Genomic DNA, 45,733 nt, shown 5'->3' on the forward strand with positions numbered 1-45,733 from the left:
GAGTGGCGAGAAGGACAGTTTTTCAGGTACCATTTTGGAAGCGGTTGTTGGTGTTGGTTTTTGGTGTAAGGCCCTGAAACGTTAACACTTTCAGCCGCTTCCTTTTATGCCCCGTGAGAAATTCGGGCTAGTACCTCTACGCCACGATGCTCACCGGCGTCGCTTAGGTATTCTTGATGAGTACGCCAGTAAGCCACGGAAGCGTTTTCCGATGAAAAGTCTTCAAAGGTGGGGAATTCCGGCAGTTTGGTTAGCTCAAAGCGCCCTGGCATCAAACCATGGAAGAGCCAGGTGACATCAGCGACGCCATCCGCCACCAACTCCATCTGTGCGTTAGGTGGCCCTAAGTCATGGGTAACATTGACGCTGACGCGTCCGTCGGTCGCCTCTTCAACCCATTTCCCCCATGTGGGCCAGACGATCGTATTAACGCCATGATTAGGGCCCGCCCAGGTACTCACCTGAAGCACGGTATCAGCCGCTGCCGCGCCTTGCAGAGAGCCCAAAAGCATCAGGGCCGAGAAGGTGGTCAGTGTCGCCATTTTGTTCATTGTGATTATCCTTCTTGATGGTTCATGTATCAGGCAGTGCCAGTGTAAAGCAGAGGTTCTTTTAAGGTTGTTACTGCTTAGAGCGCCAGAATCAGGCGCTTGCCCGCTGCCCGCGAGCAGCAGGCCATCATACGGTCATTGGCGTCGCGCTCGGCATGACTGAGCACCAAATCGCGGTGATCGATAGACCCCTCGGTCACCGCTACTTCGCAGGTTCCACACAGGCCTTCGCAGCAGTCACTAGGCACATCCACCCCTGCCGCTGTTAACGCCTCAAGCAGGGTCTGGTCGTTACCGACCTGAAGCGTCAGGTCGGAGTCCGCAAGCACTACTTCGAAGGCATGTTCGTTCTCTGGATCGAGGATGTTGGAGCGAGCTGTGAAATGCTCAACGTGCAAGGTACCCTCGGGCAAGCTCACCGCCTGGGACTCTAGCGCCTCCAGCAAACGCTCTGGGCCGCAGGCGTAGACTTGCTCACCCTCGACTAGGCCGCTAAGCGTGCTCAGTAGATCGAGGCGACAGCCCTCGTCGCCAGCATGAACGGCTAGCGCTGCGCTATGGTCACGTTCGACTCGGTTCAAAAAGGCCATGGTTCGACGTCCGGCGCCGCAGTAATGGAGCACATAGGGCTTACCAAGTGCCTTGAGTCGATCTGCCATGGCAAGAATCGGCGTAATGCCAATACCACCGGCTATCAGGGTATAGCGCTTTGCCGTCTCGTCCAGATGGAAATGATTTTTGGGGCCAGCGATATGCAGTACATCCCCGGGCTTGACCGTGTCGTGGAAGTGCAGCGATCCGCCACGCCCCTCAGGCTCTCGCAGGATGGCGATGGAGAGACGTTTACGATCATCGCGCGTCCCGCACAGTGAGTAGTAGCGGCGCCACTCTGCCGAAACCAGCTCGATATGCGAACCTGGGGTCCAGTCGGGCAGCTCACGCTCATGGGGATCCACCAGATCAATACGCATCACCGCCTCGGCTTCATGCTCCACCTCGGCGACCACCACCCGACGCAAGATATCTTCCTTGATAGGCGCGCCAATATGGAAAAGCGTAGGGCTCTCCAGTACTGCGTGGTTGCATCGTTCAGGATTCTGCGCGGGCTCCCACTCCACCCATAGCGATGTAGGCCCGCGGAAAGAGGTGTTGGGCAGATATTCGAGCGATTGATCTTCGACCAGATGGATATGGGGTAGCCGACGGACAAACTCATCAAGGATAATACGCATCTCCATGCGAGCGATGTTCTTACCCATGCACTGGTGCGCACCGTAGCCGAAAGTGAAGTGCTCCGCTGCGTTATGGCGGTAAATATCGAGCTCGTCGGGATTCTCAAAATGTCTCGGATCGCGGTTGGCCGACGCCTGCACGATCAACACCTTTCCGCCCTTCGGAATCCTCTTTCCCCCTACCACGGTGTCGTCGGTAGCGATACGGCGCCAGGCCACGACCGAGCCGGCGACGCGCAGACACTCCTCGATAGCGCTGGGAATCAAAGCGGGGTTCTCACAGATGTCATTCCATGACTCGCGATTCGATAGCAAGGTAAGAAAGGCATTGGTGGTGGCGAATGCGGTGGTCTCATGGGCAGCCACCAAGATGGCCATCATCATCGAACGCAGGTAGCTCTCTGGCACAATGTCAGGGTGCTTGTTGTGCATGCGGATCGAGTCATACATCCACCCTTCGCCGCTGGGCTCAGCACGCATGCGGTCGAGAATAGCCTGGGCGGTTTTCCAAAACTGGCCCACATCCACGGCAATCTGCAACTGCTGCTCCGGGGAGGGGCGGCCCCAGGTATTCAGCGTGTGAGCGACCGAGAATTTGCGAAGCTCCTTGGCATCCTCATTGGGCACACCCAGGAAGCGCAGTGCGACAGTCATGGGGATTTCCCGAAACATCTCGCCCACCAGATCCGCACGCCCCTTATCGATGAAGCAATCCATATAGTCACGCACCAACTCACGCACCCACGCCTCGTGCTTCTCAAGGTTTTCGGGCAGGAAGGCATCCATCAGCAGACGGCGGCGCTCCATGTGATCCGGTTCATCCTCATTGACCATGGTACGGCGCATTGCGAACCCGTAGCTCTCAAGAATTTTCATCGCCTCGGGCGGCGCGGGGGTTAGTTTCTCCAACGCGATAGAGGGCGAGAAGGTGATGTTGTCACGGAAGACCGCTTTAACGTCTTCATAGCGACTCACGACCCAGTAGCCGAGTTTAGGGCTGTAAAACACTGGCTCCTGCTCGCGGAACCAGCGCAGCGCCTCAGCGGGGTCAAGCTGATAAGGCGTATCGAAGGGGTCAAAATCGGCCGCTTCAGGTGAGACTGGACAACCAGTAGGCGATAGTGCCACGGATGCCCGTAATGGTTGAAAAAGGCACTCGCCCGATGTGCTACCGGAACGGTGAGACACTGATGCCATGAAGGGCTCCCGTAAAATTAAGCGGTTCGTTTTTTACTTTTATCGAACACTTAGTTTCTTTTAATGCACAATTGAAGGTAGGCAGTTTCTGTCAGCGAGTCAACTCTTCAACCTAGCTGAGTTAGTATGTATCGATTGGCTAACGACTGAACCCACTTACCGCCCCCAGTACCGAGGTGTCTCGCTTTATGGCTACCAATACGTTGCAAACGCTTGATCGCGGGCTCAAGGCACTGGAAATTGTCTCCGAACACAGTGATGGCATTACCATTGCCGATCTGGCTGAACGCCTCGATATTCATCGCGCCATTGCCTACCGTATCGTAGCCACCCTGGCCAGCCATGGGCTGATTACGCGCACCCCCGAAGGCTCCATTCGCCTGGGTGCCGGCACGGCACTGCTTGCCTCCCGCTTTGAGCCTCATCTACGCGCTATTGCCCAGCCACTCTTACAGGCGCTCGCTAAAGCCACTCGCGCTACCGCTTTCATCTCGGTCGCGCAAGGGGAGGAGTGCGTTGTGTTAATGGTCGCAGAGTCGGGAGAGATGCCTCTGCAAATTGGCTACCGAGTGGGTAGCCGCCATCCGTTGACGTTGGGCGCTGCCGGTATCGCTATACTTGCCGAACGGCCTCCTCACCCAGAGGATAGTGAGGCGATAAAGCAGGCACGGCTCGACGGCTATAGCCTGACCCATGGGCAACTGCAACGCGGTGCAGTTGGCGTGGCAAGCGCTATCTCATCCACGTCGTTTCGCCCCACCATCGAAGCGTGTGTGGGCGTGGTGGCCCTTGAAGACCTAGATGAAGAGACCGCTATTACGGAAGTAAAAACGTATGCCCAGCGCATCGCCGAGCTGATTGCTCGATAACTCGCTCGCTGTGTCAGCGCAGTAATGAATGAACCAGCGAAAAGGCGGACGCCTTGTCGCTGGTTTAAGAGCTGGGTTTAACACGCTATTCCGGGGAGCGTACGGTAATCGCCGGATTGTGATCGAAGAAGTTGAAGGGCGAAAGAATGGTGCCTTTCCACATCGTTGGCATTACCGGCCAATCTTCCATTCTAGGAATATGGTGGAACCCCATTGTATACCACACCACGTCCGCCAGCTTACCCCAGCGTCACTTATCAATAAGGCAAGCGAGTTTAAAGCGATAGATAAAGAGCTTCTACTTTAAAGCTGTGTCTTTAAACCCATATTTTAAAGATAATTTTTTAAAGCTAAGTTAAAAATTTCCCCCCTGGTGTGAATCTGGTTTCCTCCACTTTTTTGTTGGCTACACTAATAACAAGCGGGTCAGGTATATACGTTGGAATCCATGCAGAGGCTATATATCAGCGGGTCTATATATCCCAAGCACCGATAGGCAATTTTTTGTTCCGCATACGGAAAACTAAACAGGGCTGGCCAACCTGAGGGCCAGCATGTTCATCAGCATTGATAGCCATACAACATTACGGGAGGCAGCCTGTTGGAAATTGTAAAGCCATTTGCAGAATGGGGAGTGGCCATTATGGAGATAGTGGGTATCTCCATAATTGTTGGGTTCGCATTTTTTGCACTCCTGGTCGAGCCAATTTTGCGCTGGAAGCAAAATAACAATGAACCCGTATTTCATCAGGTTCGCCAGCGTCTTGGTAAAGGTATTTTGCTCGGTTTGGAGTTCCTTGTGGCCGCCGACATTATTCATACTGTCGCTGTAGAATTAACCTTTAAAACGGTGGGTATATTAGCCATTGTCGTACTAATACGTACCTTCCTTAGCTTTACATTAGAAGTTGAGCTGTCTGGTCGTTGGCCTTGGCAGAACAAATAGAGAAAACAGGCGCCTGCTGTTATAGAAGTACACTTCTTATTCCCAGATACGAAGGTAGTGATCCTGCCCCCTCTTGCGATATTGCACTTATTCGGGAGTATCGCTTTGATAGCGATTGAACTCACGTTGCCACCGCGCCATAAACGCATCGCGTCGTAGCGCATCAACAAAGGCCAGCACCGACGCGTTAAGTGTAATGGGATAGAGGCGATCACCGACTTGATCGCGTAAGCGTTGAGCAGTGTAGGGCCCGACAACATCGGGACGCACGCTGAAAAGCGGGGTTTGGGCTGCCAACACACGCTGACCATCGCGGCTGAGCAGAAAGTTCATAAAGGCTTTCGCAGCCCGCGGGTGCGGCGCATCACGGTGGATAAACCCCGTTCGCATCATCACCAAGGCATAGTCCTGGGGCACCTGAACGATCACTTCGGGATGCTCTTGTGCCCACACCATCGCATAGGAACCCAACAGGTTATAACCCAGCCAATAACGCCCCTCGGTAAGCCCTTCAAGCATCGAGCGAGTATTGGATTCGAGTTGGGCGTCGACATCCCCCAGTACCGTCACCAGATCCCAAAACCTGTCTGTATAGCGAGCATCCTGCTGGAACAGAGTATAGCCAATCCCGCTTTCTGAAGGAGAGTAGGTGGTTACCTTGCCTTGTAACGTCTCACGCTGTTCGCTTAGCAGTGTGTGAAGATCCGCATGTGTTTGCGGTGGCAGGATGTGGCGCGCTAAATCAAGCCGGTAAGCCATGACGATGGGCTCGAAGGTGAAGCCAAACAGTTCATTTCGCCATTTTGCCCAGTCAGGCCACTCACTGGCCTGTGCAGAATCCAGTGGTTGGGCATAGCCTTGATTCACCCAGTTCATCTGCCAAGGCATGGCGGAGCTGATCACCACATCGGGCGGAGGATCCGCCGTCTCGATCAAGGCGTTGACCTCCAGTGTTGTGCTGTCACGGTAGATAAGCTCGATATCGGGATGGGCCTGCTCGAAAGCCGCCAATAGAGGCGCTACCACTTGCCGATCCAAGGCAGCTTCTACCACCAGCGGCATCGCTTGCAAGCGCTGAGAAGATAAAAAACAGACAACGAACAGGGCTGACATCAGCCATAAGCGGTGCATCATGTTTCCTCTCTTATGGTCTGAAAGTGCAACTCAATCCGAAGCCCATGAGGCTGTCTCTCTTTGGCTTGCAACTCGGCCGCATGTCGTCGAGCAATGGAGTCAACAATGGCCAAGCCAAGGCCTGAACCCTGCGTATCCTGACGCCCGCCACGCTCGAAGGGTTGAAACAACCGGCTGCGTATCTCGGGGTCGACCCCAGAACCGTTATCCTCGATATAAAGCATGACATGGCTGTCGATGGATTTTAGCCCCAGGGTAATAACGCTACCGGAGGGGGTGTAACGCAGTGCGTTATCGATCAAATTACCCAGTAGCTCGCGAAGCGCCCATGCTTGTCCCCGTATTATGACAGGCTCGGCAGGCAGCTCGTCCAGCCCCAGGTCATGGTTCATCGCCAGCTCGCGTTGTGCCCACTCAAGCACGGTTTCATGCAGCGTCGTTTTCAGGTCGAGTGGCATGAGTTCGTCAGCCTCTTCGATATGGCGAAGGCGCGCGAGACTCAATAGTTGGCTGGCAAGACGACTGGTGCGCTGCGCACCGTCGTGCACGTCCGACAAGGCTCGATACCACTCGCTAGGGTCGCGGCTTTGCAGGGCCAGCTCGCTGGTACTCTGCAAGCCCGCTAGCGGTGTCTTGAGCTGATGACTGGCGTCTGCCGTGAAGCGCAGCAGGTTGTCGCGACTCTCGCGCTGGCGGGTAAACAGGGTATCAAGCGCTTCGACCATTTCACGTAATTCTTCCGGAACCTTGCCATTAAGTGGCCGAGTGTCATCGGCCGTGCGTTGGCGCAATTGATGGCGCAGCTTACGCATCGGTTTCAATGCCACTCGCATCGCCAGCAGCATCAGCATGCCTGCCAGCAGCACCATGGCAATAAAACGAATGACCGCGCGATCAAATAGCTCTTTGGCCAGTGCCTGGCGGCCACTGACCGTGTGGCCCACCCAGATTTGCACCGGATCTTGAATGTCCCACCCTGCCGAGTCGTATTCTCTACCGTGCAACCGCCAGCGGGTGCCCTCCTGGGTAAGATCAAGCCAGGTTGGCTCGATGGCCGCCTTGCCACGCCCTGCTTTGGGAATGGGGATATCCAGGTTGGCCGAGATGCGTCGTCCATTGGAATCGAGCACAGCGTAGAAGACCCGCTCCTGATGAGAGGTCGCCAGAATTTGTAGGGCGGCGGGAGGAATCCTGACGACAGGGTCGCTGCCTTCCCATTGCACCGACTCGGCGGTCGTCAGTGCAGCGGCTTCAAGCTGACTGTCGTAAGCGCGCTCTGCCGCGCGCTGGGTTGAATAATAAGCCTCCATCAGCAGTAGTGTACCGAGCCCCGAGACCATGACGAGCAGCCAGACAGCCAGGCGCGCTTTTAGCGTGCCTTGAACGTGAATCACCTTGGCGCTTCCTCAAGGCGATAGCCTAAGCCACGAAATGTGCGGATGCGCAGGCAGCTTCCTTGAAGTCGCTTACGTAATCGGCTCACGTACACTTCCAGGGCGTTGGAGCCAACGTCCCCGAAGCTAAACACTCGCCTTTCCAGCATCTCGCGCGGGGCGATATTGCCTGCGTGTAAAAGCAGCCCTTCAAGCAAGCGCAGCTCTCGGCGGGGTAGTTCAAGTATGACGTCATCGAGTGTCGCGGCTCCGGCAGTAGGATCAAGGCATAAAGGGCCAAACTTCAGGCGGTTATCGCTACGCTGCTGACTGCGCCGCAGCAAGGCACGTACCCGAGCCTCTAGTTCCGCAACCGAGAACGGTTTGGCAAGGTAGTCGTCTGCACCTAGATCGAGACCGCGTACCCGGTCTTCAATGCCGTCCCTAGCCGTCAGGATCAACACGGGGGTTCGGTCACCGCGCTCACGCAGCTCACCAAGCAAGTCGAGGCCATTACCGTCAGGCAGCCCCAGGTCAAGCAGTATCAGATCGAAAGTGTCATTGCGTAGCGCCGTTCGCGCCTCGCTGGCGAGGGAGAAAACATCAACGGTATTACTCAGGCGAGCAAGCGCATTGTCCAGCGAGCGGGCGATCATCGGATCGTCTTCAACGATGATTAGGCGCATATGACTAAAGTCTCAGGACGTAATAAGGAAAATGACAGGTTGATGAAAGGTTGCCTGCCTAACATTGCGCTTGTCATCTCAGTATGACCGGGGTCGGGCCATCCCGCTCCCGAATACAACAAGAGAACAGGAGTTCGCCATGAAGATCAACTCAACTCTTCGCCACGCCTCCGGCCTTGCCTTAATTGGCAGCGCGTTGCTTATCGGCCAGGCCCATGCCCAGACGATTCCCGAGTCTACCGAGTGCATCGCACCAGCAAAACCCGGTGGTGGCTATGACTTGACGTGTCGATTGGCAGCCAATGGCCTCCAAGATACCGGCCTGGTCAGCAGGCCAATGATGGTCAGCTACATGCCTGGTGGCATTGGCGCGGTGGCCTATAACCATGTCAACGGTGTGCGCTCCGATGATCCTGGCCTCATTGTGGCGGCCAGCACCGGTGCTGCTGTGAATTTGGCGCTGGGTAAATTCGGTCAGTACGACGCCGATGAAGTCCGCTGGCTCGGCGCACTGGGCGTCGACTATGGCGCTATCGTCGTCAGTGCCGATGCACCGTGGGAAAACCTCGAAGAGCTGATGACCGCCCTGAAAGAGAACCCCAACGAGATCGCCTTTGGCGCTGGCGGGACGGTCGGCAGTCAGGACTGGATGAAGGCTGCGTTGATCGCCAAGTCCGGGGATATGTCACCGAGAGATCTTCGTTACGTTGCCTTCGAAGGTGGCGGCGAGGCCCTCGCCGCGTTACTAGGCAATCACATCCAGGTATTCACTGGCGACCTGGCAGAGCTTAAGTCTCAGCTTGAGAGCGGCAAAATTCGCGTCCTGGCGGCACTTTCCGAAGAGCGGATGAGTGGCCCCTACGCCGACATTCCCACCGCGGCCGAGCAGGGCTACGACGTGGAGTGGCCCATCTGGCGGGGCTATTACATGGGCCCGGAAGTCAGCGATGAAGCCTATCAAGCCTGGGTTGAGCGCATGCAGACGCTGGCAGAAGACCCCGTCTTTGCAGAGCTGCGTGAGGCACGCGGTCTATTCCCAATGTCACGCTTCGGCGACGACTTTGACAGCTACGTCAAGGAACAGGTTGCCGAGTTTAAAGAACTGGCCGAAGAAGTAGGTCTAACACAATGAGAATCGCCGCCGACCAAGTACTGGGCATTGCCCTGATCGGTCTGGCGGCGTTTATCGCTGTCCAGGCCATTCAACTGGAAATACCTTTCAGCTACGAACCCGTGGGCCCTAAGGCCTTCCCGCTGGGGCTATCGATCCTGCTGACGGTGCTATCGCTGGTGCTGATTTTCAGGCCTGGCGCCAACGGTCAATGGCCGCACAAAGCACTGGCGCTGAAGTTGTTATTGGTGCTGGCTTTGCTGTTGGCCTATGCCATTTTGTTCACACAGCTGGGGTTTATCGTCTCATCACTACTGGTGGTAACAGCCCTGGCGCGACTGTTTGATGCGACCTGGGGTAAGGCACTGGTCACCGGCGTCATCATGTCGGTTGTCGGCTATTTCCTGTTCACCGCCGTCCTGGGCATCAGTCTGCCTTCTGGCTACTGGTTCGCTAGCTTCATCTAAAGGATCGCTAAGATGTTCGATTTCCTGATAGACGGCTTCGGGGTTGCTCTAACCCCTCTCAACCTGGGTCTGGCCTTACTAGGCGCCCTGCTGGGCACCCTGTTTGGGGCCTTGCCGGGTATCGGCCCGATCAATGGCATCGCGATTCTGATGCCATTAGCCTACACGCTGGGCTTGCCTGCGGAGTCATCGCTGATCCTACTGGCCGCCGTCTATACCGGCGCTGAGTACGGCGGGCGCATGTCGAGCATCCTGCTCAATGTGCCCGGTGACGCCGGTGCGGTAATGACCACCCTGGATGGCTACCCGCTGGCACAGAAAGGGCTCGCCGGCCCCGCTTTAGGCCTTTCAGCGGTCAGTTCATTCCTTGGCGCTACCATTGCCATTATTGGTTTGACGCTGTTTGCACCACTGCTGGCAGACATCGCGGTAATGTTCGGCCCGGCAGAATTTTTTGCGCTCATGATCTTCGCCTTCTCCTCCATGTCGGTGATGATGGGCAAGGATCCCATCAAGACCGCCATTGGCGCGGTGCTTGGTGTACTGATCGGCACCGTTGGCATTGACTCCGGCACCGGCGTGTTGCGCTATACCTTCGGTATGCCCGAACTCTACGACGGCATTGACTTTGTGGTGATGATCATCGGGCTTTTCGCCATCAGCGAAATTCTACTGATGCTTGAGCATTCTCAAAACACGAACGACAACGGCAAGCTGCCACCGCTTGGCCGTGTATTCGTGAGCCTCAAAGAGGTGTTGGCGTGTAAGGGCGCTATAGGCCGCTCAGGACTGATCGGCTTTATTATTGGCGTTCTACCTGGCACCGGTGCTTCTGTTGCAAGCGCTGTCTCCTACACTACCGAGAAGCGTCTCTCCGACAAGGACAACACCTTTGGCACCGGAGACATGCGCGGGTTGGCAGCACCAGAATCTGCCAATAACGCGGCCGCAGTAGGCTCCTTTGTGCCCATGCTGACGCTTGGCATTCCCGGCTCCGGCACTACAGCCGTATTGCTGGGCGCGCTGATGCTTTACAACATTACCCCTGGGCCGATGATGTTCACCGAACGCCCGGAAGTAGCCGGTGGCCTGATCGCCTCGCTGTACATCGGTAACGTAGTGTTGCTGTTGCTGAACCTGCCGCTGGCTGGCGTATTTGCCCGCGTGCTGACCATCCCGCGCTGGGTACTGGTGCCCGCCATTGCGATCCTGGCGTTCGTCGGTGTCTATCAGTTGCACTCTGATCTATTTGCTATCTACCTAATGCTGGTCATCGGCGTGTTTGGTTATCTGTTACGCAAACTGGGCTTCTCCCTGGCGCCGGTGATTCTCGGCTACGTGCTGGGTGGTTTGATGGAGCAGAACCTTCGCCGTGCGCTCTCCATTAGCGGGGGCGATACCGGCATCCTATGGCAGTCGGGTATCTCACTGGGGCTGTGGATAGCCGCTGCCTTACTGCTTGTGCTGCCTTGGCTGGTGCCGAAACTACTCGTCGCGGCCAGACGCTGATTGACGAAAACAAAAGCCGATTGCTCGATAAGCAAGACGACCGCCTCGGTAGATGATCTCAGCTGCCGGGGCTTTTTAACGTCGTAGGAGGTTGAAAATGATGCTGGCAGCACGGATTGGCTCGCTGGGCCGCTTCCTGCCGACGTTGGCGCTCGGGCTTGTCGGCGGCGGGCTGGCTTACTGGCTACAACTACCGCTCCCCTGGTTGCTTGGAGCCATGTTCGCGACCACAGCGGCCTCACTGGCGGGTGTGCCGATGAAGTCGCCGGGCAAGGGGCGCCAGGGCGTACTGGTAGTCATTGGGGTCATGCTCGGCTCAGCGTTCACACCGGAGATGACCGGCGAAGCCAGCCTGTGGGGTATCAGTCTTGCCGTCATGCTGATCGCCACGGCGGTGATGATGACTTTCTCGGTATGGTTCTCCTGCCGCGTGGCGGGGCACTCCTGGGAGACCGCGCTTTACTCCGGCGTGCCCGGCGGCGTCTCCACGGTGACGGGGATGGCGCTCTCCTCGGGGGCCGACCTGCGGATTATCGGTATTACCCACGCCGTGCGCATTTTGGTGTTGCTGGTGGCCATACCGCCTGCGCTGCAGTTTATTGGCCATGTCGATATTGGCGGCGCCACGCCCGCGTTGTCGCAGTGGTTATGGATGCCCACACCGATAGATATTGGCTGGCTGTTGGCGGCCGGTATCAGCGGTATATGGCTGGGCAAGGCCCTTCGGCTGCCCAGCCCGCTACTGTTTGGCCCAGCGTTGGTCTCAGGGGTACTGCACTTCTCTGGCCTCACCCACGCCGCGGTGCCCCCTGTAATCATTGCGTTCGCACAGGTAATCATCGGTATCTCCGTGGGCGTGCGCTTTGCTGGCGCCAAGCTTGGTGCGGTGGGCGTTGCGCTGCTGATGGCGGTCATTCAGGCCCTGGTACTACTGTTTCTCGCTGTTATCGCCGCCTGGGCAGGCCACCTGCTCACCGGTTATTCCGCCGCCGCGGCGCTGCTCGCCTACATGCCCGGCGGTGCCCCAGAGCTAAGCCTGGTTGCATTGAGCTTAGGTATCGACCCCGCCTTCGTTACCGCTCACCATCTACTCCGTATCACGCTATTAATGCTGCTGCTTCCGCTACTGCTCAGGCGGATGGTACCCAAAATCTAGCCACCGCCGATGGTTGCTGACATCACCTAGGCAAACTCGATCTCTAACCTCCCCGCATTAGCCGCTGGCCGGGCGCTGCATAGCAGGATTTTACCCTCTGGCACTGATATGCCATTCGGATAGGTCACTTCCCCCTGCACTAACAGGCAGGCGCACTCGCCACAGCTGCCGCTTCTGCACCCATAGGCAGGCTGAAGCCCGGCTTTCTCGGCGGTTTCTAACAGGCTTTCGCCCGGCTGCCAGTGGGTGACGACGCTTGAATTGGCAAAGCTAACTTCTACCGCCTGTTCTGCGGCGGGCACTGTAAACGCTTGTGCCAGCGCTGAAGGGCCAAACGCTTCCGTGTGTATCTGCGCGGATGATAACCCGAGCTCTAACGCCTCCTGATGGTAGCGCTGAACAAAGGCGGCGGGGCCACAAAGATAGAGCTGCACCTCGGCAAGCGCCTGCTCGCTGAAGACCTGTTCGCTAAAGAACTGTTCACTAAGAACACGTGCCAGCGACACCCGACCAGCCTTCCACTCTTTTCGAGTAGTGGCCGACCCCGTCACATGGCGCCGCAAACGCAGCCCACGCTGCTCAAGGTCGAGCAGTTCCTCACCGAAAGGCGCCTCAGCCACAGCGCGTACGCTCTGAACCAACGTCACCGGGCCACGGCCTGCAGCGGTTAACTCATGGGCCAGGCTGACTAACGGCGTAATACCAATGCCGCCGCCCAGTAGCACCCAGTGGGCGCGCTCCACCCCGCTGGCCGCCGCTGTAAACGAACCCGTTGGTTGGCTGACGGCTAGCTCCGAGCCCACTTTTAGCGCCTGGTACAAGTAACGCGAGCCTTCGCCGTCTGCCTTGATACTGATGCGGTAGCTCTTTTCGCGGCGACTGCCGGATAGCGTATAGCTGCGCACCAGCGGCGTGCCATCAAGACGCGGCACACGCAGCGTGATGAACTGCCCAGCTTCAAAAGGAGCCAGCGCTATGCCCTGCTGACAACTCTGCAAATAGAAAGAGCGAATCTCGGGCGTCTCCTGCACCACAGCGGCCACCTGAACACGCTGTAGAGTGGAAGGCGCAAGCGCCTGCCAGGGCCCATGAGGTTCAGCCTCAACGGCTACTGCACCTGCATGACTACGCCAGCGCAAGGCCCCCGGTCGCCACACGCTATGCCGCGGCGTTAAACACCAGTAGCGTTCAGCGCCGGGATAACGCGCCCCAGCGCTCTCCTCGTCCACCAGTCGCGCTTCACCGGAGAGGTGCAGCACATCGCCGCTGACAAAATCAGGTATTACCAATGCAGCGCGACCGCTGGCCAGCACGTTACCCAGCGTGTTGAAGAACTGATTGCCTGCAAAGTCAGGCAGGATCAGATCAGCCCCCTGGCGGCGAATAAACCCCGCTTGCCCGCCGCGATGGGAGGCGTCCACCTGCACGCCCTGGTCGGTACGCGCATAACTCCCCACAAACGCCGTTAACGCCCGATCAATATGCGCCAGCAACGGCTCTGGCAACTGATCGAGGGTCGCGTCGCGCAGGGTTAGCACGGGGCCCGGCTGGGGCTGCACCGACCTCATTGCCGACCAGTCATGAATGTACTGGGGGCAATTACCGAAGGCGTGAACGACTTCTAGCTGCCATTGGCCTGCTGAGCCCCGCAACACGCCATTGACCCGATTACGCCGGCGCGTGGGTAGCTCGATACCCAGCATCCCCAGGCTAGCACCGCTGGTAAGCAGCGGTGTCAGGGGGTCATCTGTAGGCGGGGTTACGGCGAGATCGAGCCGTGTTTCGTCAGAAGCCTGAACAAATCCCGGCGCCCCCTCCAGCAGCGTGATCCACGGCCAGCCGTCACTGTCCACCGCGGCTGCAGCCACAAACGGCAGTTGAGGAAAAAAGTGCTGCAGCTGGGGCGTTAGAAAGGGCCGCATCACCTTACTGCCAATCTGCGCCATCTGTTGCTCCACCCCGACCACGCGCTGCAGGGCAAGCTCGCCCGCGTGCCACGGGCTGGTAGTGACGGCGTTTTCCACTCTCGACTCCTGGCGGGCAGATCGCCCGCTCCGTGTTAAGGCGTTGTGTCAGTTAGCTCAGTTCACCAGGCCTACTTGGGTAACCGCCATCGGCACAAAGCCTTCCAGCGCTTCGATACGCTGCAGCCAGGCACGGATATGCGGGTAGGGTTCCAGCGACACATTGCCTTCGGGGGCGTGAGCGATATAGCTGTAGAGCGAAACCTCCGCCAGCGTGGCCTGCTCTCCCGCCAGGAAGGGCTGATCAGCCAAGTGAGCATCGATAATTTCAAACAACGCGTGGGCATCGGCAATCAGCGGTTCAGGTTCGAACGGAGCATTAAAGACCGTCACCAAACGAGCCTTCATAGCGGAGTTCGCCAAAGGCCCTGCCGCCACGGAAAGCCAGCGCTGCACCTGGGCTTGAATCAGCGGATCGTCCGGCAGCCAGCGGCCAGCGCCCTGCCCAGAACCATAGCGGCGCTCCAGATAGACCAGAATGGCATTGGAATCCGCCAGGATTACCCCCTGATCATCGAGCACCGGCACCTGTGCGAAGGCGTTCATATCAAGAAAAGGCGATGCCTTGTGCTCGCCCGCGGCAAGGTCGACATCAATAAAAGTGGCGGGCAAGCCAAGTAGCGAAAGCATCAGCTCGATGCGATGGCAGTGGCCGGAAAGAGCGTGGCGATAAACCTTGATAGCGTTGGACATGGGTTGGCTCCCTGAATTAGCTGTTTAAGCACTGGCGAACGTCAAAGCCGTTAGCGACGTTGCCTATCCTGAGCGAAAACAAGAAGCGCAAGAATAGTGATTTTGAACAACAGAAAATTGCGCTGAATGAAATAATCAGTCGGCTAACTGCTTCCGCAGCCAGGGGGTCGCGAGTTCCAAAAATGCCATAACGCTGGCAGGTGCCCGCATGCCAAGGGCGTAGGTCAACGCCAGGGAGTGCGCCGCGGGCCAGAGTGATTCAGCGACAGGTTCGAGCACCCCCTGCTGGCAAGCCCGGCGCGCCTCTAGCTGATAGCAGCACACGATACCCGCGCCCTCAATGGCGGCACGCAGCGCGGCACTAGATGCGCTAATGGTCAGCCTCGGTTCAAAGCGCAGGGATTGGCCTGCGGCTAACGGCCAAACGGGTGCCAGCCCCTCCTGTGAGCAGTGAATAAGCGCGTGGCGGGCCAGGCTACTCAGGCTATCCGGCCGCCCTGCCTTATTTAGATAGCGGGGGCTGGCAAACAAGCCAATGCGCAAATCACCCAGCTGCCTGGCGTAAACGGCGGCAGGCGGCGGCCCGCGCATCAGGTGAAGGTGCGGCGGTGCTTGCGTTCCAATTCGATGGGAGTGCTCATCAGCCAGCAGGCAGACCTTCAATGCCGGGTGCTGCGCCTGCAACCGCAGCAACATCGGCAGCAAAAGGGGTTCTATCAACGTCTGGGGCGCCTGCAAACGTAGCGTGCCGTTAAGCTCGCGGTGCTCCTGGCGCGCGCTGGTTTCGGCGTCGGTTACCGCGTGGATCAGCGGGTCGGCGTGTTCGCGCAAACGTTCGCCCGCCGCCGTCAACGTACTCCCCCTGGCCGAGGTAGTGATCAAAACGACACCCAGGCGCTGCTCCTGAGCGCGCAGCAGGCGGTGGAGCTTGGGCGCCGACACGCTGCTCGCTTCAGCCGCAGCTTGCACGCTGCCGTGCCTGGCGACGGCAGATAGCGCCATTAAGGCCTCAAAGTGCAGCGGCGATTCAGGGGGGAGCGCCATGGTCAGCCGCGGTAGGCGAGCGCCGGGTCGGCACGCAGCCGCTCGGCAAGAAAATCAACGAAGGTGCGCACGCTGGCAGCGCGCCCACGGCCTGCCGTTACCCAAATATTGATAGGAATGGCCACTGGTTCGAAGCGCGTTAACACTCGCTGTACTCTACCTTCAGCTTCACTGGCAGCCACCTGGTAAGACAACAGCCGCGTAAGCCCGGCACCCGCCTCGACCGCCGTTAACGCCGCGTGAATAGCGCTGATGCGCAGCCGTGGCGAGGGCGTTACCTCAATGCGCTTGCCCTCCTCCTCGAACCACCAGTGGCCACTCAAGTTGCCGCCTTCAGCCACCACCGTGGGCAACGCCTCCAGCTCAAGGGGGTGGGTTGGTTCACCGTGTTGGGCTAACCACTCGGGGCTGGCGCAAACCACTTGGCGCACTTCACCAACCGGCACGGTCAAGTGTTGGCAATCCTCTGGCACATGCCCGATACGCACCGCCACATCGACGCCCTCCTCCTGCAGGTTAACCGGCCGATCGATCAATTCGGCACGCACCTGCACCTCCGGATATTGATCCAGATAAGCGACGATTTGTGGGGTAACGAAGTACTCACCAAACAGCACCGGCGCGGTCACGTTTAAAAGACCGCGTGGGGTGAGATAGCTACCGGTCGCGGCGGCCTCGGCCTCGGAAAGCTGCGCAAGCACCTGCTGAGCATCCTCCAGATAACGACGCCCCGCCTCCGTCACGTGTACTTGCCGCGTAGTGCGCTGTAACAACGCAACGCCCAAGCGCGCTTCAAGCGCCGCCACCGCCCGAGTCACCCGAGGAGGCGACAGTTCAAGCTGCCGCGCGGCAACCGAAAAACTTTCCAGTTGTGCCACCGCCGCAAACACACGCATCTCTTCGAATCTATCCAAGGCGGCTCCAGGATTAAGTGGCAGAAATCACTACATCTTCCTCTGACGACGCTTTGTCATCCCCCAGCGCAGCTGTTAGGCCGTATCGGTCTTCTCTTCGCTGGCAGCTTCAATGGGCTCGCCATCTTCATCAAGCAATTGGTGGTCGTAGGCGGCCTGAAGGCCAGTGTCTTCCGCCGGTAGTGGCTGCGGCTCCTCATCCTCTGCCCAGTAGTCGATATGGCCGGGATAGAGGGGCGATAAAATCGCGATCAGGATGCCGATGACAGAGAAGATCGCAAAGGCATCCGCATAGCCAAATCCATCGACCAACACACCGACCACCGGGGAACCCACTGCCTGCCCAAGCGCACAGGCCATAAAGGGCAGCACTGGCCCCATCGACAGCCGCCCCGGCAGTAGCCGGATGCCGGTCATCAAATACAGCCCCGTTAGGCTCATGTAGGCAAGCCCGAACACCATCGCGGAAAATATCGCCAACGCTAACTGGCTTGGACTAGCGGCCAACAGCACCAGGCTTGAAGAGAGCATCATCAACATCAATGCCTGGGTAATGGGCGGGTTATTGCGGTCGGCGAGGTCACTCACTACGGCCCCCCCGAGCCCCGCGATGCCGACTGCAAACCATAGCCAGCCGGTTTGACTAGGGGGCAGCGCGCCAAGGGTCACCGCCAGGTCGGGGGCAAAAAGCCAGTACGGAGCTGAAACAAAGCCCATGGCGAAGGCAAACAGCGAAAGCCGGAGGAGCCGCGACCACTGCAACCGGGTAATGGGCGGCGGTGGTGCTGCATTGGCTGGCACCACTCGTGACACGGAAGGAATAAAGTACCAGGCCGCGATGACACCCATGCCGGTTAGCACAGCAAAAATGGTATAGGTCAGGCGCCACGCATCCGACAGGAACACCACCGTCGGCACCGCCACGATAATACCGACACTGGTACCGGCATTCATAATGGAGCTAACACGCCCATGCATTGCCCGGCTTACCAGCGCCTGCATCGCGGCGGTGAGTGCGGGCATCATCAACCCGGTGCAGATACCGCAGATAAACACGCCCACACCCAACGAAAGCGCATCGGATGCCTGACTGATCAGCCCCAGTCCACCCACTCCGAAACCACCCGAGAGCACCGCCAGGTTACGCGCACCGAGTCGATCAGCGGCAAGCGGCGCGACCAGGGTAGCGAGCACGAAACTAATAAACGGTAGCGCCCCGATGACACCGATAAGGTAGGGCGTGAGCGCCAGCTCGACGCTGATGGAGGGTACAAACAGGCCAAACGCAAAACGCGCCAGCCCGTAACTAATCGCAACCAGCGCGGCACCAAAGATGGCAAACCCCATGTTCGACAAGGTCTTCATACTGACTACTCCATGGCCGCTTGTTGCATGAATAGGCGTGAGCTCAGTTCATTGTCGTCGCCACAGCGGTAATGAGCAATGCCGCAAAAGAGTCATTAATGCAGCGGCTTGCGAGAGAATGTCTATCGCCCCCCTTCACGATTATTCTATAGTTGAGAAATGCTAACCGGATGAATCCAGCCTATGGCCGTTGACCTGCAAGCGCTCTACCCCAAACTGATTCATCTGATGTTGGATACCGTCTTCGTGGTCGATGCAGACAATCAGATCGTCTTTGTGAGTGATGCCTGTGAGTCACTACTTGGTTACTCACCTCACGAGTTGATCGGCACCCCGATCAAGCGCTACATGTATCCTGACGACTTAGCGGCCACTCAAGACTCTATTGACCGTGTTATGAACGGTAAGCCCCACGTGGACTTCCGCAACCGCTACATCCGCAAGGACGGCGGGATCGTGCATATCCTGTGGTCTGCCCGCTGGTACGAGGACGAGAGCGTGCGGATCGGTGTTGCGCGAAATGTCACAGCGCTTATGCAGGCCGAAGAGGAACTACGCTATCTCGCCCATCATGATCCACTAACAAAGCTGACCAACCGAGCGCTATTCTATGATCGACTAGTCTCGGGCCTAAGTGCGGCCCACCGCCACCAGAGCAGCCTGGCGCTGCTGTTTCTGGACATTAACGACTTTAAAGGCATCAATGATGTTCATGGGCATGCCGCAGGTGACCGAGTGCTCTGCACGGTGGCACGACGGCTGGAAGGCTGTGTACGCGAGACGGATACGGTGGCCCGCATGGGCGGCGATGAATTCACGGTGCTGTTAACCGACATCAAGTCGACGACTGCTGTTGCGGAAAAGGTAGATCAGATACTCACAGTCATGAACGAGCCGCTGGGCGCTGAATTCGGCGAAGTGCGCATGCCATCCTGCAGTATCGGTGTGGCCTGTTATCCTGCCGATGGTAAAGACGCCGACACCCTGCTGAGCCGTGCCGATAGCCAGATGTATCAGGTAAAAAGGCGCAGCCGTTAGCAGGCAACAAGCTTGCGGAAAACCAATATTGTTCTACAACCCACTCACGCAGCCCGCGCTAGGCTGAATTTAGTAGGAAATTGCTCTGATAGGCGAATTTTGAATATAAAGCCTAGGGTCTGACAATCGCGACCTCGCGGGCAAGACCAGAAAGTTTTCACAAGCCACATTTAAGAACATGCTCGAGGTGGGTAACAAGCGGGGGACAAACCAGTGATTGTTGCCATTTACGTAGGGTCAAACACAAAATCCACTGGCCAGTGCTGATTGGCGATACAAGGGCGGCTAAGTAACTTTCAATCAGGCGTAGTTTCTTCATCTGTGAGGCCCCGCATTCGGGGCCTGGAGAGTTATGATAAAGCGACGCGGCGACATGTGTGCCGAATCGCTACGGTCTGAGTTTCATCCAAGCCGTGATCAGCCATCGTTGCCCAATCTCATGGCCACGAAGTAGGCACGGCCTTCGCGGTTGAGCAGAACAGGCAGCGTTTGATCATCAGGCAGATTGGTCAGCATCTCCTTCAACTGTTCAGGGCTCTCAATCGGCTGCTGGCCTATGCTGACCAGTACATCGCCGGGACGAATACCGGCGGCTGCGGCGTGGCCGGTCGGGTCGACCCTGGCGATGCGTACCCCATTATCGATGCCGAGCCGACGTTTCTCCATGTCGCTCAACGGCTGAACCGCGATACCTAGTCGAAGCGGGTCGCCGGCGGATTGATTAGGGCCGACATTCGGCCACTCGCCAACCTCTACCGTGATGGTCTCATTCTGGCCATCGCGCAGTATGGAAAGCTCAACGTCTTCGCCGGGTGCCGTTTCGCCGACTAGGCGCGGCAGCGTGGTGGAGTGATCCACCTCCTGACCGTTGACCTCGAGGATGACGTCGCCTGCCTGAAGGCCACTATCCGCCGCAGGGCCGCTAGGTTCGAGCTCGGCGATCAAGGCGCCCTCGGCCTGCTCCATGCCGAAGGACTCTGCCAAGTCCTTGGACACCGGCTGAATGCTGACGCCGAGCCAGCCGCGACTCACATAGCCGTCTTCACGCAATTGCGTGGCAACATCCATCGCTACATCAATGGGAATGGCGAAGGACAGACCCATATAACCCCCGCTGCGGGTGAGAATCTGGGAGTTAATACCCACGACTTCGCCATCCAGATTGAACAGTGGTCCGCCCGAGTTGCCGGGGTTGATCGCCACGTCGGTCTGGATGAAGGGGACGTAGACGTCCTGGGGCAGCGTGCGGTTGATGGCGCTAATGATGCCGGAAGTTACGGAGTGGTCGAAGCCAAAGGGCGAGCCAATGGCGGCGACCCACTGACCGACCTTGAGGTCGGTCGACTCACCTAGATCCAGGGTGGGCAAGTTGTTCGCCTCGACCTTGAGAACAGCCACGTCGCTCTTCTCATCGGCACCGACCAGTTCAGCCTCAAGCTCGCGGCGGTCATTGAGAAGTACCAGAATCTTGTCGGCATCCTTGACGACATGGGCGTTGGTCATTATGTAGCCGTTCTCATCGAAGATGAAGCCCGACCCCAGCGATCGACGCGGCTCTTCACCATGATCGGGTGCGCCGCCATGGGGCATCGGGAAGCGGTCGCCGAAGAAGTGGCGGAAGATCTCCGGCACCTCCTGCCCGCCGAATTGCCGGGATGAGGTCATCCTTCTCTCGACATCGCGAGTGGTAGAGATGTTAACCACGGCTGGCGCGGCCTTGTCGACCAGCTCTGTAAAGTCCGGAAGTTGTGGTTCGGCGAAGGCTGGCGTTGCCACCATCAGCAGCAGCGCTAAGCTTATCAGCCAGGAAGACGAACGGTGCTTGGGTATCACGATTGGCTCCTGTCTTTAGAGTGCATGGAACATGACAGCCCCATTTTTTACAGCGGTCACTTTATAAAGTTCCGTACACTTTCCGCTTGGGGTTTCACAAGTGGAGCAGTTGCCAATAACAGGCCCGTCAGGCAGCTATTTGCACGACCTTGTCTCTCTACCCGTCTCCCAGACGAATCGGCCCCAGCTACCAGAGCAAGCCCGAGTCCAGCGGCGACAGCGATGCCATCTCGCTGGGCGAGGCCTAACGACAAAATCAGCACTGCCAAGCCGGGCAGTGTATTACCAAATGAAACCGGGAGTGCTATCAACACAGCCATAATGAAAATAACGATACCGATGCTCCGAATCGCCAGCGGTGTCGGGACTCGCACGATTAATCAGCATGCTTCTTACGCCGTACTTCGATCACGTAGCGGTAAACACGTAGCACTGCTGTGGCAAACTTCTCGATACAGTGCTCAGCGGCGCAGCGCGAGGCTTGCTCGCTCATGCGTGCTTTCAGTTTATCGTCGCTGAGCAGGTCGTCGATACGCCTACACCAAGCCTGAGCGTCGGGCGCTGTTTTGTAGCCATTAATCCCGTGCTGGACAATATCCTCGATGCCGCTGGAGCGGATAACCACCACCGGCAGTCCCGCCGCCATGGCTTCGAGCACCACCATTCCTTGCGTTTCCGAGCGGGAAGCAAAGACGAAAAGCTCGGCCAAGTGGCAGTAGCAAGCCACTTCGTCGGGTGGGACGGCACCCACCAGCGTGACGTGCTTGCTAAGGCCTAACGCTTCAATACGCGCTTGCAATCGCTCGCGGTCATACCCCTCGCCAAGCAGCAGCAAGTGAAAATCATGCTCACTGCTATCGCGTAAAAGCGCTAAACCATCGAGCATAAAATCGATGTTCTTCTCTTTGCTCAGGCGAGAAATCGACACCAGCACGCGTTTGCCTTCAAGCCGGTAGCGTTGGCGTAGCGTGTCGAGCGCAGCGCTGTCAACGGTGGCAAAACGTTCGTATTCAATACCCGTTGGCTGGACAAAGATCGGTTGTTTAACGCCAATAATACGCAGGTACTCTTCGGCGGAGCTGGTGGGAACAATCACCGCATCGCAGCCGTTGGCAAAGCGCTTGACCAGAGCGTGGGAAATCAAATTGCGAAACAGCGGCCCAGGCAACGGCACATAGTGAGCGTAATGCTCAAGGCGCGTGTGGTAGGTGTAGACCACAGGCACCCGCAACAGCCGCCCCAACAGTTGACCAGCGCGGCCGACCCAGAATGGATGGTGAACATGAATGACCTGTGGAGCAAAGGCGCGTACGCGCTTAAGCAAACGCCAAGAGAAAATATTGGCTAAGCGAAACTCCGCATGCTTGCCCATCGGCAACAGCGGAGCAAGGCGTAGCACATCCGCCTTTTCGTCGTCTGCTTGCTGCGGGTAGCGCGGCGCGACGACCAGCACATTGTTATTCAGATCGGTTAAACCGCGTTTTAAGCGCTCAATGGAGATCGGCACGCCACCAATAAACGGCAGGTAGTTGTTGGTGAACATGGTCACGTTAAGTGGCACATCATTGCTGGCATCCGGGTCGATACTGAAATCGGGATAGTAATCCTGCTCGGTGAAGATCCGCTTATATAGCCAGAGCGCGATGGCAATGAACGTGGATACGATCAGAATGAAGTTTAGGTAACCGACGTAAAACAGCGAGTAGATAAAAAACCATACGCTTTCAAGTGTTCGCCAGATCGGGTGCTGGCCGATATCCAGGCGCCGTTCGCTAATCTGGATTTCATCACCGTCTACACTGACGGAGACAAAGTGGTGGTAGCTCTCGTCATTATTGAGCACGAATCCGCCCGCGCCGCCAGTGGTGATGTAAGAGGTGCCCCCATGTTGCTGGTGGTCAAACAGCGGCACCTGGGAGGAGAACACGGCATCCACACCGGCTTGCTCAATCTGGCGAGTAAACACTTGGCGTACTGCGTTCTCCAGGTGATCCTCGTCATCATCTTTTAGGCCGAAAAGCCCTGTATGAGGCACCGGGTAGAGCGGGTGGGCGCTGAACAGAAACTGATTGGGTTCGCGCCCTGCGGTGAGCACTTCATCAAGCCAGCGCGTTTGCCAGCCGAAATCGGTGGTGCCGGTGCTGTCAAGAAAGGTGAATCGGCTTTTTCCTGCGGCAAAACTAAAGTGATATGGGCCGAAGTGGTCGTAAAAGCGAAAGCCCCCCAGTCGGCTTTCCTCGTGCGGGCCGAAGGTTAAAAGATACGGCATTTCCAAGTAACTGAGGGTGCCAAACAGCGCTTGGTATTTATCCTCGCCGCCGCTGGCAACAGCATTGCCTGCCGAGATGATAAAGTCATAATCCTCACGATTGAGGCGCGGGATAATTTTGCGCTCAAAAATGCCCACCGAGTTGTTAATGTTGCCCAGCACGGCAAAACGATACGTCTCACGCTCGGTCAGCATCTTCTCAATGGCATTGACCTGGGCGGCGTGGGCGCTGGCAAAGTCCTGCTCAAAAAAATTAAGGTACGCTTTGTAACCCAGTAGCGCGGTAATGAGAGCAATGTTGAGATAAAAAAACCACGAAATGAGACGCTGACGGGGCACTCGGTGGGTCTCCTGGGTAAGTGGAACAGGGGCAATAAGCTGACACAAACGTATACTCGCGTCGACAACACAATTTTTTTATCACGTTGTGAAATCTGATTTGAGGAGAAAAAGCGGATGGGGCGTCCCGTTACAATAGCGCTAAGTGTTTTAGTGGTGCTGCTAGCACTCGGTGGGCTATGGCAGTGGCTGACGGTCAATGACATAGTAACCGTTAATAGCATCCGTGCGTGGGTCGCAGCGTCACCCCAGTGGCGCGATTCGCCGTGGGTGTTTGCGCTGGTTACAGTCGTCTATGTGATCGCACTTTTAGTGATGTTTCCGTTGAGTATCCTGGTGGCCGTCACCGGTTTGATATTCGGCCCGGTATGGGGGTTTGTTTATGCAACTATCGGGACACTGGCGTCATCGGTGGTGTCGTATGCTGTAGGACACCGCCTGGGACGCGAGGCGTTGATGAACTATGGCGGCAAACACATGAAAGGGCTTTCGCACTACCTATCCCGACGTGGCATCCGCGCAATGACGCTGATTAACCTGCTCCCGTTGGCACCTTTCACGCTGACCAATATGATGGCCGGTGCCTTTCACATCAAGTTTCGCGATTACATGATCGGCTCAACCTTGGGCATTGTGCCAGGGCTCGCAGCAGTCACCCTGTTGGGCAGTCAGCTTGGCGCGCTTGTCACCGCCAGTGCCCCCCGCGATATAGTGCTGTCGCTGGCCGGCCTTGGGCTTGGCATCTTGCTGTTATTTGCGCTGCGCTACTACTCTCGGCGCAAATCGCGTGCGCGCTAGCGGCTTGCTTTCACTCAGCCGACAATAATTAGCGCAGTGCCAACTAGCAAAACAATGAGCATTAGCCTGGAGAACTGGAGAAAGGGAAGCCTGGAGAAGGGAGGAGATCCATGCCTGATGTGCTGATCTGGACGCTGGTGGCGGTGGTCGCCACGGCGATTATATGGCGCGGCAGTGGCTTGCTGGAAAGCTCAAGTGAACGCCTGGCAGCTTACTATCGGCTGCCTGATATCGTTCAGGGCGCGGTCATCGTAGCAGTGGGATCAAGCTTTCCCGAACTCTCTACCACGGTAATCTCAACCCTGATACATGGCGAGTTCGAGCTCGGCGTGGCCGCCATAGTTGGCTCAGCGCTGTTCAACATACTGGTGATCCCGGCTTTATCGGGGTTAGCCAGCCGCGAGCCGCTGAAAGCAAACCGTGACCTGATCTATAAAGAAGCGCAGTTCTACATGATCGCGGTGGCGGTACTCACTCTCACCTTCTCCTTCGCCGTTATTTACCAGCCGTTACCCAGTGACACCGATGGCGCCATTCGCGGTGAACTCACCCGCTATATAGCACTGATACCGGTGGCTCTCTATGGGCTCTACCTCTTCGTCCAATATCAGGACACCCTCGACCACGAAGGGGAAGTAGACACCCGCGACCTCCACCCTGGACGGGAGTGGGGCCGGCTGGCTCTCTCGCTGCTGGTGATCGTGATCGGCGTAGAGGGCCTGGTGCGAGCCGCCATCAATTTTGGTGAGATCTTCAATACACCGAGCTTCCTGTGGGGTATCACCGTGGTGGCAGCCGGCACCTCGATTCCAGATGCCTTCGTTTCGATTCGCGCAGCCCGAAATGGCCGCGGCATCACCAGTATCGCGAATGTGCTCGGTAGCAATACCTTCGATCTGCTGGTGTGCATTCCTGCCGGGGTTTTGATAGCGGGCACCGCTGCCATCAATTTCTCAATCGCAGCTCCCATGATGGCATCGCTTACTGCAGCCACCGTGGTACTGTTTTTAATGATGCGCACGCACATGACCCTCTCCAAGCGAGAGTGTGTTGCCCTACTGGTTATCTACGTGGCCTTTCTTATCTGGATCAGCGCGGAAAGCTTCGGAGTGCTCGACTGGGTGCCCAGCCTGCCGCCAGCAACTGCGAACTGATCATGTCGATCTCCAGCATGGGCAACGCGTCTATGCGCGACAAACGCTGCCTACTAATTAATCCGCTGTTAACCCTTACGACCTTTCCGTAGCGTTTTCCAAACCTGTGAAAATACGACCAATAACAGTAGCGCTATGATCCCCTGCGAGATAGGTCGAACGAATAGGGAACTCACGTCGTCTTGAGAGAGCAGCATTGCCAAGCGTAGATTTTGTTCCGCCATTGGCCCTAACAGCACTCCCAGCACTACGGGCGCGAGTGGGAAGGCGAGTCGATGGAGTAAATAGCCGAGCAACCCAAACCCTAACATGACGTACAGATCCATCATGTTCCCTTTGACGGTATAAACACCCACCGCCATTAGCACCAAGGTTGTAGGAACCAACAGGGCGGTCGGCATGCGCAAGACCTGGGCGAACAGCCGGGTAGCGACCATTCCACCCAGTAACAGGAGTAGCATTGCGGTGAGCAGCATCTGCCACATAAAACCGAAGACCACATCAGGCGACTTCGTAAACAGCTGGGGGCCGGGTTGAAGCCCATGAATCATCAGCGCACCGAGCACCAGTGCAGCGACTAAATTGCCCGGAATCCCTAGCGTCAGGGACGGAATCATCGCCGAAGCATTGTCGGCACTGTTGCCTGATTCGGCTGCGGCAACACCCACCGGGTTACCTGTACCGAAAGAGTCGGGATTTGAGGACTTGCGCTTTGCTTCGTTATAACTCAGCAAGGCCGCCAGATTGCCCCCAGCACCTGGCAAAATGCCCACACTGACGCCTATCAGCGATGAGCGCGTCCACGTGCGCCAGTGCTGACGTATCAATGTCAGTGCATTCCCAGTCGCATCGACTTTGAAGCTACCTTCATCGTAGTAGGTGGCGTTACGTTTCTCGGCCATTTCCAGCACTGGCGGAATTGCGTAGAGGCCGATGAGTACGATGATCAGGTCGAAGCCCCCGCTTAGATAAAGCGAATCGAAGGTATAGCGTTCCGCTCCACTGATGGTATCAACGCCTACAAGCCCGATGATAATGCCAAACAGAGCGCTGAGCATGCCCTTGCTGATATCACTGCCCACCAACACGGCGATGCTTACCAGACCGAACACGGCAACCCAGAAATACTCGGTGGGCCCAAAAGCGAGGGTGACCTGTGCCAACAGAGGAGCTAGCGTCATTAGCGCTATGGCACTGATGATTCCCCCAACGGCTGACGACCAGCATGCCGTCTTGAGGGCCAGCCCGCCCTGCCCGTTGCGTGTCATGGGGTAACCATCGAAGGTCGTCGCGATGGCAGCTGGCGTTCCCGGGATTTTTAGTAAGATGGCCGGAATGGCGCCACCGTACATCGAGCCATTGTAGATACCTGCCACCAACCCTAAAGCGATCACAGGATCAAAGCCATAGGTCAGGGGGAGCATCAGAGCGATGGCCATCACCGGGTTGAGCCCCGGTAAGGCACCGATCAAGATACCCACCAGCGTACCCACTAACAGACTGACCAGGGATCCAAACTGCAGGGCCACGGGTAGTGCGTTGAACAGGGAATCAAACATAGCGTGTCACCCTATTTAGGAAACCAGGAAAAATTCGACGGGCAAGGGGCGTTTCAGCACGATCGCAAACAACCCGTATAACAGGATGATGAAGCCCACCGTAATACCTATAACCACGCTGGGACGCCTTTCACCGAGCACCAGCGCCAGTAATATGATGAACAGCGTGCTAGTGGAGTAGAAACCCACCGTTGGCATGGCCAGGTAATAGATCAGGCAACAGGCGACTGTCGCCATAAAGCGCCCGGGGTGATCGATTAAGGGAGTGGCGATACTGCTCGATTCACTTGCTCCCAGCGTCTGCCTAACGCCTTTAAAGATTAAAGGAAGTGAGAAAAGGCACATCAGCATGCCTACCCCCATAGGTACGTAAGCTGCGCCGGCATCAAAGCCATTCCCCACCCAGACCACCGTACAGCCGAGGATGAGGAAGGCGACGCCAGAGATAATATCTCTGAAGTTCATGAGCAAATTACCGTCCAATCAGCATGGTTTAGTTTTTCTTAAGGCCAAGCTTGTCGAGTGTCTCGCCAATCGCGTCGGTTTCTAGCTGCAGACGCTCACGAAGCGCTTCACCACGCACAAGGTTGAGTGTTTCACCTTGCGCAGCCAGGAACGCTTGGAACTCGGGATGCTCTACAGCCCTTTCGACGGCGTCGGCGATGACATTAACGCGCTGCTCATCCATACCCTCGGGTGCCAGCATCATGCGCCACAATACGGTTTCCAGCTCAGGATGGCCCAATGCTGCAAGGCCTGATGCTTGAGGGAGGGCCTCGTTATCGTCGGCTGAGGTCACGAGCAGACACTTGGCCTTGCCGTCCTCTACATAGGGGAGCACCGGCGTGATGGAGCCACCGTAAATATCCACATGGCCTCCAAGGAAGTTTTGCAGTGTCTCACCGGCGCCGCCGAACGGAATGGGGCGTGCTTCAATGTCCGTGGCTGCGAAAATACGCTCTGCCGCCAAGCGCATGGTTCCTCCAACACCGTCGTTACCATAGGTGTACTGACCGGGGTTACGCTGCAGCTCGGCGAGGAACTCCTCACCTGTTTCAGCTGGGAAGTCTGGCGCTACACACATGGTGTAGGCACTCTGAGAAGTGCTGGTGATGGGGGTTAATGTCTCGTAAGAGTACTGAACACGCTGCATATGCGGCACGGTGGTAATAGGGCTATTCCAGGTAGAGAGCAGTGTGTAGCCATCGGGCCTGGCACGGGCAATCTGGTTCACCCCAATAGCGCCACCCCCTCCGGCGACATTCAGCACAGCCAGTGACGCTCCCAACTCCTCCTGAAGGTACTGGTTAAGCATGCGTGCAACGTTGTCAGTGCCGCCGCCAGCGGGTGCCGGTACGATAATTTCAATGGGGCGATCCGGATAGTCGTCAGCCATGACAGGCAGAGCGGTCAACGCTGACAATGCAACAACAGACGTAAGTTGTAATGTTTTCATTGTTAGGTACCTTTCTTTGGAAGTGCAGGGTGTTAAGGCGTGCATCAGGAGTGATCTCATGCGGGTTGATCGCCGAGGGTGACACGGTAACGGAACCGCTCAGGCCGTCCGTGTACGCGTCGAAACTCGATGACTCTTCCTGCGGGATTGCGGGCAATGCGTTGGATGACAGCGACCGGTGCTTCTGGCGCTAGTTCCAATTGCTTGGCACTAGTCTCGGTAGCAATGCCGAACGATAGCTCGTCGGTGGCCGACGAGATTAAAATCCCGAATTTCTCCAGAAATACGGGATATAACAAAGGCCCACCGCTTTTAGATTTAGCGACAAGAGCTCTTCGAAATCGGGCAGGCGTAGGTGCAACCGAGCTTCCTGGGTAATGACGATCGGCAACTGCTTGAAATTCTTGCCAAGCTGGATCACTCATATCGCGGCGTCGCTCAGCTAGCCAAGGAGACAACGCTTGAGGAAATAGCCGCGCTTGATGCTGCTGGTATTGTGGGGGTGAGGTGGAATCTCATCGAGGGGCGAAGCGAATTGCCCAACCTCAAGGATCCTCAATGGATAGACTTTCTGGATCATCTTAAAGCCATGGACTGGCATCTTGAGCTGCACCTGGAAGGCAACCGGCTGCCTGAAATTTTTCCAGCGTTACACGAGCATGGCGTGAAGTTAGTCATCGATCATATTGGTCTACCCGTCGAAGCCGTGCCGATGCAAGACCCAGGCTGTCGGCTGATACTTGAGGCCGGGCAGGCAGAACGAACCTGGGTGAAGCTCTCGGCTCCCTATCGCTCACCGGTGGCAGACCTAAAGCCGCATGTTCAAGCTCTATTACATCATCTTGGGCGCGATAGATTGGTGTGGGGCAGTGACTGGCCATGGACGCGGCATGAGGATTTACATACTTACCCAGAGACCTACGGATGGCTCAGTGACTGGATTAGCGATCTCGATGATCGCCAGCATATCCTTGATACGAGCCCTCGATCTTTATTTAAATTAGCGACTTTATAGCCAAGGTATAAGAAGATAATAGAAATAAGGCTAAAAAATAGAGGGGAATGGCAATGTTAAAAAAAACTTATTTAATCTCTCTTTCGACCGCTACGGCGCTTTCTCTGCTGCTATCGACTTCTGCCTGGGCGGATGAAGTGTATAGCGAGACAGCAACAGGGATGGTCGCAGCAGCTGTTCAGGCGATCTGCGATGGTGATCAAGAGAGGCATCTTTCAATGCATCAGCGGCAAATTGAACCCGATCCATATTATGAGGAAAAATTCGCTGCTTTCCATCAAGCTTGCAGAGATCACGGCGTAGCGGATATTGAAACGAAATCGGATCTTGATGATGCATTAATGCAATCGCAGAAACGGCGATTCCACATTGACGCGAATATTGTGATGGGAGACGGATCTGTTTACACAACCACGTATCGAGTGGTTTGGGGTGCATTTCAGGTGCCGAAGGGTAGCCATCCAGTCGAGGCGTGGAGATTGGGCGGCCTTAGCAGAGTAGAAGTACCTACCCTCAGGGAAGATCTATCGAGAAAGTAAATTCAGCTTAATAAATTTTCCGCTCACTGAGCAGGCTCAGTGAGCGTTTTAAGAGGTAATTTTGCCAAGTTGGCATTATTGCCCGAAGTAAATATCAGCTTTATTACGCAGTTTCTTTCACAACCCAGCTGACCACTTCTTCATTACCAAATTCTGCTTTCCACTCTTGAATGACTTTATGGTTCCCGCCACGGGTTTCTACCACTTCGCCAGTGTGTGGGTTCTTGTATACCTTCAAGGGGCGCTTTTTACGACCATCCGTACTGCTGGTACTTACCTTGCCAGCTTTTGCTGGTTTAGAGCGGTAAGATGGGTCGAGCATTTCACATACGTCGCGCGCTAATTTTCCGTGCTCAGTCATGAGCGCTTGCAGTCTTTCTTTGAATTCGAGCTCTTCTTTTAGCTCACTGTTATTTTCCAGCGCTTGCAGCTCTTCTTGTAGCTGCTTTAACATCTGTTCTTTTTTGAGATAATCGCTCAGTACCGACGCCATAGTCTAAATTCCTGTATTTTTAAAATTTATTTAAGATAACTCTTAAACATATATCTTACGTATTATAGCTTTAATATTGTCATTGAGAAAAGGAAAGCTCAAGTTTGGCCACTGGATATGAGGCGCGCCATTTGGTCACACCCCAAAAAAGGGCTTGCGAGGAATCGCAGGCCCTTTTTTGCAATTTGGCGCGCCCGGCAGAATTCGAACCTGCAACTCTCGTTTCGGAGGCTGGTTTCAGCCGCTAGCTCAATCAACGACTTTAGAGTTTTCGAGTATGGGATAGCGGCTACAAACCCACTTTCTAACTAACAAGTAAACCAACACCACCTCCACCAATTCGCCGATATAGAACATTAATTCAGCCCCCTGTTGAACCTCCTCGATCGGCATGGAAGAAGGAAGGTGAAATTGGTACATCCACTTCGCCAGCGTAGCGTGGGTGACCATAGAGAGGAAAAGCACGCCGAAGCGGAGTACTAAAGAAGGTCGTCGGGGAGCAGGATCAGGGCCAGCAATCGACCAAGTAAAAAGACAACCCGCAATAATGAAATGCCAATGTATTAGTAGCGCAATACCTGGCGAGTGCAGCATGTAGGCATAGAGATCGGTCATATAAAGCGCGTACATGCCACCAATGTTTAACACCATGGCAGTGAGCGGGTGACTTAGTAACCGAGCTGGCGTCAACGACACAAATTTCACCCAGCGCTGGCCCCAGCAGGTAGGCACATTCTTGAGAGCCAAGCTTACCGGCGCTGCCATTACTAACCCAAGTGGCGCAATCATGCCCGCGATTAGATGAACAACCATATGGCCGCGAAAATCATGATGGGCCCACTGCAGCAATGGAGGTGATAGCACTATCATCAGTGCAAGCGCTGCGAGACAAAATATAGCTAACCTCCATAATGGCCAGCGTCGACATTGCTTTTGCTGACGCCACCAGCCCCAGCTGTAAAGCGCTGCTAGTAAACTGAAGACAAGCGTAAATCCATTCATTGCTGATTGAGTGCCAAGTCCCGCTTGGCTCGGCGCAACAACCCATAGCCTATTAACAGCAAGAGTAGACCTGTGGCGTTCCAAGCGAGGTCGTAAAAGAGCAGGTCAGCAACATAACGGATTTGATGCAGCCCGAAAATTTTGTGTATAACGATACCGTCAAACAGCTGAAAGCCGCCCATACCCAATAGAAAACCGGCACTACGGTAGCCCTTGGCGCGCTCCCCAGTTTCGTTAAGGCGCAGCATAATGGCTGCCCCAATGACTAAAAACACAAGCTCTAGGGTATGTAGTAGCCCATCCGACGCTAGCGCCAAAGCCGAGCTGTCAGTTTCCACAAAGTGGTGCCACCCCAAAACTTGGTGAAAGATAATTTCATCTATTGCCGCCATGAAACCGATACCTAATAAGGTAGCTGCTAGCAGTGTGGCGCCTATTCGGGGCTGTGCAGGATTTTTCATATCCCCTTGCCTCCTCTCTTGCCAAGCAACGCTCGGGTAATTGCCTCAGTGTTTAGCGGGGATTGCGCGGTAACACATTGTGGATGGCTGTGGCGGCAACGGCTGCATGTCCAACCGCTACCGAGATCTGGCTCAGCGCACTGACCACGTCGCCAATTGCATACAGGCCATCAATTGAGGTCATCTGTTTCTCGGTCACCACCAGTTTGTTTTCCTCATCTACACTCGCGCCCAACGCAATGGCCAGCGTAGCCTGTGAGCGACTGCCTAGAACCGGGTAAATGGTATCGAAGTCGCGACGCTTACCAAGCGTGTCGATGAAGCCACAGCGCTGCCCATCGAATCGCAAGTCATGTGGCTTCTTCATCAACGCAATGCCCAAGTCTTTTGCACTCTGCTGCAGCTGTGTGTCCACTTGTTCGTTGTCACTCTGTACCAGCGTCACCGTCGCAGAATAGGTGCGCATAAACTTGGCATGCTCAAACGCCGTACGCAGCGATCCAAACACTGCAAGGTCGTCATCGCTGACTTCGTAGCCGTCGCAGATGACACACAGGCGCATTGCCCCGCAGTTGATCGCTTCTTCTGCCCAAGGCTCCGGCGGCAGCACGTCCTCAACCCCGGTGGCCAATAGCACCGTACGGCCGTAGTATTGGCCGCCTTGAGTATCGGTCACCCGGTAACCACCGTCCACGTGCTCCAACCGTGACGCCGTAGCTTGGGTCACCTTGGTACCGTATTGTTCTGCCTGGGTGCGTAGGCGCTCTAGCAATTCACAGCCGCTCAGCCCATCCGGAAACCCCGGGCAATTGTGTGTTTGTGGAATCCAGCGCGCGCGACTGTTTCCAGCATCAAGCACCGTCACCTCACGGTGAAACCGATTGAGGTACAACGCCGCAGTCATGCCAGCAGGCCCAGCACCAATGATGATACAGCTCTTGAATTCGGGATCTGGCAATGTCTACCTCCAATGCTAAGTGGAGCATGAACACATCAGCGAAGCTCAATACCGGAAAGACAGATAGGAACCTCGCTCGAAGGCCGCACCCTAACTTGGTAAACAGTTCACTCGCCTTGAACATAGCAGAAAAAACAGCCTTCACTTAAGGCCATCCCCGCCAGAGCGCGGTTTATTTCGCCTTGGACATGACGGTCGAGGAGCATCTATGAGCTGCGCCAGAGATTTAATTCCGGTATAGCAAGTATCTTGCAGCACACTATGCTGTTAAATGACCGTTTATTCTGCCGCCCCCAGCCCGTCCGCTTTGGGCAAACCCCGGATCAGGTTAGTAGGAGATGATATGGCTGAGCAAAGCACACTTATTCTGGCCGGGGGAAGCGCGCTCGGCGCTTACCAGGGTGGCGCTTATGAAACGCTCGTTGAACAAAACGTTCACTTCGATCAAATCTTCGCCGTCTCGGCGGGTGCGGTCAACGCGGCTCTGATTGCGGGCAATCCTCCCGAAAAAAGAATCAGCGTACTGCGCAGTTTTTGGCATACCGCTGTGCAAGATGGGGCTTGGGCCTTTAGTCCTGTCTTTTCGACGACATGGGATATGAAACGGAGGCAGGCGCTGCAAAGCCTTCTTCTGGGCAGCCCCGCCTTCTATCGAGCGCGCTTTCCAGGCGTCTTTTCTATGCTACCGGGGATGCCCACCGATACAAGTCTCTTTGAGCTTGCTCCGTTACGGGCGCAGTTGGAGGAGTTGGTCGATTTTGAGCGGCTGAATAGCGGTCAAACGAGGGTGGTAATCGTAGCCGTAAATGCGAATAACGGGGAGGAGGTACGCTTCGACAGTGCCAAGTTAACCCTCACAGTCGATCATCTACTAGCAAGCTGTGGATTTATTCCCTTTTTCCCACCGACACGGATTGAGGATCGTCTCATGGTGGATGGTGGTATGACATCCAATCTACCGCTGGAAGCTGCCTTAAACGAGCCAGTGAACGATGACCGATTCTGCATTGCACTGGATCTGTTTAGACGCCTTGCCCCAGACTTCAAGACTGTTGGGCAAGCGATGGATCGGCAAATGGAGCTGCTTCTTTCGGCTCAGAGTTGGAGGGCATTGCAGAACCTGCGGCAAGCGCACGAGTTACGTCGTCAGTTACGGCTACTTGGCAACCACATACCAAAACCGCAGCGCGAGGATCCGACCTTAGCGTCAGCCCTAGCGGAAGGATCAAAGAGTGAGAGAGCCACCACGCTACTCATGCTCAGCCATGCTGGCGTGCCGCACGACTCCGAAATGAGAGCCTTCGACTTCTCGCGCCCTACCCTGACCGAACGATGGGAAGCTGGTCGCTCGGATATGAGTTACGCCCTAAAAATGTTGGGCACCCAGCGAGCTGCTCCGGGTGAGTTTGCCGTTCACGCTTTCAATGGAAGCGAGGCTATGCATGACGCGGATAGTACGCAATGATTTTAGGCTAACCACTTATCGGTTTGTTTTCTCGTCGGTGTTACCCACCAGCATTTCCAAAGCCACTCCTGGATCTTCCTCACCGCAAGCCGCACAGTCTGCGGGGCCGCCAGCCTCTGCCTCTCTATGATTAAGGAAATGCTTTTGTGCCCCTCTGGAAGTGTCATTGGCCTCTTCGGCGAGAGGCTGGTTCGAGCGCCCCTTTCCAGAGCCTTCAGTTGATGGCACCGACAATGAGGTCTCGCTGGTTTTGTTCGGTTTCGAATCGCCTTGGCTGGACATAGAGTTCTCGATAAAAATGAAAGCTTGTCTAAAAGCTGGGGCACCGGGTCTGGCCAGCGATGCGTGGAAACGTCACATTCTGAGAAAATCTCGCTCGCGAGCTGAGCTAATGTAAGACAGCGCAAACTACATCGAAAATATAGCTCTCATCTGCTCGGTTTGCCACATACCCTGAATCTCCTCTTCTCCATCGGATCGTTCGTGTTCGATGGAGAACTCGGTTCGCACGGGAACATAGATCCTTTCAATCCGGGCTGGCTCTGCTGGGTTCCGTAATCTGTAAACGAAAAAAGGCACCACCTACCTCCTCAATCGACGCAGCATCGTCTCTGTGGCATGTTTGCGTCTCACCATTGACCTTTAGGGAGGTAAAGCAAAACCGCCATGCCTGATAATTCTTTCTGGATTGAACTACTGAGTAACCGTGGCGTGAGTTCGGTAGCACTGGTGTGCATTATCATCCTGTTTCGCATTTTTGCGGTGCGCATCATACGCGGCCAGAAAGAGATCCTGTCTGATTACCGCCGCGTGTGGCTAGCCCGGATCCGGAACACCACCGTGGTTCTCGCCCTGGTCGGCTTGGTGTTGATCTGGTTGCCTTCTCTGCATGCCTTCGCGTTATCCATCACCGCCTTCGCTGTAGCGTTGGTTATCGCCACCAAGGAGCTGATCCTCTGCCTGTCGGGCACCGTACTGCGCGTGGTCAACCAGCCTTTCGAGATTGGAGACTGGGTTGAGATTGGCAACCTGCGTGGTCAGGTGGTCGACGAGACCATGCTGGCAACGACCCTTCAGGAAATTGGCGGGCCCGTGGGACGCTTTGAATACTCGGGCAAGACAATCGTGGTGCCCAACAGCGTTTTTCTGACCACCCCGGTCAGGAACCAGAACTTCTTCAAGAAGTGGGTATATTTCGAAGTCTGCGTCGTACTAGAGCCTGATGTGGACATGCGATCGGCTCTGCCGGCATTAGAGGAGGAGGTGGCGAAGTTACACGTCCCTCATGCCGAGTTGGCCCAACGCTACAGCGCACTGATCAGAAAGCGCAGCGGCATCGATATCGCAGACCCTCATCCTCGCGTGACGCTCGCCACCACGGACATCGGAAAACAGCGCCTGGGCATCACTCTGTTTTGCCCTACTTCCAGTGCTTTTGAGTTGGAGCAGAACATTAACGATGCCGTACTGCGCCGTTACTGGCTATTGCGCAATATGGCGAGCGCACCGAAGGAGGAATAAAAAGAAGGAGGAGTGAACAGAAACCGCCAAGCTATGGCCTCGGAATACACCTACCATGACAACCTGAAACCCCCGATGGCCAGTTAGGGGATACGCTATCGGTGCCATAGCAAAAAAATCAGCAAAGCTCGATACCTATTTACCTGCCTTCCCTATATTATTCCCCACGTCGCTCTTCCTGCGACTTTATGGAGTGCTTGAGAAATGAGCCTGGCCGCTGTACTGCGTGCTCTACCTGGTCATCTGAAACATCAGCGCCCCACACTAGGCGACATTCTGGCCGCCCTTGATGAACGCGCCACCCCCTTGGTGCTATTGCTTTTCGCAATCCCAGCGATTGTACCCACGCCAGGCATTCCCGCAGGCATGGTGTTTGGAACCGCGCTAGCCTTCATTGGCCTACAGATGGCGATCGGCACCAAGTGCATCCGGCTGCCGCTGGGTATTGCCCGACTGCGTATCGGGCGGCAACAGCTGGAGCGTATTTTAGGTAAAGCGACCCCACATCTCGAAAAACTCGAGCGGCGCCTATGCGTGCGCCTGGGGTGTCTTATCACGCCTTTTGCTATTCGGAGCATCGGCGTCGTTATTTTTATCATGGCCTTGCTGATAGCCCTCCCGATTCCATTTGGAAATACGTTGCCTGGGTTGGCAGTACTGATACTGTCCCTTGGCATTGCTCAGCGAGATGGCATTGCCGTCGCTGCGGGGCTCGGTCTTGCTGTAATTGCCGCGGTTGTTTCCACAGCGATCATCGGTGGTAGCTGGCGGCTTATCGAAATATTCTTTAAGGAAACTATGCTCATCTCAGCGTGAACCGTGAAAAGGTACCCAGGTGGGCACGGACACAAGGATTTCTGGATTGCCCAGATTCGTCATGGCCCGCCAAGGCTATTACATTTCCACCCCAGAACTGACCCGCCCACATCTATCCACTGTGGAGTAGGACTTTTGGTATGACGGCCAACCTGCGTCCAAGAGCCTTCCAGGCCCCGATGGCAGCTCTGATCTGATTCATCGCGGTGCGGAATACCGTCATGGGGCACAACTATTTGGTAAGGCGCTGGAACGACTTTATGTCGGCTTGAGGACAGTGCTTGAACTAGCATTTCGCCTCTTCTCATCCGCTTCCTTGGCACTGGCAGCTAGCAGCGTGATGGCTATAAGTAGACGCCAAGCCTCTTGGCTTTCACGAGTTTACGCGGAGGTTATTGTTTTCTCAGCATTTTGACTCTTCCCCTAGCTCCCACCTAATCAAGACTGCGCCTGCTACACAGCCTCCAACGTTGGTAAATGTTAAGAGCCCTAAGAAGGAGCGTTGAACAGAAAAGCTGACGAGCCTCCGCTCACTTCAGCAGCTTGTGCTAAGCTAAGTTCAGTAGAGAATTGAGCAAGTGCCCGAAAGCTAATAAGTAAGCAGCATAAGGCTGAAAACGACCCAAACCGGACATCGGAGGGAACTGCTGCGGGCATGCTTTTTGGTGGTTACATAGCCGGTAGGCGGGGTGAATGCATTTTTTAAGCAAGTTGTGACAAGGCTTTTTGGTTTATTAGGGGGCCGTATGCGAAATATATCCGAGCACGTCTATTTAATTATAGTGTATCCGGCCAATATCTGTTGGTTCATCTAGAGTAACGATAAGAATATGATTAAAGGAAGACAGCTAGTAGAGCTATCATACGATATCCAGTCGGGCTTAGGGAATGTTGATGTTCCTGATTTTGATAGCATGAGAACCATGGGAATGTCGGCCACTCTCGCTATGCACTTGAGAGGGTTGCCAGAAATAGAATATGAAGTATTGAGGAAAGTTTCTGACTTCTTCTTTTCAATCCCATCTTATGCATTAAAAGAATCATTAAATATCTTGGCAGAAATTGAATATGTTCAGTTGGTCACGAATGGGGCAAAAATAGTTTCGGTTATTCCTGACGTGCCAAGGTTTCAGGATCTGTACGACGGCGTTGGAAATTATTTCACCTTTGCTGAGTTGACCACTACAACGAACACGAGCAAGGGACTTTATTAATATTGGCGGAGCTTCAGAACAAGCCGGAAAATAGGGATAGATTGGTTTCGTCCACGGGTATCGACATTCCAATGTTCAATAGATGTATGGATATAGGGACGCATGGAAATTACCTTAAAGAATTTAGGGCAAGAGGTCGAAACATTATCGCTAGCCCTTTTTATTTTTCTGATAACCTTGAGGGCCTTGTTGACCTTTCTGCAAAATCAGGGAGTTATGACATACAGGTTGTACTAGGAATCATTAAGGATAATCAAGGCTGGCCGCTATCATTAATTGATAAAAGGCTAGAGTTAGGTGGAAGAAAACTCACTCTAACCCAGAAAAATCTTCTTAACCATCTTTGCTCAGAGGGTATTTTAAAGCCCCCCTCCATCGAATTTAAGACAACTAGGGAAACCTTTGTTTTTACTCCTAGACCGGGTGGTTCTCGATTAGACTCTGCAAATCGTGAGATTTACGAAAGAGCTATGGCCTTGGTGTCATGCGTACGCAAAGGCCAGCTCTTGGCGGAACAATATCGCATCAAAATGCCTGTTAGAATCCTAGAGACTTTAAGGGATAAAGGTTATATAGGTTCTAATTCAGAGGCAGCTAACCAGTACAGAAACTTAGTGTTCCTCAAAGTTGGTTCGTTAAGGCATACGAATGGAGATAGATACCAGTTTTGCCTCAATAAAACTGAAGAAAACATAGCAGCTTTAAGTTTAGCTATTAGTCTGTTGATAACCGGAGAGATGTCCAGCCTCGATGTGAATCAAGATGCGAGAATAGCTTTGTCTAAAGATGAGAAATATATTCAATCAATAGTTTCTTCTGCAGAGCTTAAGAAAAGAAGGCAAGTCGCATTGGATGAAGATGCTGCCAACCAATTCGAACAGTTAATAATGGCTTACGAATAATATGTCAAATTTTGATAAAGATATTCATCAGAAAGAAATGGCAATAAGGTATTGTCTCGTAAATGAAATTGTACCATTTCTAGAGGTCAATATACAGAATTATAGAGAGCTATCAGATACTTCAACTGTAATTACAGATATTGACGTTCTCGGCATTAAAGTGGAGTCATTTGGTAGACCTAAAAAAATTATTTTCGATTGCAAGACCCTAGGGAAAACAAGCCCTATTAATAGGGCTTTTTGGGCATCAGGTTTGATGCATTTTACTGACTGTACTGAAGCCTTTGTCATACTTAGGAAGAAAGCATCTGAAGCCCACCGATTATCCGCAAGACAAATAAACGTTCATTTGTTTGATGAACAACAGTTTGCAAATTATGGAGAATCTTGCTCTCTGGATTTTCGAGTTGATTATAGTTACTCGACGTCAATTACTAATTGGATTGAGCTATTTTCGTCAGTTTCTGGAAACACAAAGCTAGGACAGTTTGTCAGGTTTTTGAATAGCGATATACCCGCTGAAAAAGATACTGCAAGAGCTTTTAGAAAATTTCTAGTTGCGTTGGAAAAAGTAAAAGGAGAGCTAGATCCAGAGAAAGCCAAACACAAGGCTGTTTTTAATTACGCTTTGTCTATTTTTATGTATATATTGGCAAAAATTATACATGATTTTAGAGGTGTGGTTGATTATGAAGTAAATGAAAGAGAATATGAAAAATTAATGAAATATTATATTTGGGGAGGAAGGGAAAGTTTTTTGTTAAAAAATAAAATGAAAGAGTTGTTTTCTAACTCCGCGGATTCTTCTGTTATTTCCGAGCCGGAAATAAAAAGCTGGCCGAAATACTTAGAACTAACTAGAAAGCTGCTAGATTCACCTGGTGATGTTCAGAAGTGCATTTTACCAGTTCGCGAAATTGCTTTTATGGATATCGCTTCACGATCCATAGATAAGGATCGATTTTCTTCAAGGTATATATCGAATAACAAAAGAGTGCGACAATTTTCGACGTCGACTGCTAAATACTTAATTGATGCGGTGCGGTTGCCAAGAGATTTCTCTGTTCAATTGGAGTGCATTTTTGATGAGATCAGAGAAATTTAGAAAAATTGCTGCACGCAAAACATCATCGCTTCGCTCTCATTTTTGCTGGTGAGCGCGGAGTTATATCTCAATTACCTCAAGTCCGCTCCTGGCCGAAACAAGAATACTCGTGCATAGATGCAATCAACCCAAAGCGGCCATGCAGGTAAAGGCAGCATGTGCTTTCATCGGTGCTGAACAGTTTGGTATGAGATCCTGAATGATCAAACCATTTATAACCCACGTTGAAAACCTGAGGAACGCTCTTCTGACTTTGAAGCCGACGGGAGAAGATGGCTTTGAAGGGCTTATTGGCGAAGCGCTTGAAGGAATAACGAGCATCCCCTTTCGGCTTGCGAGCAGCGGCTACCAACGCGGAATCGACGGCAAGGCTGCTTTTGAAGGCGCTGTAGCTTTCGAAGGCAAACTCTATACGAACAAACTACCGCGCGCAGACGTGCTGTCAAAAATCCCAGACCTTGTCCGCCACAACGATCACGCAGACTTAGTCTGGGTACTAGGCGCAACCTGTGAGGTACCTAGCCAGCTGGCGGACGACTTGCGTGCCGATGGAACACAGCAAGGTATCAGTGTTCTGATTCTAGATTGGACTCCTTCCGATTTTCCACGTCTGGCCGTGGCGCTCGCGATAGCTGGTATCAAGACCGAGTCCTTTTTGAAAACCAATCTCAACAATCAGGTGTTAAGTGTGGCGCTTGCTGCACTGGATGCTATTCGTTCAGATGCTCGGTTTCCGCACTACGAAGAGTCAATTCGCAGAAGTCTCGACGCGTCGGGAATGGCCACAGTGATGGCAGAGAAGGCCAACGCAATATGGTTCGAAGAAACTGTATCGCAAAAGGCCATTGCGCGCATTGAACTCGGTCAGCCCCTCGCACCCAGAGATCGTGCTGTCACCGTTATAGCCCGTAACAATTTAGTCATTAAACTGCGGACATATTTATCGAATATTGATGATGACAATATTGTCTGCGTCCATGGCGAGGAAGGCTGTGGCAAATCATGGATCGTGTTGCAGTCCTGGCTTGCACAATCTGACAAACCTCTTCTGGTGTTTTTAACGCCTGATGATTTTTCAGAGGTCACTACACAAGAAGACATAGAGACACTTCTGATCAAAAAACTCGTCGCGCAGACCGGCGACGTAAAAAGCGATAAGAGCACAGTACGCTGGCGGCGACGACTGAAGGCATGGAAAGCTGAAGGCAAACCGGCACGTCCGCGCTTTGTTTTCGTTTTAGACGGGATCAATCAGCGTCCCGACCGAAAATGGGGAAAGATCGTCGATAATGTCGCCACCTATGTTAACCGGCGCGGCGGTCGCATCGTACTCACTGCACGCACACACTACTTCAACACGCGAGTTAGGAAGGCGCTGACATACCCTGTTAAAGAAGTAGTTGTTCCCAAGTGGGATGCTGACGAACGTGACAGCATTCTAAGGAAACACCTAGTTCCTCTTAACAAGCTCAATCCAACTGTTGCAGAGTTCCTAAGGAATCCTCGCATCCTGTCGATTGCACTTGAGGTTTTCGGCGATGACGTTGCAATATTTGAGGAACTTAGCATCGAACGCCTGTTGTTCGAGCATATCATGGCAGGAATCAAGGAAGACTTTGGTGACGATCCTATCGAATTCGTAGCACATCTACGCGGTCAAGCGCAGGAACTACTAATACGCGCTACGAGCCAAGTAAAGGACGATCTGCGCATCTTTGACAACGAAGTTCCAGCGGTTGCCGAAGGCCGCTTCTATTCCGCCGTCCCCGGGGAGCCGCAAAAATACGAACTCAGGGATGAAGGGCTAACATTGGCCCTTGGGTTCTCCATTATCGAAAATCTGCGCAAAGCCAAGCGCAACAACCGTAGTCTTGATGATGCTCTCAAGGAGGTTCTTGAGCCGATCGAAGCTCTGGATAAAACGGCTGAGGCAGTGAAAGCGGCAATTACAGTATGCGCGGCTGACGATGATGAGTATTCACCCGAGATTGCCCAGGCACTTATTAAGGGATTCGCCGAGCTTCAGAACCCACCGCCGGATTCGCTTGACGCCTTGGTCAGTTTAGCAAGGGAAAGACCGCTGGATATCGCAAAGGCGGCTCGGAATCTCTGTTTGCATTCTAGTCAACAGCCAAACTTCGACTGGATACAAGCGGCGCTTGTTCAAACTGCAAAATCAAGTGCAGCCTGGGACTCGGTGGCACAGGAAGTTCGGGATTGGCTACGCGCATACTCTCTGGCTGTGGAGCGCCGTATGCATCGTCACGTCCGCCGTGATCCCCAGGACAAAGTTAAGCAGGAGCGTGAAAAGCTGCAAGCGGAAATGGATGACAAGCTTGCTGCCCTCTCACCCGCCGAAAAGACTCGTCAGAGACGTCTCATAAAAATGGAGGGTGATCTGGATGCGCTATCAGGGCTTGCTTTGATTTTACTGGCTGGCAAGAGACTCGCACCTTTCGCAAACGAGCTTACTGACTGGAGTTTTGCCAACGCGCTTAACGGCTCCTATCGGGTGCCAAGCAAGAGTTTCCTTGCCCTCATTAGCCTGAACCTTCTTGATTGGTCAGAGACGCGAAGTTCACTATTGCGAAGTTGCAAGGATCTGACCTCTGATACCATCTCAAAAACAGGCAAGTGGGCTCTGCTTAGAATCTTGCGAGCAACGGGCGATTCGGGTGACGACCGGGAAGCTAGCATCCTTTATGAGGAACTAACCCAGGATCGTCAGATACCACACGGCCTATTCCCTACAAAGGAAAAAATAGAGCCCTGTGATCCGTCAGCACCGGTACCTGCTAACATGGATCAAACTGTCCAGCGTTACCAGAGCCTTGATTGCACCGCGCTCCGACAGGGCAGAGGGCAATCGTCTCAGGATCACGTTTTTGTTGATTCCCTGCCGGTCGTTGCCCGTTTTGCACTGAAAGCCGCCGCAGCTAAGCTTCGCGAGTTTGCAGAGGACGTTGTGAAACGCACCGACATATCGCTTCGACAAGGGTTATTGGAGCTGCGCGAACATGGCGCGCTCGCCACGGAGGATCAGGCACGGGCGCTGGTCGAAAAATGGAAAAATGCACAAGGAGCAGGCGATAATCAAGGACTGCCAAAAGGTGAGAGCATCTTGCTGCAGTATGAATTGCTCATCGCTTTTCCATTCCTTGATTGCTCCGAGCAGATTGAAATTCTGCTGGCAACGACCGAGGATCAGCCACTCCTGCTGGAACTCATCGATGAAACCAAAACTCCCGATCCACAGATCCTTGACCGTTTCTTAAAAGAAACCCTGGCCGAGGGCACGGAATGTTATAGGCAGCACCTGCTTCTTGAGATAGCTGCTGCGACGGGCGCAGAACTCTCAACCGAGATATGCGATTTCACCCGGTCTTCCATTACTTCGAAACAGGGACGGCTTCGCAGAAGTGCACTCGGTTTGGCAGTCCACTCGGGGCATCCCGCCCTTATAAGGGCTGTAGCGGAGAGTGACTGGAAATACGTTCTGTCCGAGGGCAAAGATAATTTTGAGAACTGGTATGGCTCTCTTGCATTGCTAGAGGCTGCAGAGGCCGGACTCACCGATGAGAGTAAGGTTATAGACCGGATTTCACCATCACTCTATGGGCGAGCAGCAACGGTGCTCAAAAGAACAGCGGTTCAGCAAATAGCTCAACGCATTGATGCCTCTATTCACTGTGCAGTCGGCCTACCGATTGAACTGGTTACTCCTGAAATTGAGTTGGAGGCAGAGTATATTTTTTCCAAGGATCCAATACTTTTCTCTGTCTCAGAGCGAGAGATGCCCTCAGAGAATATAGAAGATTTTTTCAGACGTTTATCCGAGAGCGATAATGAATTCCGCGATAGGCAAAAACATAATAAAGACTCGTTCGTTGCTTTCAGGGAAGAGCTGACAGCAGCAAAAGCGCATATCATTCTTGATCACCTTACGCATGAGGATTTTGCGGCGTTGGCCGTTATCGATCCCGAAATTATAAATAAGTGGGGTGACCTCTTCATGGAGATCAACGACTCTAGGCTCCCAGTCGTCCACAATCTCATTCTGCTGGTGGCTAGTGCGATTGCAGACATCAATCCTGAGAAGAGTGTGCTGCTATTTGAGCGAACGGCACATAGCCGTCCGTTGGTAAGGTTTACATTCGGTAAGAGCGGCGTTGATCTTGGATCCATTAGCGTATGGAAGGGAGGCAAATCTTCATCTTTTGATGCGTTGCGTAGAAAGCGATTGGACAGCGCGGCAACTGACCAAGCGATTGCAATCGAAGTATTATCCGCATTGCAATGCAATCAAGGGTCTTTTCTTGATGCCTATATCGATGAAAAGATTGCGCAGCCCGAACCATCCCAAATTGCTCGCGGGCTTATGGTTGCCGGCTTTTGCGATAAAAGCCCACACAGTGAAAGGATATTAGCGGAATTCAAAGATACCGAGGGCCTTCCCGGCAAAGCATACGCGGCGGCGATCACTGCCTATCGGTATAATAGCTGGGCTCGACACTGGTTCAAGATCATGTGCGAAACCAATAATCCTGTCACGTTTTGGCAGGCTGGGGTTCTTTTCACACAATGTGTTGATGGCCGGTTTGATATGTGGAGAGATAGCTTTACTCAAGATGGCGTACCGATTACAGCCTTTGGCACGAGCCTGAAAAACCCACTGAATAGACGCTACGGAAAACTCGAAAAGGAGCGCCAGAAACAACTTTTCGGGCAGGACGCTCCGGCAGCAATTTTCATCCACTCAGCCGATTAAGTGCTGTGATGGTAGACCTTTTCTTCTTAAGGCATTGCTTTATTTAATTTATTGTCCAGCATATAACAAGTTGCTGCATTCGGAAAAATTATTTGCTGTGCTCCTGATTTTCCGGTGGACACGGCGTTGGGCCAAATAGGAGATATCGTTATCTTTAAGAGATTCGAGCGCCAAGCCTTTATTGTATTGCTGGCTGCGACTTTGATTAGCCTAGCTGTAAGTATCTATTCAGTTATTGCGGGTTGTGCTAACCCTGCAAAATGGCTAGCTTCTTCTGGCTTGCTTGCTACAGCCTCTGGTGTTTTTCAACTTGAGGTGAGTGGGCTGTTTAAAAAGGTAATGGATGAATATGGTGGCAAAAATGAATTTCCTTATGGTAGCCCGTCGTATATTACACGGCAGATTATTGATAACCCAGATAGGCTATTCTCAACATGGGTGCGGAACATTTTGTTTTACAATGCAGCAACTGGGTTTTGGTTAATCATTGCTGGAACTTATATTCAACTTACAGCTGTCTGGGTTTAAGTGGCAATATGACACAACAAGGCGCTCCAGCCGCCCCGGAAACTGCTGGACGGTTATTGGACGTCTGAGTTACCACATTAAATTAGTGGAAACTAAAAGACTGCTCTTGGCCGAGGCTGTGTGAAAACCTAAAAATCAGTTGCCGATGACAGTGTCCTGTCGTCTTGGCACGACTATCGGCCAGCAATACGTTTTAGAACGTCTTCATTTATTATTCCCGCATCTCTAG

The 45,733-nt window shown here is 54.2% G+C and carries 41 protein-coding genes and 1 pseudogene; 19 read left to right on the top strand and 23 right to left on the bottom strand.

Annotated elements, in window-relative coordinates; translation table 11 throughout:
* Positions 1 to 110: 110 nt before the first annotated feature.
* Positions 111 to 551 (bottom strand): annotated as a pseudogene (locus QT231_RS20420) (C4-dicarboxylate ABC transporter substrate-binding protein); the annotation flags it as partial.
* A 77-nt stretch (positions 552 to 628) separates the two neighbouring features.
* On the bottom strand, positions 629 to 2,980 hold the full coding sequence (locus tag QT231_RS20425) for a cytochrome P450/oxidoreductase (RefSeq protein ID WP_308338646.1): 2,352 nt from the start codon (positions 2,978 to 2,980) through the stop codon (positions 629 to 631).
* Positions 2,981 to 3,168: 188 nt separating this feature from the next.
* On the opposite strand from QT231_RS20425, the gene QT231_RS20430 reads away from it, so the two are divergent.
* Positions 3,169 to 3,849, top strand: coding sequence for a helix-turn-helix domain-containing protein (locus QT231_RS20430; protein WP_308338647.1), 681 nt, complete (start codon positions 3,169 to 3,171; stop codon positions 3,847 to 3,849).
* Positions 3,850 to 3,934: 85 nt separating this feature from the next.
* Here the strand turns inward: QT231_RS20430 and QT231_RS20435 are convergent, their stop codons facing one another.
* The gene (locus QT231_RS20435) at positions 3,935 to 4,078 is read right to left on the bottom strand and encodes a hypothetical protein (protein ID WP_308338648.1); all 144 of its coding nucleotides are present in this window, start codon (positions 4,076 to 4,078) and stop codon (positions 3,935 to 3,937) included.
* Between the two features lie 372 nt (positions 4,079 to 4,450).
* On the opposite strand from QT231_RS20435, the gene QT231_RS20440 reads away from it, so the two are divergent.
* Positions 4,451 to 4,795 (top strand): DUF1622 domain-containing protein, encoded by a 345-nt coding sequence (locus QT231_RS20440; protein ID WP_308338649.1) that lies wholly within the window; start codon positions 4,451 to 4,453, stop codon positions 4,793 to 4,795.
* Between the two features lie 87 nt (positions 4,796 to 4,882).
* On the opposite strand, the gene QT231_RS20445 is transcribed toward QT231_RS20440, so the two are convergent.
* From QT231_RS20445 to QT231_RS20455, 3 genes are read right to left on the bottom strand one after another with little or no spacing between them, the layout of a single operon-like run.
* A complete protein-coding gene (locus QT231_RS20445; RefSeq protein WP_308338650.1) occupies positions 4,883 to 5,929 on the bottom strand; it encodes an ABC transporter substrate-binding protein in 1,047 nt (348 codons plus the stop codon).
* Positions 5,926 to 7,323 (bottom strand): sensor histidine kinase N-terminal domain-containing protein, encoded by a 1,398-nt coding sequence (locus QT231_RS20450; RefSeq protein WP_308338651.1) that lies wholly within the window; start codon positions 7,321 to 7,323, stop codon positions 5,926 to 5,928. Before QT231_RS20450 ends, QT231_RS20445 begins: the two co-directional genes overlap by 4 nt.
* Entirely contained in the window at positions 7,320 to 7,988 is a 669-nt protein-coding gene (locus QT231_RS20455; protein WP_308338652.1) for a response regulator, read from the bottom strand. The genes QT231_RS20450 and QT231_RS20455 overlap by 4 nt, the downstream gene beginning before the upstream one ends.
* A 139-nt stretch (positions 7,989 to 8,127) precedes the next feature.
* Between QT231_RS20455 and QT231_RS20460 the strand changes: the two genes are divergently transcribed.
* From QT231_RS20460 to QT231_RS20475, 4 genes are all read left to right on the top strand, one after another.
* Positions 8,128 to 9,120, top strand: coding sequence for a tripartite tricarboxylate transporter substrate binding protein (locus QT231_RS20460; protein WP_308338653.1), 993 nt, complete (start codon positions 8,128 to 8,130; stop codon positions 9,118 to 9,120).
* Positions 9,117 to 9,566, top strand: coding sequence for a tripartite tricarboxylate transporter TctB family protein (locus QT231_RS20465; RefSeq protein ID WP_308338654.1), 450 nt, complete (start codon positions 9,117 to 9,119; stop codon positions 9,564 to 9,566). Before QT231_RS20460 ends, QT231_RS20465 begins: the two co-directional genes overlap by 4 nt.
* Positions 9,567 to 9,578: 12 nt before the next feature.
* Positions 9,579 to 11,075, top strand: coding sequence for a tripartite tricarboxylate transporter permease (locus QT231_RS20470; protein WP_308338655.1), 1,497 nt, complete (start codon positions 9,579 to 9,581; stop codon positions 11,073 to 11,075).
* A gap of 97 nt (positions 11,076 to 11,172) precedes the next feature.
* On the top strand, positions 11,173 to 12,231 hold the full coding sequence (locus tag QT231_RS20475) for an AbrB family transcriptional regulator (RefSeq protein ID WP_308338656.1): 1,059 nt from the start codon (positions 11,173 to 11,175) through the stop codon (positions 12,229 to 12,231).
* 26 nt (positions 12,232 to 12,257) lie between these two features.
* Here QT231_RS20475 and QT231_RS20480 read toward each other — a convergent pair whose 3' ends face one another.
* From QT231_RS20480 to QT231_RS20500, 5 genes are all read right to left on the bottom strand, one after another.
* On the bottom strand, positions 12,258 to 14,255 hold the full coding sequence (locus QT231_RS20480; RefSeq protein WP_308338657.1) for a pyridoxamine 5'-phosphate oxidase family protein: 1,998 nt from the start codon (positions 14,253 to 14,255) through the stop codon (positions 12,258 to 12,260).
* A gap of 57 nt (positions 14,256 to 14,312) precedes the next feature.
* Positions 14,313 to 14,948: a glutathione S-transferase gene (locus tag QT231_RS20485; RefSeq protein ID WP_308338658.1), complete on the bottom strand. Its 636-nt coding sequence runs from the start codon at positions 14,946 to 14,948 to the stop codon at positions 14,313 to 14,315.
* A gap of 135 nt (positions 14,949 to 15,083) precedes the next feature.
* Positions 15,084 to 15,992, bottom strand: a complete 909-nt coding sequence (locus QT231_RS20490) for a LysR family transcriptional regulator (protein ID WP_308338659.1) — start codon at positions 15,990 to 15,992, stop codon at positions 15,084 to 15,086.
* 2 nt (positions 15,993 to 15,994) lie between these two features.
* A complete protein-coding gene (locus tag QT231_RS20495; protein WP_308338660.1) occupies positions 15,995 to 16,906 on the bottom strand; it encodes a LysR substrate-binding domain-containing protein in 912 nt (303 codons plus the stop codon).
* 75 nt (positions 16,907 to 16,981) lie between these two features.
* On the bottom strand, positions 16,982 to 18,271 hold the full coding sequence (locus QT231_RS20500) for an MFS transporter (RefSeq protein ID WP_308338661.1): 1,290 nt from the start codon (positions 18,269 to 18,271) through the stop codon (positions 16,982 to 16,984).
* A gap of 183 nt (positions 18,272 to 18,454) precedes the next feature.
* Between QT231_RS20500 and QT231_RS20505 the strand changes: the two genes are divergently transcribed.
* Complete coding sequence (locus QT231_RS20505; RefSeq protein ID WP_308338662.1) at positions 18,455 to 19,309, top strand: sensor domain-containing diguanylate cyclase; 855 nt, start codon at positions 18,455 to 18,457, stop codon at positions 19,307 to 19,309.
* A 417-nt stretch (positions 19,310 to 19,726) separates the two neighbouring features.
* Here the strand turns inward: QT231_RS20505 and QT231_RS20510 are convergent, their stop codons facing one another.
* From QT231_RS20510 to QT231_RS20515, 3 genes are all read right to left on the bottom strand, one after another.
* Positions 19,727 to 21,088, bottom strand: a complete 1,362-nt coding sequence (locus QT231_RS20510; RefSeq protein ID WP_308338683.1) for a DegQ family serine endoprotease — start codon at positions 21,086 to 21,088, stop codon at positions 19,727 to 19,729.
* 110 nt (positions 21,089 to 21,198) lie between these two features.
* Positions 21,199 to 21,516, bottom strand: coding sequence for an exopolysaccharide biosynthesis protein (locus QT231_RS24340; protein WP_374694418.1), 318 nt, complete (start codon positions 21,514 to 21,516; stop codon positions 21,199 to 21,201).
* A 2-nt stretch (positions 21,517 to 21,518) separates the two neighbouring features.
* Complete coding sequence (locus QT231_RS20515) at positions 21,519 to 23,750, bottom strand: glycosyltransferase (protein ID WP_308338663.1); 2,232 nt, start codon at positions 23,748 to 23,750, stop codon at positions 21,519 to 21,521.
* A 117-nt stretch (positions 23,751 to 23,867) separates the two neighbouring features.
* Here QT231_RS20515 and QT231_RS20520 point away from each other — a divergent pair, with 117 nt between their 5' ends.
* Positions 23,868 to 24,548 (top strand): TVP38/TMEM64 family protein, encoded by a 681-nt coding sequence (locus QT231_RS20520; RefSeq protein WP_308338664.1) that lies wholly within the window; start codon positions 23,868 to 23,870, stop codon positions 24,546 to 24,548.
* A 110-nt stretch (positions 24,549 to 24,658) separates the two neighbouring features.
* Positions 24,659 to 25,702 carry a sodium:calcium antiporter gene (locus QT231_RS20525; RefSeq protein ID WP_308338665.1) on the top strand — a complete coding sequence of 348 codons (1,044 nt, stop codon included), beginning with the start codon at positions 24,659 to 24,661 and terminating at the stop codon, positions 25,700 to 25,702.
* 68 nt (positions 25,703 to 25,770) lie between these two features.
* Here the strand turns inward: QT231_RS20525 and QT231_RS20530 are convergent, their stop codons facing one another.
* Genes QT231_RS20530 through QT231_RS20545 form a run of 4 tightly spaced genes read right to left on the bottom strand, consistent with a single transcriptional unit; the run spans position 25,771 to position 29,016 of the window.
* Complete coding sequence (locus QT231_RS20530; RefSeq protein WP_308338666.1) at positions 25,771 to 27,261, bottom strand: tripartite tricarboxylate transporter permease; 1,491 nt, start codon at positions 27,259 to 27,261, stop codon at positions 25,771 to 25,773.
* 15 nt (positions 27,262 to 27,276) lie between these two features.
* Complete coding sequence (locus QT231_RS20535) at positions 27,277 to 27,726, bottom strand: tripartite tricarboxylate transporter TctB family protein (RefSeq protein WP_240488254.1); 450 nt, start codon at positions 27,724 to 27,726, stop codon at positions 27,277 to 27,279.
* A 28-nt stretch (positions 27,727 to 27,754) separates the two neighbouring features.
* Positions 27,755 to 28,717, bottom strand: a complete 963-nt coding sequence (locus tag QT231_RS20540; RefSeq protein ID WP_308338667.1) for a tripartite tricarboxylate transporter substrate binding protein — start codon at positions 28,715 to 28,717, stop codon at positions 27,755 to 27,757.
* Positions 28,718 to 28,773: 56 nt separating this feature from the next.
* Entirely contained in the window at positions 28,774 to 29,016 is a 243-nt protein-coding gene (locus QT231_RS20545) for a UTRA domain-containing protein (RefSeq protein WP_308338668.1), read from the bottom strand.
* Positions 29,017 to 29,072: 56 nt separating this feature from the next.
* On the opposite strand from QT231_RS20545, the gene QT231_RS20550 reads away from it, so the two are divergent.
* Positions 29,073 to 29,732, top strand: a complete 660-nt coding sequence (locus QT231_RS20550; protein ID WP_308338669.1) for an amidohydrolase family protein — start codon at positions 29,073 to 29,075, stop codon at positions 29,730 to 29,732.
* Between the two features lie 53 nt (positions 29,733 to 29,785).
* Complete coding sequence (locus QT231_RS20555) at positions 29,786 to 30,271, top strand: hypothetical protein (protein WP_308338670.1); 486 nt, start codon at positions 29,786 to 29,788, stop codon at positions 30,269 to 30,271.
* A gap of 103 nt (positions 30,272 to 30,374) precedes the next feature.
* Here the strand turns inward: QT231_RS20555 and QT231_RS20560 are convergent, their stop codons facing one another.
* The 4 genes from QT231_RS20560 to QT231_RS20575 all read right to left on the bottom strand — a co-directional run bounded on the left by QT231_RS20560 (position 30,375) and on the right by QT231_RS20575 (position 33,185).
* Entirely contained in the window at positions 30,375 to 30,764 is a 390-nt protein-coding gene (locus QT231_RS20560) for a histone-like nucleoid-structuring protein, MvaT/MvaU family (protein ID WP_308338671.1), read from the bottom strand.
* Between the two features lie 249 nt (positions 30,765 to 31,013).
* Positions 31,014 to 31,766 (bottom strand): cytochrome c oxidase assembly protein, encoded by a 753-nt coding sequence (locus QT231_RS20565; protein ID WP_308338672.1) that lies wholly within the window; start codon positions 31,764 to 31,766, stop codon positions 31,014 to 31,016.
* A complete protein-coding gene (locus tag QT231_RS20570; RefSeq protein ID WP_308338673.1) occupies positions 31,763 to 32,227 on the bottom strand; it encodes a DUF2243 domain-containing protein in 465 nt (154 codons plus the stop codon). The genes QT231_RS20565 and QT231_RS20570 overlap by 4 nt, the downstream gene beginning before the upstream one ends.
* 52 nt (positions 32,228 to 32,279) lie before the next feature.
* A complete protein-coding gene (locus tag QT231_RS20575; protein ID WP_308338674.1) occupies positions 32,280 to 33,185 on the bottom strand; it encodes an NAD(P)/FAD-dependent oxidoreductase in 906 nt (301 codons plus the stop codon).
* 343 nt (positions 33,186 to 33,528) lie between these two features.
* On the opposite strand from QT231_RS20575, the gene QT231_RS20580 reads away from it, so the two are divergent.
* Complete coding sequence (locus QT231_RS20580; protein WP_308338675.1) at positions 33,529 to 34,650, top strand: patatin-like phospholipase family protein; 1,122 nt, start codon at positions 33,529 to 33,531, stop codon at positions 34,648 to 34,650.
* Positions 34,651 to 34,665: 15 nt separating this feature from the next.
* Here the strand turns inward: QT231_RS20580 and QT231_RS20585 are convergent, their stop codons facing one another.
* A complete protein-coding gene (locus tag QT231_RS20585) occupies positions 34,666 to 34,932 on the bottom strand; it encodes a hypothetical protein (RefSeq protein WP_308338676.1) in 267 nt (88 codons plus the stop codon).
* A 384-nt stretch (positions 34,933 to 35,316) separates the two neighbouring features.
* Here QT231_RS20585 and QT231_RS20590 point away from each other — a divergent pair, with 384 nt between their 5' ends.
* The 7 genes from QT231_RS20590 (at position 35,317) to QT231_RS20620 (ending at position 45,504) form a co-directional block, all read left to right on the top strand.
* Positions 35,317 to 36,171 carry a mechanosensitive ion channel domain-containing protein gene (locus tag QT231_RS20590; RefSeq protein ID WP_308338677.1) on the top strand — a complete coding sequence of 285 codons (855 nt, stop codon included), beginning with the start codon at positions 35,317 to 35,319 and terminating at the stop codon, positions 36,169 to 36,171.
* A gap of 204 nt (positions 36,172 to 36,375) precedes the next feature.
* Positions 36,376 to 36,987: an exopolysaccharide biosynthesis protein gene (locus QT231_RS20595; RefSeq protein ID WP_064235594.1), complete on the top strand. Its 612-nt coding sequence runs from the start codon at positions 36,376 to 36,378 to the stop codon at positions 36,985 to 36,987.
* Positions 36,988 to 37,817: 830 nt separating this feature from the next.
* Positions 37,818 to 38,201 carry a hypothetical protein gene (locus QT231_RS20600; protein WP_308338678.1) on the top strand — a complete coding sequence of 128 codons (384 nt, stop codon included), beginning with the start codon at positions 37,818 to 37,820 and terminating at the stop codon, positions 38,199 to 38,201.
* Between the two features lie 2 nt (positions 38,202 to 38,203).
* Positions 38,204 to 39,103: a hypothetical protein gene (locus QT231_RS20605; protein ID WP_308338679.1), complete on the top strand. Its 900-nt coding sequence runs from the start codon at positions 38,204 to 38,206 to the stop codon at positions 39,101 to 39,103.
* Position 39,104: 1 nt separating this feature from the next.
* Complete coding sequence (locus QT231_RS20610) at positions 39,105 to 40,208, top strand: hypothetical protein (protein ID WP_308338680.1); 1,104 nt, start codon at positions 39,105 to 39,107, stop codon at positions 40,206 to 40,208.
* 199 nt (positions 40,209 to 40,407) lie between these two features.
* Entirely contained in the window at positions 40,408 to 44,976 is a 4,569-nt protein-coding gene (locus QT231_RS20615; protein WP_308338681.1) for a hypothetical protein, read from the top strand.
* Between the two features lie 114 nt (positions 44,977 to 45,090).
* Positions 45,091 to 45,504, top strand: coding sequence for a hypothetical protein (locus tag QT231_RS20620; RefSeq protein WP_308338682.1), 414 nt, complete (start codon positions 45,091 to 45,093; stop codon positions 45,502 to 45,504).
* Positions 45,505 to 45,733 lie beyond the last annotated feature (229 nt).

Origin of the sequence: Halomonas sp. SpR1 (assembly GCF_031010175.1) — a bacterium.
Classification (GTDB): domain Bacteria; phylum Pseudomonadota; class Gammaproteobacteria; order Pseudomonadales; family Halomonadaceae; genus Vreelandella.

What these genes read in the sequence shown, in the direction of transcription:
- QT231_RS20615 (WP_308338681.1), top strand. Translation starts at nt 40,408, where the DNA reads ATGATCAAACCATTTATAACCCACGTTGAAAACCTGAGGAACGCTCTT.
- QT231_RS20570 (WP_308338673.1), bottom strand. Translation starts at nt 32,227, where the DNA reads ATGAAAAATCCTGCACAGCCCCGAATAGGCGCCACACTGCTAGCAGCT.
- QT231_RS20580 (WP_308338675.1), top strand. Translation starts at nt 33,529, where the DNA reads ATGGCTGAGCAAAGCACACTTATTCTGGCCGGGGGAAGCGCGCTCGGC.
- QT231_RS20540 (WP_308338667.1), bottom strand. Translation starts at nt 28,717, where the DNA reads ATGAAAACATTACAACTTACGTCTGTTGTTGCATTGTCAGCGTTGACC.
- QT231_RS20460 (WP_308338653.1), top strand. Translation starts at nt 8,128, where the DNA reads ATGAAGATCAACTCAACTCTTCGCCACGCCTCCGGCCTTGCCTTAATT.
- QT231_RS20610 (WP_308338680.1), top strand. Translation starts at nt 39,105, where the DNA reads ATGTCAAATTTTGATAAAGATATTCATCAGAAAGAAATGGCAATAAGG.
- QT231_RS20445 (WP_308338650.1), bottom strand. Translation starts at nt 5,929, where the DNA reads ATGATGCACCGCTTATGGCTGATGTCAGCCCTGTTCGTTGTCTGTTTT.
- QT231_RS20595 (WP_064235594.1), top strand. Translation starts at nt 36,376, where the DNA reads ATGAGCCTGGCCGCTGTACTGCGTGCTCTACCTGGTCATCTGAAACAT.
- QT231_RS20510 (WP_308338683.1), bottom strand. Translation starts at nt 21,088, where the DNA reads ATGGTGGCAACGCCAGCCTTCGCCGAACCACAACTTCCGGACTTTACA.
- QT231_RS20470 (WP_308338655.1), top strand. Translation starts at nt 9,579, where the DNA reads ATGTTCGATTTCCTGATAGACGGCTTCGGGGTTGCTCTAACCCCTCTC.
- QT231_RS20565 (WP_308338672.1), bottom strand. Translation starts at nt 31,766, where the DNA reads ATGAATGGATTTACGCTTGTCTTCAGTTTACTAGCAGCGCTTTACAGC.
- QT231_RS20500 (WP_308338661.1), bottom strand. Translation starts at nt 18,271, where the DNA reads ATGAAGACCTTGTCGAACATGGGGTTTGCCATCTTTGGTGCCGCGCTG.
- QT231_RS20555 (WP_308338670.1), top strand. Translation starts at nt 29,786, where the DNA reads ATGTTAAAAAAAACTTATTTAATCTCTCTTTCGACCGCTACGGCGCTT.
- QT231_RS20430 (WP_308338647.1), top strand. Translation starts at nt 3,169, where the DNA reads ATGGCTACCAATACGTTGCAAACGCTTGATCGCGGGCTCAAGGCACTG.
- QT231_RS20585 (WP_308338676.1), bottom strand. Translation starts at nt 34,932, where the DNA reads ATGTCCAGCCAAGGCGATTCGAAACCGAACAAAACCAGCGAGACCTCA.
- QT231_RS20455 (WP_308338652.1), bottom strand. Translation starts at nt 7,988, where the DNA reads ATGCGCCTAATCATCGTTGAAGACGATCCGATGATCGCCCGCTCGCTG.
- QT231_RS20530 (WP_308338666.1), bottom strand. Translation starts at nt 27,261, where the DNA reads ATGTTTGATTCCCTGTTCAACGCACTACCCGTGGCCCTGCAGTTTGGA.
- QT231_RS20590 (WP_308338677.1), top strand. Translation starts at nt 35,317, where the DNA reads ATGCCTGATAATTCTTTCTGGATTGAACTACTGAGTAACCGTGGCGTG.
- QT231_RS20465 (WP_308338654.1), top strand. Translation starts at nt 9,117, where the DNA reads ATGAGAATCGCCGCCGACCAAGTACTGGGCATTGCCCTGATCGGTCTG.
- QT231_RS20535 (WP_240488254.1), bottom strand. Translation starts at nt 27,726, where the DNA reads ATGAACTTCAGAGATATTATCTCTGGCGTCGCCTTCCTCATCCTCGGC.
- QT231_RS20425 (WP_308338646.1), bottom strand. Translation starts at nt 2,980, where the DNA reads ATGGCATCAGTGTCTCACCGTTCCGGTAGCACATCGGGCGAGTGCCTT.
- QT231_RS20505 (WP_308338662.1), top strand. Translation starts at nt 18,455, where the DNA reads ATGGCCGTTGACCTGCAAGCGCTCTACCCCAAACTGATTCATCTGATG.
- QT231_RS20520 (WP_308338664.1), top strand. Translation starts at nt 23,868, where the DNA reads ATGGGGCGTCCCGTTACAATAGCGCTAAGTGTTTTAGTGGTGCTGCTA.
- QT231_RS20560 (WP_308338671.1), bottom strand. Translation starts at nt 30,764, where the DNA reads ATGGCGTCGGTACTGAGCGATTATCTCAAAAAAGAACAGATGTTAAAG.
- QT231_RS20485 (WP_308338658.1), bottom strand. Translation starts at nt 14,948, where the DNA reads ATGTCCAACGCTATCAAGGTTTATCGCCACGCTCTTTCCGGCCACTGC.
- QT231_RS20475 (WP_308338656.1), top strand. Translation starts at nt 11,173, where the DNA reads ATGATGCTGGCAGCACGGATTGGCTCGCTGGGCCGCTTCCTGCCGACG.
- QT231_RS20525 (WP_308338665.1), top strand. Translation starts at nt 24,659, where the DNA reads ATGCCTGATGTGCTGATCTGGACGCTGGTGGCGGTGGTCGCCACGGCG.
- QT231_RS20490 (WP_308338659.1), bottom strand. Translation starts at nt 15,992, where the DNA reads ATGGCGCTCCCCCCTGAATCGCCGCTGCACTTTGAGGCCTTAATGGCG.
- QT231_RS20600 (WP_308338678.1), top strand. Translation starts at nt 37,818, where the DNA reads ATGATTAAAGGAAGACAGCTAGTAGAGCTATCATACGATATCCAGTCG.